This is a genomic window from Actinoplanes awajinensis subsp. mycoplanecinus, from assembly GCF_001509495.1.
Lineage (GTDB): Bacteria > Actinomycetota > Actinomycetes > Mycobacteriales > Micromonosporaceae > Actinoplanes > Actinoplanes palleronii.
Genome location: NZ_LLZH01000324.1, coordinates 1 through 47,067 on the forward strand (window position 1 = coordinate 1; position 47,067 = coordinate 47,067).

The window sequence follows — 47,067 nt, forward strand, 5'->3', positions numbered from 1 at the left end:
TTAGAGTGACCACCCTCTATACAGGAGCTCCGCTGTTTCCTGCCTACGACACACCTTGACGACCACCCACACCGCCTAACTGAACGGCGTTGGATCTAGTTCGGCGGGTCGTAGCGCTGGTAGAGCGACTTCTTGGCCCCGTCCGGGTCGAGGCGGTGCAGGATCGCGTCGGTGATCTCGCCGAGCTGGGTGACCTGCTCGGCGGTCAGCGCGTCGATGACCGTGGCGCGCACGGTCGTCACGTGACCCGGTGCGCTTTCGAGGACCTTCTGCCAGCCCGCCTCGGTGAGCCGGGCGTTCGTGGCGCGCCGGTCCTCCGGGCAGGGGAACCGTTCCAGCAGGCCGCGGCCCTCCAGCCGTTGCACGACGTGCGAGAGCCGGGCCAGGGTGGCGGTGACCTGCTCGGCGAGCGCGGTCATCCGCAGGGTGTGCTCGGGCGCCTCGGAGAGCATCGCGAGCACGTAGTAGTCGAAGTGGGTGAGCCCGGCATCCCGGCGCAGCTGGCTGTCCAGCGCGGCCGGCAGCAGCTCCAGAACGGCGGCGAGGCGCACCCACGCCGCCAGTTGCGCCGGGTTGAGCCCTTGGGTGTCCACCCCCGCATTCTAGTTGTTTCTACAATCTTCCGGTCAATGGCGTGTGCGGTGGATCGATGCGCCGGTGTCCCGCGGATCAGGGGTTGCGGACTCTCACCGCCCCGCCCCGCCCCGTCGCCCGCTCCACCGCAGCACCCCTCAGGGCCGGCCGGGGCGTGTCAGCTGCCGTCGGGTGCCGGCCAGATCGGCCCGTCCTCGGTGATCGGGCGGCCGGACAAGCGGCACAGCTCCCGCACCGCGGCCGCGAATCCTTCCGCGTCCTCGTGGACGGTCACATACTCGCCCCACGCCACGTCGATCTCCAGGCTCGTCGATCGCGGGTAGCCCGGCGGGACGTCGAACCTCGTGAGCGTGATGCGAGTGATCTCGGCCCAGGGCAGGTTGACGACGTCGGTGACTCCGGGGCGCATCTCCGTACCGAAAAGGGACATCAGCGGGTCGGAGCGGCTGGTGACCGAGACGCCCTCGTGAGTGATCTCGATCTGTTGCATCAGCGGATGGTAGGGCGCGCCCGCCGGCGGGTGCCGGCGGGCGCGGCGGTCAGTTGATCCGGCGGCGGTCGCCGAGCATGTCGTCGAGCGGCAGGTCCAGCGGTGCGGTGGCGGCGAGGCCGGCCGGCACGTTCGCCCAGCGGCGCAGCGTCGCGGTGGCCGTGGCGGCGTTCGACGGGCTCAGCTTGGCGATGTTCGCGCCGTGGTTGGCGCCCGGGGCTACATACAGGGCGGAGTCACGCTTGCTGGGCGTGAAACGTTCCGCGCCCCACGGGTCGTTCTCGCCGTAGATGAACAGCATCCGCTCCGCGGCGGTGCGCACCCACAGGTCGACGTCGATCATCGGCAGCGGGTTGTGCGCGCGGCGCAGCTCCGGGGGCAGTGACGAGTTCGCGGTGTAGAGCCCCGGATAGTTCCGCAGCCCGCGCAGGTGCTCGAAGCGCAGGCTCGGCCAGCCCAGCTGACTGGCGGCCTGGTAGTAGTACGGCCAGTAGTACTCCAGGGCCTGGTCGGTGTAGAAGCTCCAGCCGGCGACCGTGTCGATCCAGCCGTAGATGTCGTCGTCGGTCGCGGTGGCCGCGGTCGGCACTGTCGCGCAGTCGGCGGCGGAGCTGTACTGCCAGAACGCCCACACCGTGTCCAGCACGGTCATCTCGAACGAGCGGTCGGCGGTGCCGATGGTCCGGCTGAACGTCCAGCCACCCTCGGCGGCGTCCGCCTCCAGCCGGGGCACCAGGCGGTCGCGGCGGCGCAGGGCCTCCGCCTGCACGGCGTCGAGCGCGGCCCGGCAGGCCGGTGTGCCGACCGTGTCGAAGAACTTGTCGTACGCCGTGTCAGCCGGGTTGATCACGTCGTCCGGCGCCACGTAGGCGACCACCCCGTCGACGTCACCGGGGTAGAACCGCCGGTGGTAGACCGAGGTCATCCCGCCCTTGCTGCCGCCGGTCTGGATCCAGCGTCCGGAGTAGACACTCTTGAGCGCGGTGACGATCCGGTGCTCGTCGGACGCCTCCTGCCAGATGTTCAGGTCCGACCAGTCGGCCGCCGCGGGGCGCGACGGGGTGAAGAAGCGGTGCTCGACCGACACCTGGTTCGCGTTCAGCAGCGCGGTCGGCTCGGTCTGGGTGGCGCGCGGGGTGGCGGCCAGGCCGTACCCGTTGGTGTAGAGCACGGTGGGTGACGTGTCCGAGCGGTGCAGCAGGGTCAGGCGCTGCTCGTAGGTGCCCTGCTTGGGGTGACGGTGGTCGGCGGGCTGGCGGTAGGTCAGCACGAAGAACCGGTAACCGGTGCCCGCGGTGTCGGAGACGACCGAGAGCCCGGGAATGGCGGTCAGCTGATCCAGCAGCGGGTCGTCGGCGGCGCGCGCCGGGATGGCCGGCGTCAGAACCACCAGAACGGAGGCGAGGATGGCCACGATGCGATGTCTCACGCCGGTCACCATATCGACAAGCGTCATCAGCCGGTGCCCGTGATCTTAAGATCAAGAACAACGATCAAGAGCCTGATGTCCCCTGTGGGCGTTGCGTACAGATCGCCGCTCCCGCGGGGGCCGGGCGTGGGGATCTGGCCGCTGGCGCGTTCAGGACGATCCCCACGCCCTTCATTGTCCGCCGTTGGTCCCGCTCACCCCGTCAACCCCGAGCCCCGCTGAGCGCGCTTTCCTGCGTACAAAAAATGGGTCTCAGGTTTTTTGTCGGTAGGCCTGGACCAGCGGCAGGAAGATCTCGTCGACGATCTGGTGGATGCTCTGTTCCGGGATCGGCTGGAGGGTGAGCAGGGCCTCGCCGCGGAACAGATCGAAGGGCAGCGAGCAGACCCGCTCCGGCAGGTCGGCGGGTGCCTCGCCGCGTGCCGCTGCCCGGCTGAGGATCTGTGACATCGAGCTCGGGCGGCCGTGGATGAAGTGCTCGCGCAGCTCGGCCGGTGACGTGCCGCTCTCCGAGAAGTAGCTGCCCAGGTGCACGCTGACCAGGGCCATCAGCCCGGCGCGGGTCCGGTTCACCTCGTGCAGCAGGGCGATCACGTCGCCGCGCAGGGTGCCGGTGTCCGGGATGACCGGCAGGGTCCGGTCGCCGATGTGCGCCACCGTGGCCAGCAGCAGCTCGGTGCGGCCGGGCCAGCGCCGATAGAGCACCGGGCGGCTGGTGCCGGCCCGCTCGGCGACCGCCTCGATGGTGAAGCGCGGATAGCCGCCCTCCTCCAGCTGGGCCCAGGCCGCGTCGAGGATCGCGTCCTCCAGCTCGGCGCCGCGACGGCGCGTGCCTCTCGACTCGTTAAGACTCACGTGTGTATCCTACGGGAAAATTAAGAAGCACTCGTGTATCTAAGGAGGGCTGGGATGGCTTCCACCGACGCCGCCGTCTCCCGTACGGCGTGGGCCCTGATCATCGGCGGGCTGGCACCGATCTTCGACAGCACGATCGTCGCGATCGCGCTGCGGGACCTGGCCGCCGATCTGCACGCCACGGTCGGCACCATCCAGTGGGTGAGCACGGCATACCTGCTGGCGCTCGCCGTCGCGGTGCCGGTGGTCGGCTGGGCGCAGCAGCGCTTCGGCGGCAAACGGCTGTGGCTCGTCGCGCTGACCGTCTTCCTGGCCGGGTCGGTGCTGTGCGCGTGCGCGTGGAACGCGTACAGCCTGATCGCCTTCCGGGTGGTGCAGGGCCTCGGCGGCGGGCTGATGATGCCGCTCATGCAGTCCCTGGTCGTGCAGGCGGCCGGCGGCCGGTCGCTGGGCCGGGTGGTCGCCATGATCGGGCTGCCGATCTCGCTCGGCCCGATCCTCGGCCCGGTGCTCGGCGGGGTCATCCTGCACAGCCTGTCCTGGCCGTGGCTGTTCCTGGTCAACGTCCCGCTCTGCCTGGCCGGGCTGATCGCCGCCGCCCTGATGCTGCCCGCCGATCCGATCACCACCACCCGCCCGCGGCTCGACCTGACCGGCCTCGCCCTGCTCGCCCCGGCGCTCGGCGCGACCCTGCTCGGTCTCTCCAACGTGGCACACGGCGGCGGCTTCGCCCGCACCGACGTGCTCGTCCCGCTGCTCGCCGGCGTCGCCCTGCTCGCCACGTTCACCGGTCATGCGCTGCGCCGCCGCGACCGGGCCCTGATCGACCTGCGACTGCTCGCCGAGCGCCCGCTGGCCGCCTCCACCACGGTTCTCGGGTTCGCCGGCGCGGTCCTCTACGGCGCGATGCTGCTGCTCCCGCTCTTCCTGCAGGAGGAACGGGGCCTCAGCGTGCTCGGCGCGGCGCTGTTCCTGATCCCGCAGGGTGCCGGGTCGCTGGTGCTGCGTACCCAGGCGGGCAAGCTCACCGACCGGATCGGCGCCCGCTGGGTGGCCGCCGCCGGCTTCGTGGTGGTCACCCTCGGCACGGTCCCGTTCGCCTTCGCCGGCCCGCACACCAGCACCATCTGGCTCGCCGTCGTGCTGTTCGTTCGCGGTCTCGGCCTCGGCGCGGTGCTGATCCCGGTGATGACCGTCGCCTACCTCGACCTCGACCACGCCCGGATCCCGCAGGCCAGTATGATCACCCGGATCTCGCAGCAGGTCGGCGGCTCGCTCGGCACCGCGGCGATGGCGGTGGTCCTGCAGGCGGGGCACGGGTTCCGGGCCGCTTTCTGGGTGGCGAGCGCGCTCGCGGTGCTGGCCATCGCGCTGTCGTTCCTGCTACCGGCCCCGGTCCGCGAGACCGCGGAACGCCAACGGACCGCTTCGCCGAGATCATTTAAGGTCAACCGATGATTTCGTACGACGGCGACCGGATATCCCGTCGCCGCCGAGTGAGCTCAGCCCTTGACCGACAAGCCGTGACCCGGCGGTCTCAGCGGCGCCCGCGCCGCACCGGCAGGCCGGCCAGCAGGGCGTCGAGGGTTTCGGTGTCGGCCCAGCCGTTGACCGCCACGTCGCCGGAAGGCGAGATGGTGACCTCCAGCCGGTCCGGGGTGGTCTCCACCACGAGCCGGTCGGTGAGGTGGTGGAACTCCTGGTTGGTCGAGCCGACCCACGGCCGGTCGTGATCGAGGAGGTCCTGCCGGAACGGGCCGGCCACCAGCAGATCGGTCTCGGCGAGCAGGGCGGTGACACCCGGATCGGCACGCTGGCGCAGGTCGTCGTATTCATAGCCGGTGAACGTCATCACCGTGCGGCCCGCGGCCCGCACCCCGGCGGCGACCGCGGCCAGACCCGCCGCCTGGTCGAACGGCTCACCGCCGAGCAGGGTCAGGCCCGCGGTGCCGGTGGCGAGCACCCGGGCGACGAGGTCGGCGGCCGGCGTCGGGGTGCCGCCGCGGATGGTGAACAGGTGCGGGTTGAAGCAGCCCGGACACCGGATCGAGCAGCCCTGCACCCAGATCGCGGTGCGTTCCCCCGGCCCCTCGGCGGTGGTGCGGTCGAGGAACCGGGCCAGGCGGACCGGCGGGGGATCGTTCTCAGGCATCGTTCTCAGACATCGACGATGCGGCCGTAGGGGCCGGGCGCCGGGTCGTCCGGTGGCACGGGCGGGCTGCAGACGAGGCGGTCGCGGACGGCGACGAACTCGTGCGGTGCCAGCCCGGCCGCGGCGGCGAAGTCGTTCGGGCTGACGAAACCGCCACGGGAGCGCCGGACCTCGACGATCCGCGCGGCACGGTCCGGGGTGATGCCGGGCAGCGTGGTGAACTGCTGCTCGGTGGCCGTGTTGACGTCGACCGGGGGCTGCGGCGCGGCGTCGGAAGGCGGCGGAGGCGCCTGGTAGGGCTGCGGCGCGGTGTAGGAAGGCTGCGGAGGCGCCTGGTAGGGCTGCGGCGCGGCGTAGAACTGCTGCTGTGGCGGCACCACGTTCTGCAACTGCGGCGGCAGCGGTGGCGGGGTGGCCGTCATCGGCTGGCCGACCCACGCGGTCTGCTGCGGCTGGGCGTACCAGGGCTGATAACCGGCCCGCCACTTGAGCCACGACACGTTGATGATCGCGGCGTGCAGGATGCTGGCCGGCCAGATCAGGAAGACCAGCAGAGCCACGCTGACCGTGTTGGCCGTGCTGCTCGACGTGCCCTCGGTCGTGGTCGCGCTGCTGACCCAGAAACAGGCGTTGCCCAGCACGGTGTAGACCACGCCGGGGATCCACCAGGCCGGGCGCCGGGCCCGCAGGCCGACGTAGAGGAACCCGGCGGCGGACAGACAGCCGAAGCTGAGGATCGGGAACAGCAGCCACATACTGTGCGCTATCCGCCACCCGATCCGGGCCGGCCCTTGAGCCGGCTTCACCGGCGGGTGATACCCGTCAGGCGGGGTCCACGTCACGGTTCACCTGTCGTTCCTGCACATGCTGTGCCTGCCGGGTGAAGTCGGCGGTGTAGGAGCTGTCCCGCACCTGCCCGCCGATCAGATCCTCGAGTACGGCAATGTAGTCCAGGCAGTCCTCACCCAGGATGTCCAGGGTCTCGGCACTGACCTGGCCGTCGCCGTTCACCGTGACGACGATGCGCGGCTTGCTCATGCCTGCTCCACCTCGAACACCAGGCGCACGCTCGCGTCGTCCTGCACCGACTCGGACTCCAGCCGGAGCCCGGCCGCCGGGGCGCGATCCCGGATCCGTTCCAGCACGGCCTGTTGCACCCGCCGCCCGTACGCGGTGTCTACGGCGGTGACCAGCTCGACCGCGCGTTCCGTGGTCGTCCCGGCGGCGTGCGCCGACCACACGCCGTCGGCGTCGCGCCGGAACGCCAGGGTCTGCTCACCCCACGAACCGGTGAGCACGTCCGTCGTGGTGGTGACCACGGCGCCGGTGTCGCGCAGCGCGTCGGCGAGCAGCCCGACGTCACGCATCCGGGTGTTCACCTGCACCACCGTCACGCCGTCGTGGCGCCGGTCCGCTCTCGCCTGCACGGCTGCCGCGCCGGCCAGGGCCAGCGGCACCAGAAGCAGTGAAACGCTCACCTTCGACTCCCCGTCTCGTTGCGGAAATCCCAGTCGTCGGTCGCGGTCGCCGACACCGCGCGGTTGCGGGCCCAGCCGCGCAGCGCGTCGATCCGCTCGGCCTGGGTGACGCTGAGCGGGACGATGCTCATCACCGCCCGCACCAGATCGTCGCGGCGCAGCGGCCGCCGTTCGGAGAACGCGTCGAACAGCCCGGCGGTGACCGCCTGCTCGATCTCCGCCCCGGAATAGCCCTCGGTCAACCCGGCCAGCTCGCCCAGCAGCTCGGACTCGACCGGCAACTCCCCGGCGGCGCGCGGGCGGCGCAGCGCCCGGGTCAGGTGCACCCGCCAGATCGCCACCCGTTCGCCCCGGCTCGGCAGGTCGACGAAGAACGCCTCGTCGAAGCGCCCCTTGCGCAGCAGCTCGGGCGGCAGTCCCTCGAAGTCGTTGGCGGTCGCGATCACGAACACCGGATGCCGTTTCTCCTGCATCCAGGTGAGGAACGTGCCGAAGACCCGGGCCCCGGTCCCGGAGTCGCCGCCGGTCCCACCGGCGAACCCCTTCTCGATCTCGTCGATCCAGAGCACGCACGGCGCGACCGCCTCCGCGACGCGCAGCGCCGAGCGCATGTTGTGCTCACTGGAACCGACAAGCCCGGAGAAGACCCGGCCCACGTCCAGGCGCAGCAGCGGCAGGTCCCAGGCGGTCGCCACCGCTTTGGCGGTCAGCGACTTCCCGCAACCGGGCACGCCGGTGATCAGCACGCCGCGTGGCGCCGGCAGCCCCCACTCGGCGGCGTCGGCCAGCCAGGAACCGTTGCGTTTGACCAGCCAGGACTTCAGGTGGCCGAGCCCGCCGACGTCATCGAGCACGGTGTCCGTCGCGATGAATTCCAGGATCCCGGATTTTCGTACGGTCTGCCGCTTCTCGTCGTGCACGATGTGCAGGTCGTCGAGGGACAGCTCGGCGTCGTTGACCATCGACCGGGCGTACGCGTTCTCGGCCTCCTGCATGGTCAGCCCGGCCGCCGCCGTGACGAAGCGTTCCCGCCCGGCCTCGTCGAGTGTCACCCGCAGACGCCCGCTAGCGGTGTTGCCCCGGATCATCGCGTCCAGCAGCCCGCGCAGCTGCTCCGGGCCGGGCAACGGGTAGTCGACGAGCGTGACGTCCTTGGCGAGCTCGGCCGGGATCTGCAGCACCGGAGAGAGCAGCACCAGGCAGCGTGGGCTGCGCCCGGTCCGGAACGTCTCGGCGACGTCGCGCAGCAGCCGGACGACCTCCATGTTCTGCGGGTACTGCCCGTCGACGTGCTGTGGGTGCAGGTCACGGAAGACGAAGACCGCCGGCTCGTCGATGCGTTGCACCGCCTGCAGCGCGTCGGTGGCCCGCTGTGCGCCGGCGCGGGGCTTGCCGTCGGGCTGGATCAGGCCGCCGGTCGAGGACCAGGTCCAGACCGCCCGGGGCATGCGTACCAGTGCGGCGTCGCCGGCGATGGCGGTGATCTCGTGCAGCGCGCGGCGTTCCTCGAACGTCTCGATGTAGAGCAGTGGGAACCGGGCCTTCAGCAACTGTGCCAAGGTCACCGGAAACGGCTCTGACAAGACGGACTCCCTGCTGGTGCGTGGTTCCGGCCATCCTATGACGGGCGCGGCGCGCAGCGGGATCACCCGGTCAGCCGTCCACCAGGTTGTTCAGGGTGCCGGCCAGCAGGCCGCGGAGTTGCTGGAGCTGGGCGATCGAGCTGTCCACCTCGTGGATCTGGCCGCGGAGGCGCTCGCGGGCCGTCGGGCAGGACGTCAGCTCGCCGTCCGGGGTGAAGCAGGGCAGCACCTGGGCGACCGCCTGCAGGTTCAGGCCGATGTCGAGCAGCAGGCGGATCCGGCGGACCTCCTCGACGGCGCACTCGTCGAAGTCGCGGTAGCCGTTGTCGAGGCGGCGTGACGACAGCAGCGCCAGGCGGTCGTAGTGCCGCAGCGCCCGCGTGCTCACCCCGCTGAGGTGCGCCAACTGATTGATCAGCATGATCCACTCTTGACCTTGACACGGGTGTCAAACCTTAGCGTTCCACCTATGTCGATCGACGCAAAGGTAAATGTCTTCCATGGGCCGCGGGAGCCACGCCAGCGGCTGATGGCGCTGTCCACTCTGATCAACACGGTCGGCATGGGGCTCTTCCTCTCCGCGGGCACCATCTTCCTGATCCGGTCGGCGGGGCTGAGCCCGGCCACCGCGGGGCTCGGTCTCACCGTCGGCTCGCTGATCGGGTTCGGCGCCGGCGTGGTCGCCGGCGACCTGGCCGACCGGCGCGGCGCCCGGAACGTGGTGGTCGCGTCCATGCTCGTCGAAGCGGTGGCCAGCGTCGGGCTGCTGCTGGTGCACGACCTGTGGACGCTGATCGTGGTGGCGGCGGTCGCGGCGGTCGGCCGGGCCGGCTCGGGGAGTGCCCGTGGGGCGATGATCGGGGTGCTGGCCGAGCCGGGCAAGGGTGCGGCGCTGCGGACCTACCTGCGGGCGGTCACCAACGTGGGGCTGGCGGTGGGCATGCTCGGGTCCGCGGTGGTGCTGGCCGTGGACAGCCGCCCGGCCTACGTGCTCCTGGTGCTCACCGACGCGGCGACCTTCCTGCTGGCCGCCGCGGTGCTGGCACGGTTGCCACACCTCGCAGCGACCCGGACCGCCGCGCCCCGGACCGCCGGGGCCGTGAGGGGCGGTCCTGCGGACGGGGCCGCGAGCGGCGGGCCGGCGCCGGATCAGCGGCGCTGGGTGGCGCTCCGCGACCGGCGCTACCTCGCGTTCACCGCGGCGTCGTCGATCGCGAGTCTGCAGGGTTGGGTGCTGGTCCAGGCGCTTCCGGTGTGGATCGTGCTGCGCACGGCGGCGCCGCGCTCGATGGCGGCGGTGGTGCTCTTCGTCGCCGCGGTCACCGTGGCGGTCACCCAGATCCCGGCGACGCGGTCCATCGACGGCCCGCGGTCGGCGGCGCGGCTGCTGGCCCGCTCCGGCCCGCTCTTCCTGGTGGCCTGGGTGCTGATGGCGCTCGCCTCCGGGCCGTCGGTGTGGGTCACCGTCGTGCTGCTGCTGGTCGCGGTGCTGGTGCACTCGCTGGCCGAGGTCTGGCAGGAGGCCGGGACGTTCGAGTTGTCCTTCGCGTTCGCCCGGCCGGAGGCCCAGGGCCAGTACCAGGGGGTGATCGGACTCGGCCACGGGTTCGTCGAGGCGGTGGCTCCGGCCGTCGTCATCACGCTCTGCATCAACACCGGGAAGATCGGCTGGGTCGTCCTGGCGGTGATCGTGATGGTGGCCGGCTTCCTGTGCGCCCTGATCGAGCGGCGCTGGTCCGGCGACCGGCGTGCGATCACTGACCATGAGGTGCCAGCCGGCCGGTGAGTCCTCGACCGCGCAGCGCGCTCGCTGTCGTCACCAGCGCGGCGGTGACCGCGACCGCCGCGCAGGCCGCCAGGGTGAGGCCGAGGGCCGGCCAGGGCAGGCTGATCGCCGCCGGGGCCGACAGGACGGCCAGCGCGGCTCCGATGCCGAGCAGGTTCAGCACCGTCACGCCGAGGCCCAGGACCGCGCCCGTCACCGCGACGGTCAGCGCCTCGGCGAGCACCAGCAGCAGCACCTGCCGCCGGGTGGCACCGGCCAGCCGGAGCACGGCGAAGTCCCGGACCCGGTCCGACGTGGCCATCACCATGGTGTTGGCCACCGCGATCCCGGTGTAGACCAGCGCGATGCCCAGCACCACGAGGAAGCCCAGCCGGGTCTGCCGGCTGCCGGTGGGCAGCTGCTCCGCAAGCCACTGATCACGGGTCTGCACCCGCAGGCCGACCGGCTCCAGCCGGGCGCGGATCGCGGTCTCGCCCGCCTGCCGGTCGGCTCCGGGCTGCCAGGACACGTCGAGCCGGTCCAGGTCGGCGCCGCCGGCGTTGTGCGCGGTCAGGTAGACGCCGTTGCTGCCGGTGCCGGTGGCCAGCACCGCCACGACGCGCAGCGAACGCGGGGCGCCGTCGCCGAGCCACACGTCGACCCGCTCGCCGACGGTGTGCTCGGCCCACTCCTCGTTGACCACGATGCCGTCGTCGTCGAGGTCGCCGAGCCGACCGGCCAGCACCGGCAGGTGACGGGCCGCGGTCAGCGCGCGCGGGTCCACGGCGTGTGCCTCCGAGCGGATCAGGGCGGTGCCCTCCTCCAGCGTGTAGACGGCGGTGGTGGCGCTGGTCAGCACGCGTGCACCCGGGACGGCGCGGACCGCGGCCACGGTCCGGTCGTCGAGCAGCGGACCCAGGTCGTCGTCCTGGACGATCAGGTCGGCGGTGGTCTGCTCACGCGTCTCGGCCGCCTTGGCCCCGCTGATCGTCGCCGTCGCGCCGAGCAGGGAACCGGCCAATGCCACGGTCACCAGGACCGGCGCCGCGACGGCCGCGGTACGCCGGATCGCGCCACTGGCGTTCTCCCGCATCAGCATGCCGGTGGCGCCCGGCAACTGGGCCGGCAGCCAGGCGATCAGCCGGGTCAGCGCACCGATCAGGGCCGGCGCCAGCAGGGCGGCCGCGGCGATCAGCAGCATCGGCTGAGTGGTGTACGTCTTGCGGTGCAACGCGTCACCCGGATCGCTCAGCAGCCGCCAGCACAGCAGACCCAGCCCGGTCGCCAGCAGTCCGAAACCGAACACCCAGCGGGGCACCGTCATGGTCTTCGTGTCGACGGACGCCTCGCGCAGCGCCTCGACCGGGCGGATCCGGCCCACCCGCACCGTCGCCACGGCCACCCCGGTCAGCGCGACCAGCAGCCCGGTCCAGAACGCCACGTGAAAGGGCCACCGGTAGTCGTCGACCGTGAACCACCCGGGCGCCAGCCCGCCGTCGACCAGCACCCGGGCCAGCCACGGCGCGGCCCGGGCCCCGGCGACGCAACCGGCCGCCGACGCCAGCACGCCCACCACCGCGGCCTCGGCGACCATCGCCCGGCGGACCTGCCGGGGTGTGGCGCCCGCGGTGCGCAGCAGGCCGATCTCGCGGCGGCGCTGGGCGACGGCGAACGCGAACGTGGTGGCGACCACGAACACCGACACGAACGTGGTGACCCCGGCCGCCGTGCCGAGCAGCGCGTTCATCGCGACCAGGGCGTCGGCGTCCCGGTCCGGGTCGGTGTCGGCCAGCCGCCGGTCGTCACCGGTGAGCACCCGCAGGCCGGGCGTGGCCGACACGACCTGTCGCACGGTGTCGGGCGCGGCCAGCACGACCAGGTTGTCGATCCGCGGGGCGATCCGCGCGGCGGTGGCGTCGGAGAAGAACACCGCCTGCTCGTAGGGGACCGGGGCCAGCACGCCGGACACCGTCCAGGTGCCGGGGCCGGCCGGGGTGCGTGCCTCGATCGACCGGCCGACCGCGGACGGGTCCGCGACCAGGGCGATCTCGGCGGCCGAGCGTGGCTCCCGCCCCGCGACGAGCCGATGCCCGCCATAACCGGCGACGGACCAGGGATGCCCGATCAAACCGGCGCCCGCCACCACCCTTGTGCCTGGGCTCGCTCCCGCGCTCGGGCTCGCTCCCGCGCTCGGACTCGCTCCCGCGCTCGGGCGTGCGCCTGCGTTCGCGCCGGGACTCGGGCTCTCCATGCGTACCGAAAAGGATCTGTCGGCGACGGTGCGGCCGACCACCGTGAGTCGCTCGGCGATCGCAACCGGCACGGCCTGCGATCTGGCCAGCGGCTTGACCCGCTCGCCGGTGGGGGAGGGAACCCGCAGCTCGTCGGCGCCGCGGACCACGACCGGGGCGCCGGCCAGCCGCTCGGGACGCTGCCGCGGAGCGTCCAGGGTGGAGGCGAGGCACAGGCCCATCGTGGTCATCAGGGTGACGCCGAGGCCGAGCGCGACGAACGTGCCGACCAGGGTCACCCACCGGGCCCGCAGGCTGCTCAGCGTCATGATCAGCACGGCGTGGCCGCCATCCGGGTCATCCGGGCCGCGACGGTCTCGGCCGACGGCGCGTCCAGGACGCCGTGGAACCGGCCGTCGGCCAGGAAGACCACCCGGTCGGCGTGGGCCGCGGCGACCGGGTCGTGGGTGACCATCACGATGGTCTGGCCCTGGTCGTCGACCAGGTCGCGCAGCATCCGCAGCACCTCGCGGCCGGTTGTCGAGTCGAGCGCGCCGGTCGGCTCGTCGGCGAAGAGCACGTCGGGCCGGGTGATCAGCGCGCGGGCGATCGCGACCCGCTGCTGCTGGCCACCGGACAACTCGCCGGGCCGGTGGCGCGCGCGGTCGGCCAGCCCGACCCGGGCCAGCGCGTCGCGGACCTCGCCGCGGGCCGGACGGTGCCCGGCCAGCCGCAGCGGGAGTGCCACATTCTGCTCGGCGGTCAGGGTGGGCAGCAGGTTGAACGCCTGGAAGACGAAGCCGATCCGATGCCGGCGCAGCAGGGTCAGCCGGTTCTCGCTGAGCGTGGTCAGGTCGGTGTCGCCCAGCAGGACCGCGCCGGAGGTCGGCCGGTCGAGGCCGGCGGCGCACTGCAACAGCGTCGACTTGCCGGACCCGGACGGCCCCATGACCGCGGTGAACGTGCCCTCGGCGAAGGACAGGGTGAGGTCGTGCAGTGCGGTCACCGTCGCGTCGCCCGACCCGAAGGTCCGGACGACCCGGTGCAGCCGAATCGCGTCACGGGTCATGGGTCAACCCTGCCGGGCCGGCGAGCGCCGCACATCATCGCCAGATGGAGTCTTCGAGGTAGTGCCAGGTATACCGTCGCCCGGGTCGCCTACGGTAGGCCGGGTGGATCCACGCACCGTGTGGCAGGCCCTCGCCCGGCCCGGTTTCGTGGTGTCCTGGTGGCCGTTGCGAGCGACCGCGTACCTGCTCGGGAACGCCGTCGCCGGCCTGGTGGCGCTGGTGGTCGCGGTGGTGCTGTTCGTCGCCGGGGGGCTGCTCGCGGTGGTCGTGGCCGGGATACCCCTGCTCGCCGGGCTCGCCCTGATCGGGTTGCCCGCCGCCGGGTTCGAGCGCCGGTTGCGGCGGTTGATCGACAAAAACCCCATGGTGTACGGCCATCGCACACCCCCGGGCACCGGCTTGGCCTCCTGGCTGCACACCCGGTACACCGAGGCGGGCACGTGGCGGGAACTCGGGTTCGTCACGCTGCTGATGACGGTGCTGTGGCCGGTCGACCTGCTCGCGGTGACCCTGGGCGTGACGGTACCGCTCGGGCTGCTCGCCACGCCGGTGCTGTTCGCCACGCTCGGTGACTCCGTGCAGGTCAATGTGCTCAAGGCGTACCCGGTGACCTCCTGGACCGCAGCGGCCCTCGCCTCAGCCGTCGGTCTGGTCGCCCTGATCGCCTGTTCCTACGGGATGGGCGTGCTCGCCGGCGCGCGGGCGGCCCTGGCCCGGACGATCCTCGCGCCGACCGGAACCGATCAGCAGATCGTGGAGTTGACCCGCTCCCGCGTCCGCCTCGTCGACGCGTTCGAGGCGGAGCGCCGCCGGATCGAACGGGACCTGCACGACGGCGCTCAGCAGCGCCTCGTCGCGCTCACCATGACGCTCGGCCTGGCCCGGCTCGACGCCGAGGGTGGCCCGCTCGCCGAGCCGCTGTCGCGCGCGCACCACGAGGCCGGGCTGGTGCTGGGGGAGCTGCGGGAGCTGATCGGGGGCATCCACCCGCCGGTGCTGACCGATTTCGGCCTTGCGGCGGCGGTGAGCGATCTGGCCGACCGCTGCGTCGTACGCATGGAAGTCGCCTTTTCCGTGCCGCACCGCTTTCCCGCAGCGGTCGAATCGGCCGTCTATTTCGTGGTCGCCGAAGCGCTCACGAATCTGGCCAAGCACTCCGGTGCCGGCCGGGGCGAGATAACCGGCGACTATGCCGGACAGACGCTGACCGTCGAGATTTCCGACGACGGTCGTGGTGGTGCCGACATCGAGGCGGGCACCGGCCTGATCGGACTGGCCGATCGGGTCTCCGTGGTCGGTGGCAGACTGTCGTTGTCGAGCCCGCCGGGCGGTCCGACCCGAGTGATCGTGGAGATTCCGTGCCAGGCGATTCCGGATTCCGCGTAGTTCTCGCCGAGGACAGCGTCCTGCTCCGCGACGGTCTGATCGGGCTGCTGGCCCGTTTCGGTCACGAGGTGGTGGCCGCGGTGTCCGACAGCAACGGTCTGCGGTCGGCTGTCGCCGAGCACGATCCGGACGTGGTGGTGACCGATGTGCGGATGCCGCCCGGTTTCAAGGACGAGGGCCTGAAAGCCGCGGTGGAGTTGCGCCGGTTACGCCCTCGGCTGCCGATCGTGGTGCTCAGCCAGTACGTCGAGACGCGCTACGCCACCGAACTGCTGAACGTCGGGGACGGCACGCACGTCGGCTACCTGCTGAAGGACCGGATCGGTCACGTCGGCGAGTTCATCGACGCGCTGCGTCGGGTGGTGGACGGCGGCACGGTCGTCGACCCCGAGGTGATCCAGCAGATGCTCCGGCGGCGCAGGGATCCGCTCGAGGCGCTGACCGCGCGGGAGCGGGAGGTGCTGGGCCTGATGGCGGAGGGCCGATCGAATGCGGCCATCGGCGCGGAGCTGAGCATCGCGGAGGCTTCAGTGGCCAAGCACATCCGCAGCGTCCTGCAGAAACTGGGCCTGCCACAGGCTGAGGAAACCCACCGGCGAGTGCTCGCCGTCCTGACCTTTCTACGCTCGTAGCCGCGCCCCGCCCGGGCAGGACCACGGCTCGCCGGGGTGCCGCCCCGGGCGAGCAGCTGACACCAGGACACCGAGCGCTCCGCGATGGACGAGAGCGGGCTCACCTCATCTTTTACCGTACGTTCGGTAATGTGGGGGGATGGGACGCGCGCCGAGTATCGACGATGAGGCATTGCTGAAGCACCTGACCGAGGTTTTCCGGCACTCGGGTTATGAGGGTGCCTCGTTGACGGCGCTGTCGTCGGCATCCGGGCTGCACCGGGCGAGCCTGTACCACCGGTTTCCCACCGGGAAGCCAGGGATGGCCGCGGCGGTGCTCGCGTCGGTGGAGCGATCGTTCGAGGACATCCTCGCGCCGCTGACCTCCGAGCCCGACCCGTCGGCCGCTGTCGCGGAGATGGCTCGCCGGGTCGGTGTGTTCTATGCCGACGGCCGGCTCGCCTGCGTGCTGGACACCATGACGCTCCGCGGCGCGCCGGACGAGATCCGCGCGGCGGCGGCCGGGCTCGCGGCCGGGTGGCTTTCGGCGATGACCGATGTTGCCCAGCGGGCCGGTGCGTCTGCCGAGGAGGCCGGGCGGCGGGCGCGGGCGGCGCTGGTGCGGATCGAGGGAGCGTTGATCGTGGCGCGGGTCCTGGACGATCCTTCGGAGTTCCAGCTCGCCCTGGCCGAGTTGCCCCAGACCCTGGTCGCCGACTGACCCAGCCGGCCCCGAGGGGCGTCCCCAGCCTGTCGAGGCACCCCCACCACCAGCCGCCCGCCCTCAGCTGGTGGTGGGGGTTGTCTCCGGGGTGTCGAGGCTTCGACTGGTGGTGGGGTTGTGTCCGGATCGTGAGGCACCCCTGGGTGCCAGCCGTGCGGGCTCGGCTGGTGGTGAGGGGTGTGTCCGGGTCGTTGAGGCACCCCTGAGCGCCAGCTGGCAAGGCTCGGCTGGTGGTGAGGGGTGTCTCCGGGCTGTCGAGGCACCCCTGGGTGCCAGCCGGTGGATCTGGTGTAGAGGTCGGCGGGGTGTCGGCTGTCTGCGGCGCTGCGCGCTCGCTAGGTGATCACTTGCCGTTCGGCGGTGGGGGTGTGCGAGCGCGGTGGGGCGGTGCGTGCACGCAATGCTGAACTGCGGTCTGCCACAGCCCCCTCTGTGGGCGGCAGCGGCACGCATACCCTGATCGCGGGCAGTTGCCGCCCCCGCAGCCGACCGATCGCGGACTCGCACCGCCCTCCGAATGCCGAACGGGCTGCGCTGGAGGGGCTGCGCTGGGGTGGTGGGTGGTTCAGGGGCTGTCGGCGTTCAAGGTGGCTGCGATTTCGGGGCGGTGGTGGGCCAGGCGGCTGGTTCGGTTGATGGTCAGCAGTGCGACCGGGGCGCCGTCGCGGGTGTATCGGACCACCAGGCGGCGGGCGGTGGCGTCGCTCTCCACGACCGTGCGGGTGTCGGCGAGGCCGGGCAGCCCGATGACGCGGAGTTTCAGGTCGTGCACGTCGGACCAGAAGCTGGGCAGCGCCCTGTGCGGGAAAACCGGCCCGCCCAGCAGGGTTTCCGCAGCGGTGTCCGCCTGCCGGACGGCGTTGCTCCAGTGCGGTTCGGCCAGGAACGCTCCCGGCGTGACCGGATGCGGCCGCGCGCCCGCGTCGCCGACCACCACGATGTCCGTTTGCGGGATCCCGGCGCGGTCCGTCGCCCGCAGAAAGTGATCAGTCAGCAGCTCACCCGCCGGAGCGGCCGCGAGCCCGGCTGAACGAGCCCACTCGGTGTTCGGACGACCGCCGATGGCGATCACCACGGCGTCCACGTCGACCGCCGGGACCTGCGGGTTGTCGGTGCGCACGGTGGTCCCGCCGCTCCGGGCCGCGCGCATCGAGGTGACAGCAGTGCCGAACATCAGGTGTACGCCGGAAAGCCGGTGCGCCCGCGCCACGAACGCACCGGCTTCCGGCCCGAGGCGCCGCAGCGGGGAACCGCCGCGGTCGATGAGCGTCGTCGACGCGCCGGTGGTCCGCGCGGCGGCGGCGACCTCGTTGGCCAGCACACCACCGCCGACGACGGCCACCCGCAGCCCGGGACGCCGCAGCAGCGCGGCGAGGCGCACGGAGTCCTCGAGGCGGCGCACGGTGAACAGCCCGGGGTGCGGGACCGCGCCGGGATGGTCGCGGGCCCGGGCACCGGTGGCGATGACCAGCGCGTCGAACGGGACGAGGTCACCGCCGTCCAGGCGCAGCACCCGGCGTTCGCGGTCAAGTTCCACGATGCGCCGGCCGAGGAGCCATTCCACCGGTACGTCGGTGGCCAGCGTGGTCGCGCTCACCGGGATGGCGCCGGTGAGGAGCTGTTTGGACAGCGGCGGCCGATCGTACGGAAAATGGGTCTCCTCGCCGACAACGGTCAGACGGCCGGCGAATCCCTTGGTGCGCAGGGCCTCGGCGGTGCGCAGCCCGCCGATCCCGGCCCCGGCCACGACGATCCGCGAGTCGGGCCCCCACCTCATGGCAGCCGGCTGATCGCGCGCAGCGGGCAGACCGCGATGGCCTTGAGCACCGAGGCTTCCTGGTCGCCGGACGGTTCCGGGTCGTAGACGAGGTACTCGTCGTCGTCGAAGGAGAACACCGCCGGGGCGGCGAACACGCACTGCCCGTGGTTGTCGCACACGGCTCGGTCCACGTTGATCTTCATGCTGGGTCCTTCGGGATCACGCCGGGAACGACGGGGTGGGCGCCGTCAGCGGCGGGTTGAAACGCGACAGGGTGGGCGCCGACCAGTGCGCGGGCAGCGAGCGCGGCAGCAGGACGGCCTCGTCGAGCTCGAATTCGACCGCGCGCGGACCGGAATCGGTCGCGCCGGTCCCGTCCGGCCAGCGCACGGTGGCGCGCCCGGTGAGCTGGAGGGTGGTGCCGGTCGCCCAGTCGACGAAGAGCAGGCCGGTGTGCGGGTTCTCGATGATGTTCCCGAGGGTCATCAGCATGTTGTTGCCGACGTAGTCGGGCCAGCGCAGCCGGGTCGGCGACAGCAGCTCGACGAACCCCGGATTGCCGCCGCGATGCGAGACGTCGGGGTCGCCGGTCTCGGACGCCGACGCGACGAAGAACGTGTCGGCGTGCGCGACGAGCCCGCTCATCTGTTCGGTCAGCGCGGGCACCCGCGTGGCGGGGCCGGGTTCGGCGGCCTCGTCCAGGCTGAGCACGGTGCGTTTCTGGATGTACTTCGGGCAGTTCGGGAAGCTCTGCTCGATCTCCAGTTCGAGCCCGGCCGGGAACGGCGCGGAGGTGCCGTTCATCCGCAGCCGGATCCGGGTCTCCAGATCGATGGCGAGCAGACCCAGCTTGCCGGCCCGCCGGGTCATCGGCTCGACCGGATCGGCGGGCGCCAGCCGGGCCAGGACCTGCACCGACACGTCGTCCGGAGCGGTGACGAAGCCGCGCGGCCCGACGAACAGCGAGGCCCAGAGCCGGCCGTCATCGGCCTGCGCCCCGACGGCCAGCATGCTCTGGTGGGCCAGGAAGTCGTCGGCGCCGTCCGGCAGCGCCGGCTGGACCAGCCGGGAGACGGCGGTGGCCTGCGCGGTCAGGCCGGCCCGGGCCTGTGCCTCGCGCTCGCCGCGGTGGAAGACCGACATGGGTTCCTCCTCGAAGTGTGGCCCCGGGCGCGCGCCCGGGGCCGGGACGACCTAGAAGGTCAGGACGCGGTAGCCCTGGTCGGTGAGCTCGCGCAGGCTCGCGACGCCGGGCGTGCCCGGAGCCCGGTTGCTGCTGACGGTCTCGATGCCGGCGGCGGCCACCGAGTCCTGCGCGCCGAACGCGATCGAGCAGCCACCGGAGGCGACCACCGCGACCTTCTCGCGAACGGCCTGGTAGACGGCGTGTGCCGGGTGGGCGGTGTCCTGGAGCTGCTCCGGCCAGCGGGTGCCGGCGCCCTGGAAGAGCACGAGGGCTTCGCCGTGCCGGCCGTAGTCCCAGGCGGTGGCGAGGGCGTTGAGCACCCGGCCGACGGACTCCTCGGTGCCGGGGGCGGGGTCGGACAGGATGACGATCGCGGTCTTGGTCTCTGGCATGCGTTTAAATTACCAAACGTTTGGAAAAAAACCAGGGTGCGCTGGCTCACCTGCGGTCCGGCTGAGGGGTTTCCGGTGCCGCCGATGGATCGAGGCTGCCCTTATCGTGGATCGATGGCGTCGATCAGGCAGGTTCAGGTGACCTTCGACTGCGCGGACCCGGAGCGGGTCGCGCGGTTCTGGTGTGAGGTTCTCGGGTACGTGGCGCCACCACCACCGGACGGGTTCGCGAGCTGGGACGACTACACCGGCTCGCTGCCGGCTGAGAAGCGGAACGCCTGGTTCGTGGCCTCAGATCCGACCGGGGCGGGGCCGCGGCTCTTTTTCCAGCGGGTGCCCGAGGGCAAGGTCGTCAAGAACCGAGTGCACCTCGACGTGCGGGCCGGGACCGGCCTTGTCGGTGACGAACGGCTGGCCGCGCTGCAGGCCGAGCGGAAACGGCTGGAAGCACTCGGCGCGACCTGCGTGCAGGTGCTGATCGCCGACGGGGAGAACGAGTCCTGCATCCCGATGCTGGACGTCGAGGGCAACGAGTTCTGCCTCGACTGAGGCCTGGACTGAGGCCCAGGTCGAGGCCCGGACTGAGCGGCCACCCGACCGCAACCCCGCGCCACCCGGCCCGCGGGGCGAGCTCCGGTCGACAGGTGGGGTGAACCTACTCACCGGCCGGCTCGTCCCCGCCGTCGTGGCCGTGCTCTACCTGGCCGTGCTCGGTCTGCGGCCGGGCGGCGACGTGAGCTGATCGTTCGTCCTGGGCCCGATGGCGCGGGCGGACAATTCCACGCTGCTGGAGTGGGTCATCGGCGTGGCCTACCCGATCGGCGACATCGGGGTGATCACCATGGCCCTGCTGGTGCTCGGGCACGTCCGGCCGGCGCTGCGCGGCAGTGTGGCGCTGCTCGTCGCTGGCGCGGTGTCGCTGTCCCTCGCGCACGGCGTCTACGCGTTACGGCTTCAAGCCGATCAACGACGTGTACGGCCACCACGCCGGTGACCTGCTGCTCGCCCTGGTCGCCGACCGGCTCACCGTCTGCGTCCGGGACTCGGACACCGTGGCGCGGCTCGGCGGCGACGAGTTCGCGGTGCTCGTCGAACGGCTGCACGACACCGCCGACGCGACAGTGATCGCCGACCGGATCGTGGCGCGGCTGGCCGAGCCGTTCGAGCTGATGGAGCACACCGTACGGATCGGTGCCAGCGTCGGCGTGGCGGTCCGGGCCCGGGAGAACGGCGACGCGGCCGAGCTGCTGGGACGCGCCGACGCGGCGATGTACCGGGCGAAGCACGACGGGAAGGGCCGCCGGGTTCCGAAACACGACCTAGGCGGGACGGGTCCCGGCCGGGGCGACCGCGTTGACGTCGGTCCAGACCTCCGTCATGTCGGCGATCAGCCCGTCGCGCAGCGTGATGAACGTGGCCACCTCGAAGTGGTGGAGCTCGCCGCCGCTGTAGCCGGTGACGTGCGATCGGCCCGCCGCGCGGAGCTCGGTGCCGATGCAGTCCTCGAGGATGAGGTGATCGAAGCCCGGGTACTCGGCGTTCAGCCGCACCCAGGTCGCGCGATCGAAGGTCTCACCGGTGTGCACGTAGCGGCAGGTGAAGTCGTCGTGCAGCAGTGTGGGCAGTTCGTCCCAGCTCTGGGCGTCGATGACCTCGGCCAATCGGTTCATCATCGTGGATGCGCGCATCCGGGAATCGTTTCACGAGCCGGTTGGCCGCTATCGTTCTCGGTGACGCGGCCTGGCACTCCTCACCCGGTGGCGCTCAGTGAGGACACGACTGCTTTGACGACCGTGATCAAGCCCCACCTTCGCGGGTGGCTGCATGCCGGGACCTTTCCCATCGCCGTCGTGGTCGGCGGCCTGCTGACGGCGTTGTGCCCCGACGCCCGTTCCCGGCTGGCGCTGGCGCTGTTCACGGTGTCGGCGGCGCTGCTGTTCGGCATCAGCGCGCTCTTTCACCGGGGCCGATGGAGCGAGCGGGCCCACAAGCGGCTGCGGGGATTCGACCACGCCAACATCTTCTTGATCATCGCCGGTAGCTACACGCCGTTCTGCGTGCTCCTGCTGCCGCCCGGGCAGGCCCGAACCCTGCTGTGGATCGTGTGGTGCGTCGCGCTGGCCGGCGTCGCCTTCCGGGTGCTGTGGACCGACGCCCCGCGCTGGCTGTACGTGCCGGTGTACATCGCGCTGGGCTGGTTCGCGGTGTTCTACCTGCCCGGGTTCTGGCGCACCGGCGGCGCTCTGGTCGGCGCGCTGCTGATCCTCGGCGGCGTGCTCTACACCCTCGGCGCGGTCGTCTACGGTCTGCAGCGGCCCAACCCGAACCTGCGCTGGTTCGGCTTCCATGAGGTCTTCCACGCGCTGACCATCGCGGCCTTCGGCACCCACTGCATCGGCATCGGGATCGCCCTGCGCGCCTTCTGACCGGTGGTCGGCATTTAACCTATCGGAGAGATAGGTTATCGTGATCCACATGTCTGAATCCCCTGATGCACCGCAACTTCCCGCCCGCCGCCGCAGCCGCTGGCCCTGGATCGCGGCCGCCGCGGCGGTGGTGGTCGCGGCCGGTGCGGTCATCGCGATCACCACGTCCGGCGACGACGACGGCGGCGACGCCACGACGGTGCGGATCGGGGTCGCCGACGCGTCCGCGCCGTACTGGAAGACGTATCAGGACCTGGCCAAGCAGCGGCTGAACGTGACCGTGAACCTGGTCAACTTCAGCGACTACAGCCAGCCGAACCCGGCGCTGAAGGAGAAGCAGCTGGAGCTCAATCAGTTCCAGCACATTCAGTACCTGGCCAACTACAACGCCACCTCGGGCGACGACCTGCAGCCGATCGGCGCCACCGCGGTCTACCCGCTGCCGCTGTACTCGCTGAAGTTCAAGACCCCGCAGGAGTTCCCGGCGGGCGCCAAGGTCGCCATCCCGAACGACGCCATCAACCAGGCCCGCGGGCTGCTGGTGCTGCAGGCGGCCGGTCTGGTCACGCTGAAGGGCGGCGGCACCGCGTTCTCCAGCACGGCCGACGTCGAGAGCAAGAAGGTCGACGTGGTGACCCTCGACGCGTCGCAGACCGCGGGCGCGCTGCAGGCCGGCTCGGTGGCCGGCGCGATCGTCAACAACAACTACGCCACCAGCGCGAAGCTGCCCCGGGACAACGCGATCTTCCAGGACGACCCGGCCAGTGCCAGCGCCGCGCCGTACGTGAACATTTTCACCGCGCGCAAGGCCGACAAGGACAACGCGACGTACCTGAAGCTCGCCGAGCTCTACCACGACCCGGCCGTGGAGAAGGGCGTCCAAGAGGCCAACGGCAACGTCGCGGTGCTGCGCACGGTGGCCGCCGCCGACCTGCAGGCGCTGCTCACCACGGTGCAGGACCAGGCCGTCGCCGCGGGCAAGAAGTAGAGCACCGGCCGCCGTGTCGCACGTACGCCTGGAGCACGTCACCAAGTCGTTCACCCGCGGTCGTAACGGCGACCGCGTCGTCGCCCTCGACGACGTCAGCCTGGAGGTCGCCGAGGGCGAGGTGTTCGGCGTCATCGGCCACTCCGGCGCCGGCAAGAGCACCCTGATCCGGCTGATCAACGGGCTGGAGCGGCCGACCAGCGGCCGGGTGCACGTCGGCGGCCGGGAGATCACCGCGCTGTCCGAACGTGATCAGCGAGGCGTCCGCCGCGACATTGGCATGATCTTCCAGCAGTTCAACCTGTTCCGGTCCCGGACCGTCGCGGGCAACGTCGCCTACCCGCTCAAGGTGGCCGGCGTCGCCCGCGAGGAACGGGACCGCAGGGTGGCCCGGCTGCTGGACTTCGTCGGGCTGCTCGACCGCGCCCACGACCACCCCGAGCAGCTCTCCGGCGGGCAGAAGCAGCGCGTCGGCATCGCCCGCGCGCTGGCCACCGAACCGTCGCTGCTGCTCGCCGACGAGGCCACCAGCGCCCTGGACCCGAAGACCACCGCCGAGGTGCTCGCCCTGCTCGGCCGGGTCAACCGGGAACTCGGCGTGACCATCGTGCTGATCACCCACGAGCTGGACGTGATCCGCGCGGTGGCGAACCGGGTCGCGGTGATGGAGGGCGGCAGGATCGCCGAGTCCGGCACGCTCTACGACGTCTTCGCCCGGCCGACGAGCGCGGCGGCCGCCGACTTCGTGCGCGGCGCCCTGCGAGACCGGCCCTCGCCGGAAACGCTGGAGCGGCTGCGCCGGACGCACCGCGGGCGGATCGTCACCGTGGCGATCCGCGACCAGACCGGGTTCCAGACCGCGCTGGCCACGACGTTCCTGGAGCACAGCGTGGCGGCCGGGACCATCTTCGGCGGGATCAGCGAGCTGCAGGAGCGCGCGGTCGGCAGCCTGACCTTCGAGCTGACCGGCCCGGACGACGGGATCGGCGCGGCGCTGGCCGCGCTGCGCGCCGACGGCGTCGACGTGACCGAGGAGAACTGACGTGGACGAGTTCCTCACGAACCTGCCGGTCTTCCGCGAGGCGATCGGGCAGACGTTCTACATCGTATTGATCTCGGTGGTGGCCGGCGGCCTGCTCGGCCTCGCCCTCGGCCTGGTCCTCTACGCCACCCGCCCGGGCAGCCTGATGGCCAACCGGTTCGTCTACGTGGTGGTGAACATCCTGGTCAACCTGGTCCGGCCGATCCCATTCGTGATCTTCTTGACCGCGATCCAGCCGCTCATGCTGGTCGCCATCGGGACCACGATCGGCACCGACGCGGTCACCTTCGCACTGTCGCTGGCCGCGGCGTTCGCGGTCAGCCGGATCATCGAGCAGAACCTGCTGGCGGTCGAGCCGGGCGTGATCGAGGCGGCCCGGGCGGCCGGCGCGCGGCCGCTGAGCATCCTGCTGACCGTGGTCGTCCCCGAGGCGCTCGGGCCGGTGATCCTGGGTTACACGTTCATCTTCGTCGGCGTGGTGGACATGTCCGCGCAGGCCGGGCTGTTCGGCGGCGGGGGACTGGGCGACTTCGCGGTCACCTACGGCTCGCAGCGGTACAACTGGCCGGTCGTCTACATCACGGTCGCCACGATCATCGTGATCGTCCAGGCCGGGCAGTTCCTCGGCAACTACCTGGCCCGCAAGGCCCTGCGCCGCTGAGGCCACACTGCGGCGGAACCCCTGCGAGCCGTGACGGACCCCTGCGAACCGCGGCGGGACCCCTGCGAACCGCTACGGCACCTCCGCGAGCTTGCCGTCCCGGACCTCCAGCAGCAGGAAGGTCGGCTGCGTCCTGGTGCCGTCGGGTTTGAACGTGACCGGCCCGGACAGCAGCGGCAGGCCGGCGGTGGCGGCGATCGCGGCACGTACCGCGGCGTGCTCGACCGAACCGGCCCGCTTGATCGCGTCCAGGGCCACCGTGACCGCGTCGAAGGCCTCCGGGCCGCTGGGGCTGGGCGCCCGGCCGGTCGCCGCGGTGAACTTCGCCGACCAGCCGGCCAGTGACGACATGAGCGCCGGCACCATCAGCGCGGTCCCGTACACGTTCTTGGTCTGCGCGGCGGTGAGGTCGGTGAGCAGCGGGCCGTCGGTCGCGCCGTCACCGACGAAGATCTTGCCGGTGAAACCGGCGGTCCGCAGGTCCTTGATGAGCTGGTTGGCCTCGCCGTAGTAGCCGGTGAAGTACACCGTGTCGGCCTTCTCGCCGAGGATCTGCTCGGCCAGCCGGGCGTAGGACGGCGCGCCCTGGCTGAGCGCGTGGGTGGCGACCACCCGGATGCCGGTGCCGGGAAGGCCGGCCGCGGCGACGGTCTGTTTGCCGAGCGTCACCGGGAAGCTGGTGCCGTCGTTGACGATGATCAGCCGCTTGCTGCCCATCCGGCGCATGCCGGAGATCGCGAAGGTGCCCTCGTCGGCGACCGTGCCACTGATCAGGAAGATGCTGTCGTACTTCGGTACCAGCAGGTCGGTGGAGGTGGCCAGCGCGATCACCATCGGCACGCCGGCGTCCCGGAAGACCTTCAGGGTGGGCACGGTGGCGCTGCTGCAGTAGCCGCCGACCGAGACGGTGATGTCCTTCGCCACCAGGTCGTTGGCGCTCACCACGGCGGTGCCGGGGTCGCAGGCGTCGTCGAGCACCAGCAGTTCCACCTGACGGCCGAGCACGCCGCCGGCCGCGTTGGCCTCGTCGACCGCCATCTGCGCCGCGTCACGCATCTCGCGACCGGACTGCGCGTTGGTGCCGGAGAGCGGGACCAGGGCGCCCAGCCGGATGGTGGCCGCCGGTCCGGCGCCGGGATCGGCCGGGTCGTCGCCACAACCACCGAGTACGGCCGCACCGGCCAGCACGAGGACCGTGAGCAACGTTCTGAACCGTGGGCCGACGCCCATGCCGTGCCTTCCGCCGAGCCACCCCGCCACCTTTCCCTTCGGCGGCAGGGCGGTGGGTGCTGAGCACTTTGTTCAGGTCTGGCAGCCGGCAGCCGATGGTGGTCAGTGGTCATGGAGTGAAGGAGGCGTTGTGAAGCGGAGCCGCGATGACTCCCGGGCACGCCGGCGACACAGTCTGAACACCACGGCCGCGCTGGCGAGCGTGCTGCTGGCGCTCGGCTCCTACACCATCATCGGCACGTGGCTCACCACCCGGGCGGCCCGCGACCACAGCCGGGCCCTGCACGTGGACGCGGACTTCACCGAGGCCCGTGGCGCGATCACGCTCGAAGAGGTCAACCTGCGTCACTACCAGGTGGAGCCGTCCTCGGCGGTGCGCAGCCGGTTCGTGCAGGCCGCCGATCTGGTGGACAGCGCGCTCAACCTCGCCGTCCGGCACGGGCTGCCCGGCGCCGACAGCGAGGCGACCCGGCTGCTCGGCCGCCAGCGGGAGTACCGGGCGAACGCCGAGCAGCTCATGGCACTGGTCGCGGACGGCGATCCGGCCAGCCTCAGCTTCGACGGCCTCAGCGTGACGCCGTCCTACTACACCCTGCAGCAGGATGTGGACACCGTGAGCCGGGCGTACCACGCCAGTGCGCAACGGCAGGCCGCCGAGATGCAGGGCGCCGAGATGCGCATGCTGATCGGCACGTCGGTCGGCTTCGGGGTGGGCCTCACCCTGGTCGGCGTGATCTGGCGGCTGGTGCTGAGCTATCAGCGCCGGCTGGTCCTGGACGCCGACGCCAGCGAGTACCGGTCCCTGCACGACCCGCTGACCGGGCTGCCGAACCGGCGGATGTTCCACGAGCACCTGGCCCGGGCGGTGTCCTCCGGTGGGCCGGACGACCAGGTGGGCATCATGATCATCGACTTGGACGGCTTCAAGGCGGTGAACGACACGCTCGGCCACCAGGCCGGCGATCAGCTCCTGCAGGCTGTCGGAGGCCGGTTGCTGACCGGTGTGCGCGACGGTGACCTGGCCGCCCGGCTGGGTGGCGACGAGTTCGCGGTGCTGCTGCCCGGCGTCGCCGACCTGGCGGCCGCCGCCGAAGTGGCCGATCGGCTCGTCGACGAGATCCGGCACGACTTCCTGCTGGACGTGGGCCCCGCCTCGGTCAGTGCCAGCATCGGCCTCACCATCGGCGGGGTGGGCGCCGACGACGACGAACTGCTGCGCCAGGCCGACGCGGCGATGTACCGGGCGAAGTCCGCGGGCGGCGGCGTCGCCGTCCACGACCCGATCCTGGACGCCGTGGCGCCCGACGAGATGGCCCTGTTCGGTGAGCTCCGCGCGCTGCTGGAGACCGGTGACCCGGACGGCCAGCTGACGTTGTACTTCCAGCCGCAGGTCCGGCTCACGGACGGCACGGTGACCGCCGTCGAGGCGTTGGTGCGCTGGCGTCACCCGGCCCGGGGGCTGCTGCTGCCCGCGGCTTTCCTCGACATCGCCGCGTCCCGGGGTCTGGCGACGCCGTTGACATACCACCTGCTGGACATCGCGGTGGCGCAGGCGGCCCGCTGGTCTGCCACGGCCGAGCCGCTGGTGGTATCGGTGAACGTCTCGCCGCGGTGCCTGCTGCACGACGGCTTCCTGGCCCGGGTCTGCGCGGCGATCGCCGCCGCCGGGCTGCCGCGCGGCATGCTGCGGCTGGAGCTGACCGAGAGCGGCGTGCTGGGCGAATCGGAGCGGGCCCGCACGGTCCTGCGGCAGGCCCGCGAACAGGGGATCATGATCTCGGTCGACGACTTCGGCAGCGGCTCCAGCTCGCTGTCGCAGCTGCGCCAGCTGCCGGCCGACGAATTCAAGATTGACCGGTCGTTCGTGCGGGGCCTGGCCTCCGACCCCGACGACGTGGTGATGATGCGCAGCGCCATCGACCTGGGCCACAACCTGGGCATGTCGGTCGTCGCGAAGGGCGTCGAGGAGCTCGAAGCGCTGACCGTGCTGCGGGACCTGGGCTGCGATCTCGCCCAGGGTTTTGTGCTGAGCCGCCCGGTGCCGGCCGACGAGGTGCCGGCCGCGTGCGCCAGGGCCGGTCGGCATGCTGCGCCGGCCAGGGCCGGTCGGCATGCTGCGCCGGCCTCACACCGCGGCTGAGCAACCCCCAAGCAAGATCAAAATCCCGATTGGGTACGACGGGAAGCGTCGCTCACTGAAACCCGGTGCGCACCGAGGTGATCCGCTGGGTGTTGAAGCCCAGCCAGTGCATCCGGCCGATGTACCGGGCGTGCTCGATCTTGAGGCAGCGGTCGACGACCAGGTCGAGCCCGCCGTCGGCGGCGATCCGGTTGCCCTCGTCGTTGAGCACCCCGAACTGGCACCAGAGCGCGCCCGCGCCGATCGCCACCGCGTCCCGGGCGATCTGCGGCAGCGCGGCCGGGGCCCGGAACACGTTCACCACGTCGACCGGCCCGGGCAGGTCGGTCAGGCTCGGGTAGCTGCGCTCACCCAGGATCTCGGTCTCCCTCGGGTTGACCGGGATCACCTGATAGCCGTGCCGTTTCAGGTAGTAGCCGACGAAATAGCTGGCCCGCAGCTCGTTGCTGGACAGCCCGACGATCGCGACGGTCTTCGCGGTGTGCAGGATCCGCTGGATGGTGGTGACGTCCTGGTACGCGGCGGAATCGGTCATCGCTGTGCCTCCAACGCCTGCGTCAGGTCCCAGATCAGATCGTCGACCGACTCGATGCCGACCGACAGCCGTACGGTCCCGGGCCGGACCCCGGCGGCGCGCAGCTCGTCGTCGCTGAGCTGCCGGTGCGTGGTGCTGGCCGGGTGGATGATCAGGCTCTTCGCGTCGCCGACGTTGGCCAGGTGCGACCAGAGCGTCACCCCGCGGATCAGGTCCTGACCGGCCTCGCGGCCCCCGGCGACGTCGAACGAGAACACCGCGCCCGCCCCGAGCGGCAGGTACTTCTCGACCAGCTGCTGGAACCGGCTGCCGGGCAGCCCGGCGTAGGTGACGTTCGAGGCGAGAGGGTGCGCGTCCAGGAACGCGGCGACCGTACCGGCGTTCGCGACGTGCCGGTCCATCCGCAGCGACAGCGTCTCCAGGCCCTGCAGCAGCAGGAACGCGTTGAACGGCGAGAGCGTGCCACCCAGGTCCCGCAGCGTCTCGGCGCGCAGTTTCATCAGGTAGCCGTACGTGCCGAACGTCTCGTGGAACTGCAGCCCGTGATAGGCCGGTGACGGTTCGGCGATCACCGGGAACCGCCCGTTGGACCAGTTGAACGTGCCGGCCTCGGTGACCACCCCGCCGATGCTGGTGCCGTGCCCGCCGATGAACTTCGTCGCCGAGTGGATGACGATGTCGGCGCCGTGCTCGATCGGCCGGCACAGGTACGGCGTCGCGAACGTGTTGTCCACGATCAGCGGCAGCTCGTGCTCGTGCGCGATGGCCGCCACGGTCGCGATGTCCAGCACGTTCCCGCCGGGGTTGCCGATCGTCTCGCCGAAGAACGCCTTGGTGTTCGCCCGCACCGCCTTGCGCCAGGCCTCCGGGTCGTCCGGGTCCACCCAGGTCAGCTCGACGTTCAGCTTGCCGAACAGGTGCTTGAACTGGTTGACCGTGCCACCGTAGAGCGCCGACGACGCGACCACGTGGTCACCCGGCTGCAGCAGCGTGAACAGCGCGGCGGCCTGCGCGGCGATCCCGCTGGCGAACGCGACCGCGCCGGCGCCACCCTCCAGGTTCGCGATCCGCTCCTCGAAGACCGCGACCGTCGGGTTCATGATCCGGGAGTACGTGTTGCCGTACTCCTGCAGGTTGAAGTAGGCGGCCGCGGACTCCGGGTCCTCGAACACGTAGCTGGTGGTCTGGAAGATCGGCACGGCGCGGGCGCCGGTGTTCGGATCGGGCCGTTGCCCGGCGTGCAGCTGCCGGGTCTCGAACCCGAACTCGTGGTCTTCGCTCATGCTCGGCTTCCGTTCAGGAACTCGCGGACGATGGGAGTCTGCCGGGCCTCTTCCAGCAGGAAGCAGTCGTGTCCGTAGGGCGCCTCGATCAGGTGATACTCGACCGGCTTCCCGGCCTTGCGCAACGCCTCCTCGATCTCTTCGGACGCCGCCGGCGGGTAGAGCCAGTCCGAGCTGAACGCGATCAGCAGGGTCCGCGCTCGGATCTGCTCGGCGGCCGCCTGCAGCGAGCCGTGCTCGCGGGACAGATCAAAATAGGTCAGCGCGCGGGACAGGTGCAGGTAGGTGTTCGCGTCGAAGCGCCGCACGAACGAACCGGCCTGATGCTGCAGGTAGCTCTCCACCTCGAACTCCGGCTCGCTGAGCGTGTACCGGATGTCCCCACCGGACTGCAGCCGCCGCCCGAACTTCCCGGCCAGCGCGGGCGCCGAGAGATAGGTGACGTGCCCGATCATCCGGGCCACGCCCATCCCGGCGTCCGGCGAGCGTCCGGTGCCGTAGTAGTCGCCGCCCTGCCAGTCCGGGTCGCGCATGATGGCCTCGCGGGCGATCGCGTTCCAGGCCACCCCCTGCGGCTGCAGCCCGTGCGTGGACGCGATCACCACGATCGTGTTCACCTGATCGGGGTAGTCGACCGCCCACTGCAGCGCCTGCATCCCGCCGAGCGAGCCGCCCGCCACCGCGGCCAGCCGCTCGATGCCGAGCACGTCCAGGAAGGCCCGCTCGCACCGGACCATGTCCGCGACGGTCAGGACCGGAAAATCCTTACCGTACGGCCGGCCGGTCGCCGGGTCGGCCGAGGACGGTCCGGTGGTGCCCCGGCAGCCACCGAGCAGGTTGGTGGAGACCACGAAGAACCGGTCGGTGTCGAACGCCTTGCCCGGCCCGATCATGCCGTCCCACCAGCCGATCCCTTTCGGGCTGCCGGCCGCCGCGAACCCGTCCCGGGTGCTCTCGGCCGGCGCGGTCGCGGCGATCCCGGCGGCGTGCGCGTCCCCGCTGAGCGCGTGGCAGACCAGGATGACGTTGTCGCGGGCCGGTGCCAGGGTGCCGTAGGTCTCGTACGCCACCCGGACCCCGCGCAGCTCCCGGCCCGAGTCGAGCGGCAGCGGCGCCGGCAGGTCCAGGTACCGCGTCTCCACGGTGCCGACCGAGCGGGTGTTTCTCACCCCCGGAAGTTAGGCCAGGTCGGAGCTGATGTCTAGTATCCCGATGGGCCTTGTAGAGCAGTCGCCGGCACGGAAGGATTCCTCGGTATGACCACCATTGATAACGGAGTCAACGTCCAAGCGCTGCTCGACGCGCGCGAAGTCCTCAAGGGCACCCCGGACGCCGCCCAGTTCACCTGGCGCGCGTCCAGCAAGTGGCAGCACGGGGTGCACAGCACCACCACGATCGAGAAGTTCTTCGGGCTCGGTCAGGAGCAGACCCACAAGAACGAGACCACGTTCGCCGCGGATCACCCGGCCGTGTTCGCCGCCGAGGACAACGGCATCACCCCGATCGAGTACCTGCTGGTCGGCCTGGCCGGCTGCCTCACCGCCGGTGTCGCGTCGGTCGCGCAGAACCGCGGGATCCAGCTGCGCTCGGTCGAGTCCACCGTCGAGGGCGCGCACGACATCCGGGGCATCCTCGGGGCCGACAGCGACGTCCGCAACGGCTTCAACGACATCAAGGTGACGTTCCGGATCGACGCGGACGCCTCCAAGGAGGACATCGAAGCGCTCGTCGCCCAGTCGCAGAAGCGCTCGGCGGTCTACGACGCGCTGACCAACCCGACGAACGTCACGGTCGAGGTGGCCTGAGCCATCGAACAGGTCACCACGGTCGTCGTCGGCGCGGGACACGCCGGCCTGGCCGCCAGCCACTTCCTCACCGCCCGGTCGATCGACCACGTCGTGCTCGACCGCGGCGAGGTCGCCAACTCGTGGCGCCGGGAGCGCTGGGACTCGCTGCGGCTGCTCACCCCGAACTGGCTGAGCCGGCTGCCCGGCCACCACTACGACGGCCCGGACCCGGACGGGTACATGACGTCCGGCGAGGTGGTCGCGTTCATCGAGCAGTTCGCCGGTGTCACCGCGGCGCCGGTCCGTACGAACACGGCGGTCACCTCGGTGCGCCGTGACGACGACGGCTACCGGCTGGTCACCAGCGGCGGTGAGCTGCGCGCCCGGTCGGTGGTGCTGGCCAGCGGCGCCTGCAACGTGCCGACCGTGCCCGCGCTGGCCGCCGGTCTGCCGCCCGGCGTGCGGCAGCTGACGCCGTTCGACTACCGCGGGCCCGACGGACTGGCCGAGGGCGGGGTGCTCGTGGTCGGCGGGTCGGCGACCGGGGTGCAGATCGCGGCCGAGCTGCGCCGCTCCGGGCGGCCGGTGATCCTGTCGACCGGGGAGCACGTGCGGATGCCACGGTTGCACCGGGACCGGGACGTGCTGTGGTGGATGGACGCGACCGGGGTGTGGGACCAGCGCTACGACCAGGTCGACGATCTCACCCGGGCCCGGCGGCTGCCGTCACCGCAGCTGGTCGGCACCCCGGAACGGGCCACGCTCGACCTGAACGCGCTGACCGATCTCGGGGTGGAGCTGGTCGGGCGGCTGTCCACCGTACGAAATGGGGTCCTGCTCTTCTCCGGGGGTCTCACGAACGTCTGCGCGCTGGCGGACCTGAAGATGAAGCGGATGCTGGCGGGTTTTGATCAGTGGGCCGGCCTCTCGCAACCGGAGGTCGACCTGCCGCCGACGAGGGTCCCGGCGGCACCGCGGTGGCAGATCGATCTCGGTCACGGGGAGATCAGCACGATCGTGTGGGCGACCGGGTTCCGGCCCGACTACGGCTGGCTCGACGTGCCGGTGGTCGACGAGAAGGGCCGCTTGCGCCACGAGGGCGGCGTGGTGGACAGCCCGGGTCTCTACGCGCTGGGCCTGCCGGTGCTGCGCCGCCGCCGCTCCACGTTCCTCAACGGGATCGAGGACGACGCCCGCGCCGTCACCGACCACCTGGCCACCAGCCTGCCCGTCCCGAGTTCGCACCGCTGATCGCCCCCGGTCCCGGATCGCGCGCCGCGGCGCCGCTGCCACTCCCGACCGCAGCGCGCCTCCCCACCCCGGCTGGTGCTGAGGGGTGTCTCAACGCCGTTGAGACACCCCTCAGCACCAGCCGGAACAGCGATCCCCGGGCGGTCGTCATCCGCGGAGCGGGACGGCGTGATATTCCGCGCCGGATCATCGCCGGTGTGGCAGGCTCGCGGCCGTGCAGCGAATGATCGATGTGGGGGACGGGTCGGTCTGGTGTGAGGACACCGGGGGTGCTCTGCCGCCGGTGGTGCTGCTGCATCCGGGGGTCGGTGACTCCCGGATCTGGGACCTGGTCTGGGCGCGGCTCGCCGGACGGCACCGCCTGATCCGTTATGACGTGCGGGGCTTCGGTCGCTCCGCGCCCCCGGACGGCCGGTTCTCCCCGCTGGCCGATCTGCGCCGGGTGCTGGACGGACTCGCGGTGGGGCCGGCGTTGTTCGCCGGGTGCAGCATGGGCGGCGGCAGCGCGCTTGATCTGGCCCTGGCCGATCCTGATCGGGTCCGGGGGATGGTGCTGGCCTGCCCCGGTATCTCCGGCGCCCCACCTGCCCAGAATCCCGGCGGCGCTGTCGTCGCGCGTGATTCCGGCGGCGCTGCGGTCGCGCGTGATTCCGGTGGCGCCGAGGCCGCGCGTGATCCCGGTGATACTGCGACCTCGCGCGATGCCGGCGGCGCCGCGGCTGGCCGCGACCTCGCCGACGCGCCGGACAGCGATGACCCGGCGATCTTCCTTGAGCAGGGCATCGCGCGGTGGGCTCAGGCCGGCCGCGACCCGGTGGTCGTCGAGCAGTTGCGCTCGTCGGTCCGATTCTGGCTCCACTGGGGTGACAGCCTCGCCGAGGACGGCGACGCGTGGTCCCGGCTGGAGGACGTCACCGTGCCCAGCGTGCTGCTGCTCGGTGACCTCGAGCGGCCGTCGTTCGTGCCAGCCTGCGTCGAGGCCGCGCGGCGCCTGCCCGGGTGCCGGCTGGTGCGGATCCCCGGCGCTGATCACTTCGTGCCGCTGCGGGCGCCCGATGTCGTGGTGGACGCGCTGCATTCGCTGCAACGCTGACACCGGCGTCGGCGGCGGTGGGCTGGCGGTGGCTGGTGCTCAGGGGTGTCTCACGCACCGTGAGACACCCCTGAGCACCAGCCGGGAACCGGAGGCGCGCCGCGGTCGGGAGTGGCAGCGGTGTCGCGTGCGGCCGCCGAGGGACCCGGGCGGGGCGGGGTCAGGGGTGGGTGCGGTGGGTCAGCCAGCTGGACATCACCCGGACGCTGTGGCCGATGGCGCGCTCGTCCGGGTCGAACGCGCCGAAGTGCGGGTAGCTGGTCTTGATGCCGGCGCCGGGGCGGCGGACGCCGAGGTACGTGAACGTGCCGGGCATCCGGTTCAGGAACAGCGCGAAGTCCTCGCCGCTGTACGGGATCGCGGCGTACGTCGGCAGGGTCCTGGTTTCGCCGATGGTGCGCCGCAGGTAGCGGTGGAGCGCCCGGCCCTCGCGCTGCGGGGTGACCATCGCCGGGAACGGGTCGGCCGGGAACGTGACCGCGGCCGCGCCGTACGAAAAAGCCAGTCGCCGCACGGCCTCGCGCACCTCGGCGTGCCGGTCCTGCGGCCAGCAGCGGTAGGAGAAGCGCACGCTGGCACCGGCCGGCTGGGCCTGCATGAAGACGAACCGGGACAGCGCCGTGCCCGGCCGCAGCAGCTCGGCGACCAGGTGTTCGAGGTCGCCGGAGGTGGCCGGGCGGCCGACCGTGCCGAGCGCGGTGATGTCGCCGGCGAGCGCGGTCGCCGCCGCGGCGGCGTCCGGGCCGGTCAGCGTGACGGTGCCGTGGTCCTGGCCGGGCAGGCCGAACCCGGCCGTGGTGGCGAACGTCCCCACCGGGAACGGCCCGCAGTGCAGCGCGTGGATCTCCTCGGGGCGGACCCGGTCGAACACGCCGTCGTCGAGCATCGCACCGGCGCCGGCGAGGGACTCCTCACCGGGCTGAAAGACGAAGACCAGCGTGCCGGCCAGCCGGTCGCGCCGCCGGGCCAGGGTCAGCGCGACGCCCACCCCGATCGTGGTGTGCAGGTCGTGCCCGCACACGTGGGCCGCCTCGGGACCGCCCTCGATCTGCTCGTCCGGCGGCACCGCGTCCATGTCGGCGCGGTAGGCGACCGTCCGGCCGGGGCGGCCTCCGGTGAGGACACCGACCACGCCGTGGCCGCCGACACCGGTGGTGACGGCCAGCCCGGCCGCGCGCAGTTGCTCCGCGACCAGGGCGGACGTCCGGACCTCCTGGCCCGACACCTCGGGGTGGCGGTGGATCTCCCGGCGCAGCTCGATCAGGTGCCGGGTGTCGTCGTTGGTGGCACGGTCAGCGGCGTGGGCGCCGGTGGCCGGGACGAGCAGTGCCCCGGCCGCGCCGCCGATCCCGCCCAGCACGATCCGCCGGCTGATGGCGCGATTTCCCAGGTTTGACATCGTCTTCCTCCCCGTGTGCCGGCCGCCGTCCGGCGAACCGACTGGGGCAAGGATGGCTGCTCTGCCCGGGGCGACGCAGTGATGCCAGGTCCCGGAAAAAGGTAGTGCCAGCGTTACTGCCCAGCCTCGGCGAGGCTGGTTAGGCTCCGTGGACAGCGTCGAGAATCCGGTCCGGCGCCGTGCCAGTCGACCAGTCGGCGTGCACGTCGGCCAGTCTGATCAGGCCGGAGCGGTCGGCGACGACGACCGCGGCGAATGGCAGGACCGCGCGGCCCGTGCCGAGCACCCGCTTGGCGTCCGGGCTGCTGAAACCGATGTTGAACGCGTCGATCAGGACGTGCCGTGGATCGGAGGTGACGAAGAAGTCGAGGTCGTGGCGGCGCTTGACGGCTTCGAGGCGATCGGGCGCCTGCGGGCTGACCGCGACCAGGTGCGCGCCCAGCTCCAGCAGCGACGGCGCGAGCGAGTCCCGGTAGGACCGCAGCAGGTCGTCGCACGCGGTGGAGCCGGCGTGCCGGACGAAGACGAGCACGACCGGGCCGGTCTGCCGCATCCGGTTCAGGTGGACCGGGCCGAGGTCCACTTCGAGCAGTGGCACGTCGGGCAGCCGATCGCCGACCGCGACCATCCGGTTCCAGATCGCCGAGCTCTCGAACTGGCGCCGGAACGTGCGGTCCTCGGCGCTCTGCCGGATCGGCCGGGCGGTGCCGCGGGTGACGTCGCCCGGGTTACGGACAGAGGTCGTCATCGTGTTGCTCCAGTTCGACGGGGGTGTGTCCACTCGTTCCACAATACCTATATTGCAAGTAGGAATAGTAGTTTAACAGTGTGACCGTTTTGTCATCGATCAGCCCTCGGTGCCGAGGTCCTCGCCACGCGGCGTGCGGTAGTAGAGGACCGCGCGGCCGGTCCGCCGGCGCTGGACCAGGCCGGCGTCGAGCAGCACCCGCAGGTGGCCGCCGACCGTGCCGAGGCCGTACCCGGTGACCGCGCACAGCTGGGTCGGTGTCTTCGACGTGTTCAGGTGCGCGAGGACCAGCGCCCGTACCGGGCCGAGCAACCGGCTCAGCGCCGCCGGCGCGACCACCACGGCCGGGTCGGCGAGGAAGCCCGCGCACGGGTAGACCACGACGTAGCGGTGCGGGGCGTCCAGGCAGATCCAGCCGTCCCGGGACAGCGTCGGCACGAACGACAGCTGGGCGCCGGTCAGGTCCACCGGCGGGTGGTCGTACGCGTTGACCTGCAGGCGCCCGTCGCCGGCCCAGTGCATGTCCGGTCGCATGCCGAGCAGCGCGGCCGCCCAGCCGCCGGTCGCGAGCTGGTGGGAGCGGGCCACGATGTCCGCCTGCAGCAGCCGGCGCCGGTGCGGCCAGTCCGGGCGCACCGCCAGGTCCCACACCCAGGTGAGCACGTCGGCCGTACGGTCGATCAGGTCCGGGCCGCCGAGGATGTCCGGCACCGGCACACCCTCGGCGCGCAGCTGGGCGCGGGCGTCGTCCGGTGTGGTGGCCCGCAGCCGGGCCAGGTCGCCGTCGAACGTGCCGTCCGCGTCGACCGGCGGGGTGACCAGGAAGTCGGCGACCCAGCGCGGGCGCAACGTGGCCTCGACCAGCGCGGCGGTGAACGGGTCGTCGCGCAGCCGCTGCCGGTAGACCGGCGCCCACGCCTCGAGCCAGGCGCGCTGCGCGGGATGGGTGCCCTTGCCGGCGAACGCCTTCATCGCGGCGACCGTCTCGGTCAGCGGTGAGACGGCGAACCGGCCGGCCGCCAGCACGTCGGCGCCGACGATCCAGACTCCCATCCGTACCCCCGGCGGACGTGATCCTTCGTGTGGACACGAAAAGCTGTGGCCGCCACGCCGGGCGGTCGCAGACTCGCGCTCGTGCCAACCTACCGGGACTGTTTCGCCACGCCGCAATTCACGCCGCTGTTCGTCGCCACCTCGGCGAACGTGGCCGCCGGAACCCTGCGCGGAGTCGCCCTCGCCGTCGTTGTCTACCACGCCACCGCCTCGCCGCTGCTGGCCGCGCTGAGCCTGTTCGGCTCGCACTTCGCGCAGGTCGTGGGGGCCATGACGCTGTTGTCGGCGGCCGACCGGGTGCCGCCCCGGGTCGCGCTGGTCGCCATCCACCTGCTGACCGCGCTCGGCTCGGCGGTGCTGGCCGTGCCCGGCATCCCGCTCGCCGCGATGTTCGTGGTGATCGGCGTGAGTGGACTGATCGGCTCGGTGCACGGCGGGGTGCGCTGGGGCCTGCTCGGTGAGATCCTGCCGGAGCGCGACTACCTGACCGGGCGCTCGGTGTTCAACATGGCCGTCGGCGCGACGCAGATCGCCGGCTTCGCGGCCGGTGGTGCGCTGATCGCGCTGGTCGGTGCGGGTGACGCGTTGCTGGCGGCGGCCGGGATGTCGCTGACGGCGGCGCTGATCGCCGGGTTCGGGCTGAGCGCCCGGCCGCCACGGGCCACCGGGCGGGCGTCGGTCGCCGCGACGTGGCGGGTCAACGTCGAGCTGCTGCGGTCGCCGGAGCGGCGCTACCTCTACCTCGAGGCGTGGATCCCGGGTGGGCTGGCGGTGGGCAACGAGGCGCTGTTCGTTCCGTACCGTCCGGCGGGCGCGAGTGTGCTGTTCATCGCGGGTGCGGCGGGCATGCTGGCCGGCGACGCGACGGTCGGGCGGTGGGTGCTGGCGCGGTGGCGGGCGCGGCTGCTGATGCCGCTGCAACTGCTGCTGGGCGTACCGTATCTGCTCTTTGCGCTGCCGCTGACCCTGCCGGCCGCAGCGGTCGCGATCGCTGCGGCGTCGGCGGGTTTCGCCGGTGGACTGATCCTCCAGCAGCGGATCGTGGACGCGACACCCGAGGCGCTGCGCGGTCAGGCGCACGGGCTGCACTCGGCCGGGATGTTCACCATGCAGGCGGTGGGTGCGTCGCTGGCCGGAACGATCGCGCAGCAGCTGCGGGTGGGCGACGCGATCGCCGTCATGGCGGTGCTGACGCTGACGAGCGCGGTCTGGCTGACCCGCGGTCGCCGGCATCGCCCCCAGCCTTGCGGTGCTTGCGTGGGGAGTTTGGGTGCGGAGCGCGCCGCAAGTCCCCACGCTGGCGGGTTGCGGTGCTTGCGTGGGGAGTTGGGGTGCGGAGCGCGCCGTAAGTCCCCACGCTGGGCGAGGGCTGGGGTCTAGAGGCGGAAACGGTCGGAGACCAGCCTCAGCTGGTGCGACAGCTGGGCGAGCTCGACCGCGGCCGCCTCGGTCTGGTTCGCGGCCTCGTGGGTCAGTGTCGTGGTGTCGCTGACCCGGCCGATCGAGCCGGCCACCGCGGCCGCGGACCGTTCGGCCACGTCGACGTTCGCGACGATCTGGCCGGTGGCCGCGGTCTGCGCCTCCACCGCCGTCGAGATGGACTGTTGCAGCCGGTCGATCTGCGAGATGACCTGGCCGATCCGGCCGATCGCCTCGAACGCGCCGGCCGTGTCGGCCTGCATGGCGGTGACCTTCGCGGAGATGTCCCCGGTCGCCGAGGCGGTCTCCCGGGACAGGTCCTTCACCTCGCCGGCCACCACCGCGAACCCCTTGCCCTGTTCGCCGGCCCGGGCGGCCTCGATGGTGGCGTTCAGGGCGAGCAGGTTGGTCTGCTCGGCGATCGAGGTGATGATGCTGATCACGGCGGACACCTCGTCGCTCGAGGTCCGGAGCCGTTCGATCATGCGGTTGGCGTCCGCGGCCAGGCCGACGGCCTCCCGGGCGACGGTGTCGGCCTCGCCGACCGCGGCGGTGATCTCCTGGATCGAGATGTTCAGGCCGCGGGCCGCCGTGGTGGTCTCACCGATGCTCGCGGTCACCTGGCCGATGTCCTGGTTCGCCTCGGAGGCCTCGGCCGAGGCGGTGCCGGCTCCCGCGGAGAGGTGCCGGCTGGTGGCCGACAGCTCCTCGGAGGCGGCAGCCACCGAACCGGCGTTGTCGCTGATCTCGGCGGCGGCGCTGCGCAGCGCACCGACGATGGTGTTCAGGCTGGTGCCGAGCTGGGCCAGCTCGTCGTTGCCGCCGAGCCGGGCGTCGACGGTCAGGTCGTAGGCGGCGATCGACCGGGCGGCAGACAGGCAGCTGTTGACCCGCTGGGCGATCCGGCGGGCGAGCAGCAGGGCCGCGCCGCCGAGCAGCAGGCCGGCGAGCAGGCCGACCACCACGGTCAGCGTCTTGGAGCGGTCGGCCTGCGAGGTGGCCACCGCGTACTCGGTGGTGACCCGCTCGTTGATCGCGGTCTGCAGCGCGCTGATCGCGGCGGCGGCCTTGGTGTCCACGTCGTCGTAGGCGGGCCGGGCGGCCAGGGCCGCTGTCCGTTTCGGATCGGAGGCCACCCGGCTGGCCAGGGTGACGATCCGCTGACCGGAGGCGATCAGTTCGTTGAGGATCGGGAGCACGGCGTCGGCCTGGGTGCGGACCTGCGGCGCGTAGCGGACCACGTCGTCCACACCGGCCCGGAACTGGTGGACGTTCGCCCCGAGCTTGTCCAGGACACCCTGGCGCTCGGTCGCGTCGTTGGTGACCAGCGCGTTCAGCACGTTCCCGCGGAACAGCGCGCGGGCGATGTCGGCGGACTGGGCGGCCTGCAGCGCGGCCGCGGCGTTACGGGCCGAGGACTGCTGATCCGCGAGGGTGGACGTCCCGCTGTATCCGATCGCGCCGGCCACCGCGACCAGCAGGAAGCCGGCGACCGCGAGGACCGCGATCTGACGGCGGATGGTGAAAGTCATGATGACCTCCTACCGCCAGGCTAATGACGAAATTTCCGGTTCGGACCGTTTCGCTCAGCCCGCTGGCTGATCGGCCGAAAGGGAGGATATGAGGCGAAGCATCGCTCTCCTCGTTGTCGGACTTTTCCTGGGCGCGGCCGGCTGCGGCTCGGGTGCGGACAGCGAGACCCGGCCCGTCGACCGCCTGGCCGAGGCCCACGCCACGCTGCCCGCGTCGGTCAAGGACTCGGGTGTGCTGGTCGGCGGCACCGACCCGACGTTCGAGCCGATGACGTTCAAGGACGGCAGCACCTACACCGGCCTGGACGTCCAGCTGGTCGAGGCGATCGCCGGCAAGCTCGGGCTGCGCGTCGAGTGGAAGACGGTCAGCTTCGGTGACCTGCTCGGCCAGATCGAGCAGCACACCATCGACGTGTCGGTCTCCTCGATGTTCGACCGGGCCGAGCGTCAGAAGAAGGCCGACTTCGTCAACTACCTGAACGCCGGCACGTCCATCGTCGTGGCCAAGGGCACCGGCGACATCGGCGGGATGTCCGGGCTCTGCGGCCGCCGGGTGGCGGTGCAGCCGGACACGGTCTACGTCGACATGGTGTCCGCTCAGGGCGCCAAGTGCGCGAAGAAGAAGCTCCGCCTGGTCCGCTCGTCCGCCCCGTCGGCGAGCGTGGCCGGTGGTGCCGCCGACGCCGCGCTCAACGACTTCCCGATCGCCGCGCTCGACGTGCAGCGCAACGCCCGGCTGGAATTGTCCGGTCCGCAGATCGAGGCCATTCCGTACGGCATCGGCGTCGCCAAGGACCGCGCGACCCTGACCGCGGCGATCCAGGTCGCGCTGTACTCGTTGATCGACGACGGCACCTACGACGCGCTGCTGACCACGTGGAAGGTCACCGAAGGGGCGCTGCGCACCGGCGCGATCAACGGCGGCGCCTGAGGCCCGTGACGTCACCGGATGCCTGGTGGGTCACTACCGGTGTGATCACCGTGACGATGCTTTAAAACCTACTGGAGTTGTAGGGTTGGCCGCGTTGCCAACAAGATCAACTCTGGAGGGTCGGCCGATGTCTCAGGAGCATGTCGCCTGGCAGGAGGGCCGCCGGGCCGCAGTCACCGCGCCCACCGGCAACCTCGCCCTGATCGAGACGCGCTGGGGCGCCGACGACCCGGACGCCGCGCTCGCCGGACAGCCCGCGACCGTCACCGCCACCCGGCTGCGCCGGCTGAACCCGCTCACCAAGGCCGTCGAGCACGGCGTCCGGCTCTGGGACGCGGCGTCGCCGGCGATCCGGGACTTCGACCGGATCGACACTCATCCGTACGACCCGGCCTGGGTCCTCGAGGCGCGCTACACCGACGTGGCCGAGGACCGGAAGGTGGCGTTCGAGCACGCCCAGGACGCCGGTTTCACCCGTGACCTGCCGGTGCCCGGTGACCTGCACCTCACCCTCGACGGCCGGGACTACACGCTGAGCGCGTTCGACGACGACGGCACTCTGCTGCTCGTCTTCGGCGACCCGACGAACCGCTCCAGCACGTACGGATCAGGTCGGTTCTTGTTCGTCGAACGGACGACCGGAACCGATCGGGTCGTCCTGGACTTCAACCGGGCCTTCGTGCCGCCGTGCGGGTTCTCGGAGCACTACAACTGTCCGCTCCCGCCGCCGCAGAACCGCCTTGCCGTGCCGGTCGAAGCGGGCGAGAAGCTTCCCGTATTCCGTACCAAACTGGAGAAATAGTCGTGCGTAAGATACTGGCCGTCGTCACCGCGCTGAGCCTGGCCGGCGTGCTGGCCGCCTGTGGTGACAGCAAGAGCGAGAGCACCACCCCGAAGACCGACGCGATCATCCAGATCGGCTCGGTCTACGAGCCGCAGAACCTGGACAACACCGCCGGCGGCGGGCAGGGCGTCACCGAGGCGCTGAACGGCAACGTCTACGAGGGCCTGTTCAAGCTCACCGACACCGGTGCCGTCGAGCCGCTGCTGGCCAAGGACCAGAAGGTCAGCGACGACGGCCTGACCTACACGTTCACCCTGCAGCCGGGCGTGAAGTTCCAGTCCGGCAAGGCGCTGACCTCGGCCGACGTCAAGGCCAGCATCGAGGCCGTGACCGCGGAGAACTCCAAGTCGGCCCGCAAGAGCAACCTCGCGGTGATCAAGTCGATCGCCACGCCGGATGACGCCACCGTGGTGGTCACGCTGTCCAGCCGGTCGATCTCGTTCGTCTACAACCTGAGCTACGTCTGGATCGTCAACTCCGCCGCGACCGACCGCACCACGAAGGCCGACGGCACCGGGCCCTACCAGCTCGGCGACTGGAAGCGCGGCTCGACGTTGAGCCTGACCCGCTTCGACGGCTACTGGGGCACCAAGGCGGCGAACGCCGGTGTGGTCTTCCACTACTTCACCGACGCGACCGCGCTGAACAACGCGCTGCTGACCAACGCGGTCGACGTGGTCACCAGCGAGCAGAGCCCGGACGCGCTCGCCCAGTTCAGCGGCAACCCGGCCTACCAAGTCAACGACGGCAAGGGCACCACGAAGCTGCTGCTGGCGTTCAACGACAAGGTCGCGCCGTTCAACAACGTGCAGGTGCGTCAGGCGGTCAGCCAGGCCATCGACGACAAGAAGCTGCTCACCTCGATCTGGGGCGAGTACGGCACCCCGATCGGCTCGATGGTCCCGCCCAGCGACCCCTGGTACGAGGACCTGACCTCGGTGAACGCCTACAACGTGGACAGTGCCAAGCAGCTGCTCGCCACGGCCGGCTTCCCGAACGGCTTCACCTTCACGCTGGACACCCCGAGTTACGACCCGCACCCCACCGCGGCCACGTTCATCAAGTCGGAGCTGGCCAAGGTCGGCATCACCGTGACCATCAACACCATCACGGCCGACGAGTGGTACACGAAGGTCTACCAGAAGCGTGACTTCGTGGCGACGCTGCAGGAGCACGTCAACGACCGCGACGTGGTCTGGTACGGCAACCCGGACTTCTACTGGGGCTACAGCAACAAGCAGGTCACCGAGCAGATCACCGCGGCCGAGCAGGCGAAGACCACCGACGAGCAGACCGCGCTGCTCAAGCAGGCCAACAAGACCATCGCGACGGAGGCGGCCAGCGACTGGCTCTACCTCTACCCGCAGATCGTGGTGGCCTCCGCGAAGCTCACCGGCTACCCGGTCAACGGCCTCAACGCCCAGTTCTTCGCGTACGGCATCACCAAGAGCTGATGAGTCACTACCTGGTGCGGCGGACAGCGATCCTTCTGGGGTCGCTGTTCCTCGCCGCGGTGGCGTTGTTCGTGCTGCTGCGCCTGCTGCCCGGCGACCCGGCGAACGCCCTGCTGCCGGTCGGCGCCACTCCGGACCAGATCGACGCGGCCCGCCGTGAGCTGGGCACCGACGCGTCGCTGCCGTCGCAGTTCCTCAGCTGGCTGGCCGGCATCGCCCGTCTCGACCTGGGCAAGTCGCTGATCAGCACGCTGCCGGTCGGCCCGGAGATCACCGCGCGGCTGCCGGTCACGGTGCCGCTGACCCTTACCGCTTTTGTGCTCGCGGTGCTGGTCGCGGTCCCGGTCGGGGTGCTGGCCGCGGCCCGCGCCGACCGCTGGTACGGCCCGGTGATCAACGCGGTCACGCAGCTCGGCATCGCGGTCCCGGCCCTCTGGCTCGGCCTGCTGCTGATCGCGGGCTTCGCCCTCAACCTCCACGTTCTTCCGGCCGGCGGTTTCCCGCCGGACGGCTGGGCCGATCCCGGCCTCGCCCTTCAGTCACTGATCCTGCCGTGTCTCACTGTCGCTCTGGTCATGGCCGCTTCGATGATTCGGTACGTACGGGCAGCCACCCTCGACGTGCTCGGCGCGGACTATCTGCGCACCGCGCGGGCGCTCGGCGCGGGCGCCCGGGAGGCGATGTGGCGGCACGGGCTGCGCAACGCCGCGGTGCCGGTGATCGCGGTCCTGGCCATGGAACTGGCCACCACGTTCCTGGGCGCGGTCGTGGTGGAGAGCGTGTTCGCCCTGCCCGGCCTGGGCAGCCTGCTGGTTCGCGGGATCAGCCAGCACGACTACCCGGTGATCCAGGGCGTGATGCTGGTCAGCACGGCCACCGTGCTGGTCGTCGGGTTCCTCGGCGACGTCGCCCAGCGCCTCGTCGACCCGCGCCTGCGTCTGCGGAGCGCGTCGTGAGCCGCCGTCGTTCGGTCCACCTGGCGATCGGGCTCGCGCTCGTGCTGCTGGTCGTCGGGGCGGTGCTCATGTCGTACGTCTGGTTGCCGTTTGCTCCTGATGACACGTCGGGTGGGCGGCTGACCGCGCCCGGGGGCGACCACCTGCTCGGCACCGACAAGCTCGGCCGGGACCTGTTCACCCAGCTGCTGATCGGCGGGCGGATCGCGCTCGGCACCGCGCTCGGTGCGGTGGCCGTCGGCGGGGTGCTCGGGGTCGGCGCCGGGCTGCTGGCCGGGTTCGCCACCCGCTGGCGCGACGACGTCGCCGCGGTGACGCTGGACATCCTGATCGCGTTCCCGACCCTGCTGCTGGCCATGCTGATCGTGGCCGGCGCGGGTGCGTCGCTGGGCACCGCGATCCTGGCGATCGGGCTGGCGATGGCCGCGATCGTGGCCCGGCTGACCCGGGTGCTGGTCAAGCAGGTGCTGACCCGCGACTACATCACCGCGGCCCGGATCGCCGGCATCTCCTGGCCGCGGATCGTTCTCGGCCACGTACTGCCCAACATCGGGCCGGTGGTGCTGGTGAACCTGGCGCTGCAGGCCGGGCTCGCGGTGCTGGCCGAGGCGAGCCTGTCCTATCTGGGCCTGGGCACGCCACCGGCGAACGCGTCGTGGGGCCGGATGCTCTTCGAGGCGCAGGCCACCGTGCTGACCGCGCCGGTCGCCGCGCTCGCGCCGGGGCTGGCCCTGGTGGTGCTGGTGGTCGGGGTGAACCTGAGCGCCGACGGGCTGCGCGACCTGACCGATCCGACCCGCAGGAGGAGCCGATGACCCTGCTCGTGGTTTCCGGACTCACCGTGCGTGACCAGGCCGGGACGGTGCTGGTGGAGGACGTCTCGTTCACCGTCGAGGCCGGTGAGCGGATCGGGTTGATCGGCGAGTCCGGGTCGGGCAAGTCGCTGACCGCGCTCGCCGTGGCCGGCCTGCTCCCGCCCGGCATCACCGCCACCGGCACGGCCCTGGTCGACGGCGTCGACATCATCGCGGCGCCTGTCGACATGATCTCGGCGTCGGAGAAGGCCCGCACCGGCGTCCGCGGGAAGATCGTGAGCACGGTCTTTCAGGAGCCGCTGACCGCTCTCGACCCGCTGATGACCGCGGGCCGGCAGATCGCCGTGCCGTTGCGCCGGTTCCGTGGTCTGCGCGGCAGCGCGCTGCGCGCGGCGGTGGGCGCGGCCCTGGACGAGGTGCGACTGACCGACACCGATCGGATCGCCGGCTCCTATCCGCACCAGCTCTCCGGCGGGCAGCGCCAGCGGGTGGCGATCGCGATGGCGCTGGCCTGCCGGCCCCGGCTGCTGATCGCCGACGAGCCGACCACCGCGCTCGACGTCACCGTCCAGGCCGAGATCCTCGACCTGCTGGACAGCCTGGTCGCCGCGCACGGCAGCGCGCTGCTGTTCATCACGCACGACCTGCCGGTGGCCGCCCGGGTCGCCCGGCACACCCACGTGCTGCGCTCCGGCCGGATCGTCGAGTCGGGCCCGATCGCCGAGCTGATCACCGCGCCGGTTCACGAGTACACCCGCACGCTCGTCGCCGCGGCCCGCCGCTTCGACGCCGCCCTGGAGGGACTCACCCGTGCCTGAACCGATCATCGAGGCCGACCGGGTCGGCTACGCGTACGGAAAAGGTCCCGCGGCCCTGACCGACGTCTCCCTCGCGGTGCACGCGGGCCGGAACGTCGCACTGGTCGGGGAGTCGGGGGCGGGCAAGACCACCCTGCTGCGGCTGCTGCTCGGCCTGACCCGGCCGACCAGCGGCGTGATCCGGCACGCGGGGGAGCCGCTGACCCGCGACCGGCTGCCCGGGTATCGGCGGGCGGTGCAGGCGGTGTTCCAGGACCCGTACTCGTCGCTGGACCCCCGGCAGCGGATCGCGCGGATCGTCGCGGAGCCGCTGCGGGGGCTGGGGCTGGGCGCCGACCCGGTGCGGGTGGCCGAGGCGCTGACGGCGGTGGGGCTGCCCGAGGACGCCGGGCGGCGGTATCCGCACGAGTTCTCCGGCGGGCAGCGGCAGCGGATCGCGATCGCCCGCGCGATCGTGTGCCACCCACGGCTGCTGCTCGCGGACGAGCCGGTCAGCGCGCTGGACCTGACCACCCGGGTGCGGATCGTGGACCTGCTGGCCTCGCTCTGCGCCGAACGGGACCTGACCATCCTGCTGATTTCGCACGATCTCGGGGTGGTGGCCGAGCTGTGCGAGCACACGGCGGTGCTGCAGCGGGGGCGGATCGTGGAGCAGGGCGCGACCCGAGAGGTGCTGCGGGCGCCGGGTCATCCGTACACCAAAGCCTTGCTCGCCGGTGTGCCCCGCCTCCCGGAAGCTGCGCAACCGCGCTGACCCGCCGCCATCCTGCCCACCGTCCACGGCCGCGCCGTAGCGCGGGCCTCGGGCGCGGCGCGGGTGTCCGGCTGGTGCTCAGGGGTGCCTCAAGGGCGTTGAGGCACCCCTGAGTCATCTTGTCTCCTTCGGGTGACGTCTCGCGGACGTGAAAATAGGGCGGGTTGCGGGTTGGTTGGGGTTGAGGGGTTGCCTGTTAACGC

At 71.5% G+C, this 47,067-nt stretch carries 47 protein-coding genes; 23 read left to right on the top strand and 24 right to left on the bottom strand.

Going from position 1 to position 47,067, the window contains the following annotated elements:
- Window positions 1-95 precede the first annotated feature (95 nt).
- From ADL15_RS44210 to ADL15_RS44225, 4 genes are all read right to left on the bottom strand, one after another.
- Window positions 96-593, bottom strand: a complete 498-nt coding sequence (locus ADL15_RS44210; RefSeq protein WP_067705473.1) for a MarR family winged helix-turn-helix transcriptional regulator — start codon at window positions 591-593, stop codon at window positions 96-98.
- Between the two features lie 158 nt (window positions 594-751).
- Complete coding sequence (locus ADL15_RS44215) at window positions 752-1,084, bottom strand: hypothetical protein (RefSeq protein WP_067705474.1); 333 nt, start codon at window positions 1,082-1,084, stop codon at window positions 752-754.
- A 49-nt stretch (window positions 1,085-1,133) separates the two neighbouring features.
- On the bottom strand, window positions 1,134-2,513 hold the full coding sequence (locus ADL15_RS44220; RefSeq protein ID WP_067705566.1) for a S28 family serine protease: 1,380 nt from the start codon (window positions 2,511-2,513) through the stop codon (window positions 1,134-1,136).
- A 252-nt stretch (window positions 2,514-2,765) separates the two neighbouring features.
- Window positions 2,766-3,368 carry a TetR/AcrR family transcriptional regulator gene (locus ADL15_RS44225; protein WP_067705476.1) on the bottom strand — a complete coding sequence of 201 codons (603 nt, stop codon included), beginning with the start codon at window positions 3,366-3,368 and terminating at the stop codon, window positions 2,766-2,768.
- A gap of 54 nt (window positions 3,369-3,422) precedes the next feature.
- Here ADL15_RS44225 and ADL15_RS44230 point away from each other — a divergent pair, with 54 nt between their 5' ends.
- Window positions 3,423-4,826 (top strand): MDR family MFS transporter, encoded by a 1,404-nt coding sequence (locus tag ADL15_RS44230; protein WP_067705478.1) that lies wholly within the window; start codon window positions 3,423-3,425, stop codon window positions 4,824-4,826.
- A gap of 79 nt (window positions 4,827-4,905) precedes the next feature.
- On the opposite strand, the gene ADL15_RS44235 is transcribed toward ADL15_RS44230, so the two are convergent.
- The 6 genes from ADL15_RS44235 to ADL15_RS44260 form a co-directional block, all read right to left on the bottom strand.
- Complete coding sequence (locus ADL15_RS44235; protein WP_067705480.1) at window positions 4,906-5,520, bottom strand: 4Fe-4S single cluster domain-containing protein; 615 nt, start codon at window positions 5,518-5,520, stop codon at window positions 4,906-4,908.
- Between the two features lie 5 nt (window positions 5,521-5,525).
- Entirely contained in the window at window positions 5,526-6,275 is a 750-nt protein-coding gene (locus ADL15_RS44240; protein WP_067705481.1) for a ComEA family DNA-binding protein, read from the bottom strand.
- A 67-nt stretch (window positions 6,276-6,342) separates the two neighbouring features.
- A complete protein-coding gene (locus tag ADL15_RS44245) occupies window positions 6,343-6,558 on the bottom strand; it encodes a DUF2997 domain-containing protein (RefSeq protein ID WP_067705483.1) in 216 nt (71 codons plus the stop codon).
- Window positions 6,555-6,998 carry a hypothetical protein gene (locus ADL15_RS44250; protein WP_067705485.1) on the bottom strand — a complete coding sequence of 148 codons (444 nt, stop codon included), beginning with the start codon at window positions 6,996-6,998 and terminating at the stop codon, window positions 6,555-6,557. Before ADL15_RS44250 ends, ADL15_RS44245 begins: the two co-directional genes overlap by 4 nt.
- Window positions 6,995-8,581 (bottom strand): AAA family ATPase, encoded by a 1,587-nt coding sequence (locus ADL15_RS44255; RefSeq protein ID WP_083972499.1) that lies wholly within the window; start codon window positions 8,579-8,581, stop codon window positions 6,995-6,997. The genes ADL15_RS44250 and ADL15_RS44255 overlap by 4 nt, the downstream gene beginning before the upstream one ends.
- A gap of 70 nt (window positions 8,582-8,651) precedes the next feature.
- Complete coding sequence (locus ADL15_RS44260; protein ID WP_067705489.1) at window positions 8,652-9,002, bottom strand: MerR family transcriptional regulator; 351 nt, start codon at window positions 9,000-9,002, stop codon at window positions 8,652-8,654.
- 48 nt (window positions 9,003-9,050) lie between these two features.
- On the opposite strand from ADL15_RS44260, the gene ADL15_RS44265 reads away from it, so the two are divergent.
- Entirely contained in the window at window positions 9,051-10,367 is a 1,317-nt protein-coding gene (locus ADL15_RS44265; RefSeq protein WP_083972500.1) for an MFS transporter, read from the top strand.
- Here ADL15_RS44265 and ADL15_RS44270 read toward each other — a convergent pair.
- Window positions 10,336-12,906 (bottom strand): ABC transporter permease, encoded by a 2,571-nt coding sequence (locus ADL15_RS44270; protein WP_232344933.1) that lies wholly within the window; start codon window positions 12,904-12,906, stop codon window positions 10,336-10,338. The two genes, ADL15_RS44265 and ADL15_RS44270, sit on opposite strands and share 32 nt — an antisense overlap.
- Window positions 12,907-12,908: 2 nt before the next feature.
- Entirely contained in the window at window positions 12,909-13,646 is a 738-nt protein-coding gene (locus ADL15_RS44275; RefSeq protein ID WP_067705495.1) for an ABC transporter ATP-binding protein, read from the bottom strand.
- A gap of 103 nt (window positions 13,647-13,749) precedes the next feature.
- On the opposite strand from ADL15_RS44275, the gene ADL15_RS44280 reads away from it, so the two are divergent.
- The 3 genes from ADL15_RS44280 (at window position 13,750) to ADL15_RS44290 (ending at window position 16,365) form a co-directional block, all read left to right on the top strand.
- Window positions 13,750-15,033: a sensor histidine kinase gene (locus ADL15_RS44280; RefSeq protein ID WP_067705497.1), complete on the top strand. Its 1,284-nt coding sequence runs from the start codon at window positions 13,750-13,752 to the stop codon at window positions 15,031-15,033.
- Window positions 15,006-15,665 (top strand): response regulator, encoded by a 660-nt coding sequence (locus ADL15_RS44285; protein ID WP_067705499.1) that lies wholly within the window; start codon window positions 15,006-15,008, stop codon window positions 15,663-15,665. Before ADL15_RS44280 ends, ADL15_RS44285 begins: the two co-directional genes overlap by 28 nt.
- A 139-nt stretch (window positions 15,666-15,804) precedes the next feature.
- Window positions 15,805-16,365 (top strand): TetR/AcrR family transcriptional regulator, encoded by a 561-nt coding sequence (locus ADL15_RS44290; RefSeq protein ID WP_067705501.1) that lies wholly within the window; start codon window positions 15,805-15,807, stop codon window positions 16,363-16,365.
- Between the two features lie 568 nt (window positions 16,366-16,933).
- Here the strand turns inward: ADL15_RS44290 and ADL15_RS44295 are convergent.
- From ADL15_RS44295 to ADL15_RS44310, 4 genes are read right to left on the bottom strand one after another with little or no spacing between them, the layout of a single operon-like run.
- Window positions 16,934-18,145: an NAD(P)/FAD-dependent oxidoreductase gene (locus tag ADL15_RS44295; RefSeq protein WP_067705503.1), complete on the bottom strand. Its 1,212-nt coding sequence runs from the start codon at window positions 18,143-18,145 to the stop codon at window positions 16,934-16,936.
- On the bottom strand, window positions 18,142-18,330 hold the full coding sequence (locus tag ADL15_RS44300) for a ferredoxin (RefSeq protein ID WP_067705505.1): 189 nt from the start codon (window positions 18,328-18,330) through the stop codon (window positions 18,142-18,144). Before ADL15_RS44300 ends, ADL15_RS44295 begins: the two co-directional genes overlap by 4 nt.
- Before the next feature lie 16 nt (window positions 18,331-18,346).
- Window positions 18,347-19,270 carry a pyridoxamine 5'-phosphate oxidase family protein gene (locus tag ADL15_RS44305; protein WP_067705507.1) on the bottom strand — a complete coding sequence of 308 codons (924 nt, stop codon included), beginning with the start codon at window positions 19,268-19,270 and terminating at the stop codon, window positions 18,347-18,349.
- A 51-nt stretch (window positions 19,271-19,321) separates the two neighbouring features.
- A complete protein-coding gene (locus ADL15_RS44310) occupies window positions 19,322-19,705 on the bottom strand; it encodes a DsrE family protein (protein WP_067705509.1) in 384 nt (127 codons plus the stop codon).
- Between the two features lie 114 nt (window positions 19,706-19,819).
- On the opposite strand from ADL15_RS44310, the gene ADL15_RS44315 reads away from it, so the two are divergent.
- From ADL15_RS44315 to ADL15_RS44345, 6 genes are all read left to right on the top strand, one after another.
- On the top strand, window positions 19,820-20,254 hold the full coding sequence (locus tag ADL15_RS44315; RefSeq protein WP_067705511.1) for a VOC family protein: 435 nt from the start codon (window positions 19,820-19,822) through the stop codon (window positions 20,252-20,254).
- A gap of 211 nt (window positions 20,255-20,465) precedes the next feature.
- Window positions 20,466-20,699 carry a hypothetical protein gene (locus tag ADL15_RS53675; RefSeq protein ID WP_067705513.1) on the top strand — a complete coding sequence of 78 codons (234 nt, stop codon included), beginning with the start codon at window positions 20,466-20,468 and terminating at the stop codon, window positions 20,697-20,699.
- Complete coding sequence (trhA, locus tag ADL15_RS57425) at window positions 20,677-22,131, top strand: PAQR family membrane homeostasis protein TrhA (RefSeq protein ID WP_269748439.1); 1,455 nt, start codon at window positions 20,677-20,679, stop codon at window positions 22,129-22,131. The genes ADL15_RS53675 and trhA overlap by 23 nt, the downstream gene beginning before the upstream one ends.
- Window positions 22,132-22,180: 49 nt before the next feature.
- The gene (locus ADL15_RS44335) at window positions 22,181-23,119 is read left to right on the top strand and encodes a MetQ/NlpA family ABC transporter substrate-binding protein (protein ID WP_067705519.1); all 939 of its coding nucleotides are present in this window, start codon (window positions 22,181-22,183) and stop codon (window positions 23,117-23,119) included.
- A gap of 13 nt (window positions 23,120-23,132) precedes the next feature.
- Window positions 23,133-24,161 carry a methionine ABC transporter ATP-binding protein gene (locus ADL15_RS44340; protein WP_067705521.1) on the top strand — a complete coding sequence of 343 codons (1,029 nt, stop codon included), beginning with the start codon at window positions 23,133-23,135 and terminating at the stop codon, window positions 24,159-24,161.
- Between the two features lies 1 nt (window position 24,162).
- A complete protein-coding gene (locus tag ADL15_RS44345) occupies window positions 24,163-24,822 on the top strand; it encodes a methionine ABC transporter permease (protein WP_067705522.1) in 660 nt (219 codons plus the stop codon).
- Between the two features lie 72 nt (window positions 24,823-24,894).
- Here the strand turns inward: ADL15_RS44345 and ADL15_RS44350 are convergent, their stop codons facing one another.
- The gene (locus ADL15_RS44350) at window positions 24,895-26,025 is read right to left on the bottom strand and encodes a branched-chain amino acid ABC transporter substrate-binding protein (protein WP_198171274.1); all 1,131 of its coding nucleotides are present in this window, start codon (window positions 26,023-26,025) and stop codon (window positions 24,895-24,897) included.
- A 157-nt stretch (window positions 26,026-26,182) separates the two neighbouring features.
- On the opposite strand from ADL15_RS44350, the gene ADL15_RS44355 reads away from it, so the two are divergent.
- A complete protein-coding gene (locus tag ADL15_RS44355; RefSeq protein WP_067705526.1) occupies window positions 26,183-28,192 on the top strand; it encodes a putative bifunctional diguanylate cyclase/phosphodiesterase in 2,010 nt (669 codons plus the stop codon).
- 52 nt (window positions 28,193-28,244) lie between these two features.
- Here ADL15_RS44355 and ADL15_RS44360 read toward each other — a convergent pair whose 3' ends face one another.
- The 3 genes from ADL15_RS44360 to metX are packed head-to-tail and all read right to left on the bottom strand — an operon-like array spanning window position 28,245 to window position 31,179.
- Window positions 28,245-28,727, bottom strand: coding sequence for a CoA-binding protein (locus ADL15_RS44360; protein WP_067705528.1), 483 nt, complete (start codon window positions 28,725-28,727; stop codon window positions 28,245-28,247).
- Window positions 28,724-30,010, bottom strand: a complete 1,287-nt coding sequence (locus ADL15_RS44365) for an O-acetylhomoserine aminocarboxypropyltransferase/cysteine synthase family protein (protein ID WP_067705529.1) — start codon at window positions 30,008-30,010, stop codon at window positions 28,724-28,726. The genes ADL15_RS44360 and ADL15_RS44365 overlap by 4 nt, the downstream gene beginning before the upstream one ends.
- Window positions 30,007-31,179, bottom strand: coding sequence for a homoserine O-acetyltransferase MetX (gene metX, locus ADL15_RS44370; RefSeq protein ID WP_067705532.1), 1,173 nt, complete (start codon window positions 31,177-31,179; stop codon window positions 30,007-30,009). The genes ADL15_RS44365 and metX overlap by 4 nt, the downstream gene beginning before the upstream one ends.
- Before the next feature lie 87 nt (window positions 31,180-31,266).
- Here metX and ADL15_RS44375 point away from each other — a divergent pair, with 87 nt between their 5' ends.
- From ADL15_RS44375 to ADL15_RS44385, 3 genes are all read left to right on the top strand, one after another.
- A complete protein-coding gene (locus ADL15_RS44375; protein WP_067705534.1) occupies window positions 31,267-31,815 on the top strand; it encodes an OsmC family protein in 549 nt (182 codons plus the stop codon).
- A 3-nt stretch (window positions 31,816-31,818) separates the two neighbouring features.
- Entirely contained in the window at window positions 31,819-33,048 is a 1,230-nt protein-coding gene (locus ADL15_RS44380; RefSeq protein ID WP_067705538.1) for an NAD(P)-binding domain-containing protein, read from the top strand.
- 223 nt (window positions 33,049-33,271) lie between these two features.
- Window positions 33,272-34,141, top strand: a complete 870-nt coding sequence (locus ADL15_RS44385; RefSeq protein ID WP_083972503.1) for an alpha/beta fold hydrolase — start codon at window positions 33,272-33,274, stop codon at window positions 34,139-34,141.
- Window positions 34,142-34,301: 160 nt separating this feature from the next.
- On the opposite strand, the gene ADL15_RS44390 is transcribed toward ADL15_RS44385, so the two are convergent.
- The 3 genes from ADL15_RS44390 to ADL15_RS44400 all read right to left on the bottom strand — a co-directional run bounded on the left by ADL15_RS44390 (window position 34,302) and on the right by ADL15_RS44400 (window position 37,341).
- Window positions 34,302-35,540, bottom strand: a complete 1,239-nt coding sequence (locus tag ADL15_RS44390; RefSeq protein ID WP_067705542.1) for a M20 metallopeptidase family protein — start codon at window positions 35,538-35,540, stop codon at window positions 34,302-34,304.
- A 139-nt stretch (window positions 35,541-35,679) separates the two neighbouring features.
- Window positions 35,680-36,288 (bottom strand): redoxin domain-containing protein, encoded by a 609-nt coding sequence (locus tag ADL15_RS44395; protein ID WP_067705571.1) that lies wholly within the window; start codon window positions 36,286-36,288, stop codon window positions 35,680-35,682.
- Between the two features lie 99 nt (window positions 36,289-36,387).
- Complete coding sequence (locus ADL15_RS44400) at window positions 36,388-37,341, bottom strand: ArsR/SmtB family transcription factor (RefSeq protein WP_067705545.1); 954 nt, start codon at window positions 37,339-37,341, stop codon at window positions 36,388-36,390.
- Between the two features lie 81 nt (window positions 37,342-37,422).
- Between ADL15_RS44400 and ADL15_RS44405 the strand changes: the two genes are divergently transcribed.
- Window positions 37,423-38,721, top strand: coding sequence for an MFS transporter (locus ADL15_RS44405; RefSeq protein WP_198171275.1), 1,299 nt, complete (start codon window positions 37,423-37,425; stop codon window positions 38,719-38,721).
- On the opposite strand, the gene ADL15_RS44410 is transcribed toward ADL15_RS44405, so the two are convergent.
- The gene (locus ADL15_RS44410) at window positions 38,718-40,292 is read right to left on the bottom strand and encodes a methyl-accepting chemotaxis protein (protein WP_067705549.1); all 1,575 of its coding nucleotides are present in this window, start codon (window positions 40,290-40,292) and stop codon (window positions 38,718-38,720) included. The two genes, ADL15_RS44405 and ADL15_RS44410, sit on opposite strands and share 4 nt — an antisense overlap.
- 88 nt (window positions 40,293-40,380) lie before the next feature.
- On the opposite strand from ADL15_RS44410, the gene ADL15_RS44415 reads away from it, so the two are divergent.
- The 7 genes from ADL15_RS44415 (at window position 40,381) to ADL15_RS44445 (ending at window position 46,864) form a co-directional block, all read left to right on the top strand.
- Complete coding sequence (locus ADL15_RS44415; protein ID WP_067705551.1) at window positions 40,381-41,223, top strand: transporter substrate-binding domain-containing protein; 843 nt, start codon at window positions 40,381-40,383, stop codon at window positions 41,221-41,223.
- A 127-nt stretch (window positions 41,224-41,350) separates the two neighbouring features.
- A complete protein-coding gene (locus tag ADL15_RS44420) occupies window positions 41,351-42,025 on the top strand; it encodes a DUF1684 domain-containing protein (RefSeq protein WP_067705553.1) in 675 nt (224 codons plus the stop codon).
- Window positions 42,026-42,027: 2 nt separating this feature from the next.
- Entirely contained in the window at window positions 42,028-43,521 is a 1,494-nt protein-coding gene (locus ADL15_RS44425; protein WP_198171276.1) for an ABC transporter substrate-binding protein, read from the top strand.
- Window positions 43,521-44,477 carry an ABC transporter permease gene (locus ADL15_RS44430; RefSeq protein WP_067705555.1) on the top strand — a complete coding sequence of 319 codons (957 nt, stop codon included), beginning with the start codon at window positions 43,521-43,523 and terminating at the stop codon, window positions 44,475-44,477. The genes ADL15_RS44425 and ADL15_RS44430 overlap by 1 nt, the downstream gene beginning before the upstream one ends.
- Window positions 44,474-45,292, top strand: a complete 819-nt coding sequence (locus ADL15_RS44435; RefSeq protein WP_067705557.1) for an ABC transporter permease — start codon at window positions 44,474-44,476, stop codon at window positions 45,290-45,292. The genes ADL15_RS44430 and ADL15_RS44435 overlap by 4 nt, the downstream gene beginning before the upstream one ends.
- Window positions 45,289-46,110, top strand: a complete 822-nt coding sequence (locus ADL15_RS44440) for an ATP-binding cassette domain-containing protein (RefSeq protein ID WP_067705559.1) — start codon at window positions 45,289-45,291, stop codon at window positions 46,108-46,110. The genes ADL15_RS44435 and ADL15_RS44440 overlap by 4 nt, the downstream gene beginning before the upstream one ends.
- Entirely contained in the window at window positions 46,103-46,864 is a 762-nt protein-coding gene (locus ADL15_RS44445; RefSeq protein WP_067705561.1) for an ABC transporter ATP-binding protein, read from the top strand. Before ADL15_RS44440 ends, ADL15_RS44445 begins: the two co-directional genes overlap by 8 nt.
- The last annotated feature ends 203 nt before the right edge of the window (window positions 46,865-47,067 follow it).

Coding starts and splice junctions, on each gene's coding strand:
- ADL15_RS44215 (WP_067705474.1), bottom strand. CDS start 1,084: ATGCAACAGATCGAGATCACTCACGAGGGCGTCTCGGTCACCAGCCGC.
- ADL15_RS44230 (WP_067705478.1), top strand. CDS start 3,423: ATGGCTTCCACCGACGCCGCCGTCTCCCGTACGGCGTGGGCCCTGATC.
- ADL15_RS44235 (WP_067705480.1), bottom strand. CDS start 5,520: ATGCCTGAGAACGATCCCCCGCCGGTCCGCCTGGCCCGGTTCCTCGAC.
- ADL15_RS44240 (WP_067705481.1), bottom strand. CDS start 6,275: ATGTGGCTGCTGTTCCCGATCCTCAGCTTCGGCTGTCTGTCCGCCGCC.
- ADL15_RS44245 (WP_067705483.1), bottom strand. CDS start 6,558: ATGAGCAAGCCGCGCATCGTCGTCACGGTGAACGGCGACGGCCAGGTC.
- ADL15_RS44260 (WP_067705489.1), bottom strand. CDS start 9,002: ATGCTGATCAATCAGTTGGCGCACCTCAGCGGGGTGAGCACGCGGGCG.
- ADL15_RS44265 (WP_083972500.1), top strand. CDS start 9,051: ATGTCGATCGACGCAAAGGTAAATGTCTTCCATGGGCCGCGGGAGCCA.
- ADL15_RS44270 (WP_232344933.1), bottom strand. CDS start 12,906: ATGACGCTGAGCAGCCTGCGGGCCCGGTGGGTGACCCTGGTCGGCACG.
- ADL15_RS44275 (WP_067705495.1), bottom strand. CDS start 13,646: ATGACCCGTGACGCGATTCGGCTGCACCGGGTCGTCCGGACCTTCGGG.
- ADL15_RS44290 (WP_067705501.1), top strand. CDS start 15,805: ATGGGACGCGCGCCGAGTATCGACGATGAGGCATTGCTGAAGCACCTG.
- ADL15_RS44295 (WP_067705503.1), bottom strand. CDS start 18,145: ATGAGGTGGGGGCCCGACTCGCGGATCGTCGTGGCCGGGGCCGGGATC.
- ADL15_RS44300 (WP_067705505.1), bottom strand. CDS start 18,330: ATGAAGATCAACGTGGACCGAGCCGTGTGCGACAACCACGGGCAGTGC.
- ADL15_RS44305 (WP_067705507.1), bottom strand. CDS start 19,270: ATGTCGGTCTTCCACCGCGGCGAGCGCGAGGCACAGGCCCGGGCCGGC.
- ADL15_RS44310 (WP_067705509.1), bottom strand. CDS start 19,705: ATGCCAGAGACCAAGACCGCGATCGTCATCCTGTCCGACCCCGCCCCC.
- ADL15_RS44315 (WP_067705511.1), top strand. CDS start 19,820: ATGGCGTCGATCAGGCAGGTTCAGGTGACCTTCGACTGCGCGGACCCG.
- ADL15_RS53675 (WP_067705513.1), top strand. CDS start 20,466: ATGGCGCGGGCGGACAATTCCACGCTGCTGGAGTGGGTCATCGGCGTG.
- ADL15_RS44335 (WP_067705519.1), top strand. CDS start 22,181: ATGTCTGAATCCCCTGATGCACCGCAACTTCCCGCCCGCCGCCGCAGC.
- ADL15_RS44360 (WP_067705528.1), bottom strand. CDS start 28,727: ATGACCGATTCCGCCGCGTACCAGGACGTCACCACCATCCAGCGGATC.
- ADL15_RS44365 (WP_067705529.1), bottom strand. CDS start 30,010: ATGAGCGAAGACCACGAGTTCGGGTTCGAGACCCGGCAGCTGCACGCC.
- ADL15_RS44375 (WP_067705534.1), top strand. CDS start 31,267: ATGACCACCATTGATAACGGAGTCAACGTCCAAGCGCTGCTCGACGCG.
- ADL15_RS44385 (WP_083972503.1), top strand. CDS start 33,272: ATGATCGATGTGGGGGACGGGTCGGTCTGGTGTGAGGACACCGGGGGT.
- ADL15_RS44390 (WP_067705542.1), bottom strand. CDS start 35,540: ATGTCAAACCTGGGAAATCGCGCCATCAGCCGGCGGATCGTGCTGGGC.
- ADL15_RS44395 (WP_067705571.1), bottom strand. CDS start 36,288: ATGACGACCTCTGTCCGTAACCCGGGCGACGTCACCCGCGGCACCGCC.
- ADL15_RS44400 (WP_067705545.1), bottom strand. CDS start 37,341: ATGGGAGTCTGGATCGTCGGCGCCGACGTGCTGGCGGCCGGCCGGTTC.
- ADL15_RS44410 (WP_067705549.1), bottom strand. CDS start 40,292: ATGACTTTCACCATCCGCCGTCAGATCGCGGTCCTCGCGGTCGCCGGC.
- ADL15_RS44415 (WP_067705551.1), top strand. CDS start 40,381: ATGAGGCGAAGCATCGCTCTCCTCGTTGTCGGACTTTTCCTGGGCGCG.
- ADL15_RS44420 (WP_067705553.1), top strand. CDS start 41,351: ATGTCTCAGGAGCATGTCGCCTGGCAGGAGGGCCGCCGGGCCGCAGTC.
- ADL15_RS44430 (WP_067705555.1), top strand. CDS start 43,521: ATGAGTCACTACCTGGTGCGGCGGACAGCGATCCTTCTGGGGTCGCTG.
- ADL15_RS44440 (WP_067705559.1), top strand. CDS start 45,289: ATGACCCTGCTCGTGGTTTCCGGACTCACCGTGCGTGACCAGGCCGGG.